At 43.0% G+C, this 57,671-nt stretch carries 56 protein-coding genes (1 of these 56 running past the window's edge); 30 read left to right on the forward strand and 26 right to left on the reverse strand.

The window, feature by feature from the left end; genetic code table 11:
• From GGU45_RS13460 to GGU45_RS13470, 3 genes are all read right to left on the reverse strand, one after another.
• On the reverse strand, positions 1–235 hold the start of the coding sequence (locus GGU45_RS13460; RefSeq protein ID WP_435225506.1) for a glycoside hydrolase family 78 protein. The gene continues 2,453 nt to the left of window position 1, outside the view; the window shows 235 of its 2,688 coding nt (coding positions 1–235); the start codon lies at positions 233–235; the stop codon falls past the left edge of the window.
• 70 nt (positions 236–305) lie between these two features.
• Positions 306–524, reverse strand: a complete 219-nt coding sequence (locus GGU45_RS13465) for a hypothetical protein (RefSeq protein WP_435225508.1) — start codon at positions 522–524, stop codon at positions 306–308.
• 163 nt (positions 525–687) lie between these two features.
• Positions 688–1,452, reverse strand: coding sequence for a hypothetical protein (locus tag GGU45_RS13470; protein WP_435225509.1), 765 nt, complete (start codon positions 1,450–1,452; stop codon positions 688–690).
• A gap of 59 nt (positions 1,453–1,511) precedes the next feature.
• Here GGU45_RS13470 and GGU45_RS13475 point away from each other — a divergent pair, with 59 nt between their 5' ends.
• Complete coding sequence (locus tag GGU45_RS13475; RefSeq protein ID WP_435225510.1) at positions 1,512–2,396, forward strand: dienelactone hydrolase family protein; 885 nt, start codon at positions 1,512–1,514, stop codon at positions 2,394–2,396.
• A 169-nt stretch (positions 2,397–2,565) separates the two neighbouring features.
• Here the strand turns inward: GGU45_RS13475 and GGU45_RS13480 are convergent, their stop codons facing one another.
• The 3 genes from GGU45_RS13480 to GGU45_RS13490 all read right to left on the reverse strand — a co-directional run bounded on the left by GGU45_RS13480 (position 2,566) and on the right by GGU45_RS13490 (position 4,843).
• Positions 2,566–3,129 (reverse strand): DUF4256 domain-containing protein, encoded by a 564-nt coding sequence (locus GGU45_RS13480; RefSeq protein WP_435225511.1) that lies wholly within the window; start codon positions 3,127–3,129, stop codon positions 2,566–2,568.
• Positions 3,130–3,155: 26 nt separating this feature from the next.
• The gene (locus tag GGU45_RS13485; protein WP_435225513.1) at positions 3,156–3,269 is read right to left on the reverse strand and encodes a YdeI/OmpD-associated family protein; all 114 of its coding nucleotides are present in this window, start codon (positions 3,267–3,269) and stop codon (positions 3,156–3,158) included.
• Between the two features lie 149 nt (positions 3,270–3,418).
• On the reverse strand, positions 3,419–4,843 hold the full coding sequence (locus tag GGU45_RS13490) for a glycoside hydrolase family 125 protein (protein ID WP_435225515.1): 1,425 nt from the start codon (positions 4,841–4,843) through the stop codon (positions 3,419–3,421).
• A gap of 226 nt (positions 4,844–5,069) precedes the next feature.
• Here GGU45_RS13490 and GGU45_RS13495 point away from each other — a divergent pair, with 226 nt between their 5' ends.
• A complete protein-coding gene (locus GGU45_RS13495) occupies positions 5,070–5,279 on the forward strand; it encodes a hypothetical protein (RefSeq protein ID WP_435225516.1) in 210 nt (69 codons plus the stop codon).
• A 193-nt stretch (positions 5,280–5,472) separates the two neighbouring features.
• Here the strand turns inward: GGU45_RS13495 and GGU45_RS13500 are convergent, their stop codons facing one another.
• From GGU45_RS13500 to GGU45_RS13530, 7 genes are all read right to left on the reverse strand, one after another.
• On the reverse strand, positions 5,473–8,487 hold the full coding sequence (locus tag GGU45_RS13500; protein ID WP_435225518.1) for a glycosyl hydrolase: 3,015 nt from the start codon (positions 8,485–8,487) through the stop codon (positions 5,473–5,475).
• A 313-nt stretch (positions 8,488–8,800) separates the two neighbouring features.
• Positions 8,801–9,988: a hypothetical protein gene (locus GGU45_RS13505; protein ID WP_435225520.1), complete on the reverse strand. Its 1,188-nt coding sequence runs from the start codon at positions 9,986–9,988 to the stop codon at positions 8,801–8,803.
• Positions 9,989–10,107: 119 nt separating this feature from the next.
• A complete protein-coding gene (locus tag GGU45_RS13510) occupies positions 10,108–10,710 on the reverse strand; it encodes a histidine phosphatase family protein (protein WP_435225522.1) in 603 nt (200 codons plus the stop codon).
• Between the two features lie 75 nt (positions 10,711–10,785).
• Positions 10,786–12,237 (reverse strand): FGGY-family carbohydrate kinase, encoded by a 1,452-nt coding sequence (locus tag GGU45_RS13515; protein WP_435225524.1) that lies wholly within the window; start codon positions 12,235–12,237, stop codon positions 10,786–10,788.
• Positions 12,238–13,683 carry an FGGY-family carbohydrate kinase gene (locus GGU45_RS13520; RefSeq protein WP_435225525.1) on the reverse strand — a complete coding sequence of 482 codons (1,446 nt, stop codon included), beginning with the start codon at positions 13,681–13,683 and terminating at the stop codon, positions 12,238–12,240. It abuts the gene before it with no gap.
• Between the two features lie 125 nt (positions 13,684–13,808).
• Positions 13,809–14,801, reverse strand: a complete 993-nt coding sequence (locus tag GGU45_RS13525) for an NAD(P)-dependent oxidoreductase (protein ID WP_435225527.1) — start codon at positions 14,799–14,801, stop codon at positions 13,809–13,811.
• Between the two features lie 3 nt (positions 14,802–14,804).
• The gene (locus GGU45_RS13530; protein WP_435225528.1) at positions 14,805–16,067 is read right to left on the reverse strand and encodes an MFS transporter; all 1,263 of its coding nucleotides are present in this window, start codon (positions 16,065–16,067) and stop codon (positions 14,805–14,807) included.
• Positions 16,068–16,203: 136 nt separating this feature from the next.
• Between GGU45_RS13530 and GGU45_RS13535 the strand changes: the two genes are divergently transcribed.
• Positions 16,204–16,968 carry a DeoR/GlpR family DNA-binding transcription regulator gene (locus tag GGU45_RS13535; RefSeq protein WP_435225529.1) on the forward strand — a complete coding sequence of 255 codons (765 nt, stop codon included), beginning with the start codon at positions 16,204–16,206 and terminating at the stop codon, positions 16,966–16,968.
• A 394-nt stretch (positions 16,969–17,362) separates the two neighbouring features.
• Here the strand turns inward: GGU45_RS13535 and GGU45_RS13540 are convergent, their stop codons facing one another.
• Positions 17,363–18,025 (reverse strand): hypothetical protein, encoded by a 663-nt coding sequence (locus tag GGU45_RS13540; RefSeq protein ID WP_435225531.1) that lies wholly within the window; start codon positions 18,023–18,025, stop codon positions 17,363–17,365.
• A 639-nt stretch (positions 18,026–18,664) separates the two neighbouring features.
• Here GGU45_RS13540 and GGU45_RS13545 point away from each other — a divergent pair.
• The 18 genes from GGU45_RS13545 (at position 18,665) to GGU45_RS13630 (ending at position 32,540) form a co-directional block, all read left to right on the forward strand.
• Positions 18,665–20,038 carry a site-specific integrase gene (locus tag GGU45_RS13545; protein ID WP_435225533.1) on the forward strand — a complete coding sequence of 458 codons (1,374 nt, stop codon included), beginning with the start codon at positions 18,665–18,667 and terminating at the stop codon, positions 20,036–20,038.
• 140 nt (positions 20,039–20,178) lie between these two features.
• The gene (locus GGU45_RS13550; RefSeq protein ID WP_435225534.1) at positions 20,179–20,508 is read left to right on the forward strand and encodes an ArsR/SmtB family transcription factor; all 330 of its coding nucleotides are present in this window, start codon (positions 20,179–20,181) and stop codon (positions 20,506–20,508) included.
• A 57-nt stretch (positions 20,509–20,565) separates the two neighbouring features.
• Positions 20,566–21,045, forward strand: coding sequence for a DUF6428 family protein (locus GGU45_RS13555; RefSeq protein ID WP_435225536.1), 480 nt, complete (start codon positions 20,566–20,568; stop codon positions 21,043–21,045).
• Positions 21,046–21,099: 54 nt separating this feature from the next.
• Positions 21,100–21,513 carry an arsenate reductase ArsC gene (locus GGU45_RS13560; RefSeq protein ID WP_435225538.1) on the forward strand — a complete coding sequence of 138 codons (414 nt, stop codon included), beginning with the start codon at positions 21,100–21,102 and terminating at the stop codon, positions 21,511–21,513.
• Complete coding sequence (gene arsB / locus GGU45_RS13565; RefSeq protein WP_435225539.1) at positions 21,513–22,565, forward strand: ACR3 family arsenite efflux transporter; 1,053 nt, start codon at positions 21,513–21,515, stop codon at positions 22,563–22,565. The genes GGU45_RS13560 and arsB overlap by 1 nt, the downstream gene beginning before the upstream one ends.
• Positions 22,566–22,920: 355 nt before the next feature.
• A complete protein-coding gene (locus tag GGU45_RS13570) occupies positions 22,921–23,625 on the forward strand; it encodes a hypothetical protein (protein ID WP_435225541.1) in 705 nt (234 codons plus the stop codon).
• Positions 23,626–23,732: 107 nt separating this feature from the next.
• Positions 23,733–24,068: a helix-turn-helix domain-containing protein gene (locus tag GGU45_RS13575; RefSeq protein ID WP_435225543.1), complete on the forward strand. Its 336-nt coding sequence runs from the start codon at positions 23,733–23,735 to the stop codon at positions 24,066–24,068.
• A gap of 57 nt (positions 24,069–24,125) precedes the next feature.
• Entirely contained in the window at positions 24,126–25,109 is a 984-nt protein-coding gene (locus tag GGU45_RS13580; protein ID WP_435225545.1) for a DUF8464 domain-containing protein, read from the forward strand.
• Positions 25,110–25,143: 34 nt separating this feature from the next.
• Positions 25,144–25,500 (forward strand): hypothetical protein, encoded by a 357-nt coding sequence (locus tag GGU45_RS13585; RefSeq protein WP_435225546.1) that lies wholly within the window; start codon positions 25,144–25,146, stop codon positions 25,498–25,500.
• A 565-nt stretch (positions 25,501–26,065) separates the two neighbouring features.
• Positions 26,066–27,451, forward strand: a complete 1,386-nt coding sequence (locus tag GGU45_RS13590; protein ID WP_435225548.1) for an IS110 family RNA-guided transposase — start codon at positions 26,066–26,068, stop codon at positions 27,449–27,451.
• Positions 27,452–27,649: 198 nt separating this feature from the next.
• Entirely contained in the window at positions 27,650–28,036 is a 387-nt protein-coding gene (locus tag GGU45_RS13595) for a plasmid mobilization protein (protein WP_435225550.1), read from the forward strand.
• A complete protein-coding gene (locus GGU45_RS13600) occupies positions 28,033–29,094 on the forward strand; it encodes a relaxase/mobilization nuclease domain-containing protein (protein WP_435225551.1) in 1,062 nt (353 codons plus the stop codon). The genes GGU45_RS13595 and GGU45_RS13600 overlap by 4 nt, the downstream gene beginning before the upstream one ends.
• Positions 29,095–29,119: 25 nt before the next feature.
• A complete protein-coding gene (locus tag GGU45_RS13605) occupies positions 29,120–29,818 on the forward strand; it encodes a hypothetical protein (protein ID WP_435225553.1) in 699 nt (232 codons plus the stop codon).
• A gap of 247 nt (positions 29,819–30,065) precedes the next feature.
• Positions 30,066–30,359 (forward strand): hypothetical protein, encoded by a 294-nt coding sequence (locus GGU45_RS13610; protein ID WP_435225555.1) that lies wholly within the window; start codon positions 30,066–30,068, stop codon positions 30,357–30,359.
• Positions 30,360–30,541: 182 nt separating this feature from the next.
• The gene (locus GGU45_RS13615; protein WP_435225557.1) at positions 30,542–30,748 is read left to right on the forward strand and encodes a hypothetical protein; all 207 of its coding nucleotides are present in this window, start codon (positions 30,542–30,544) and stop codon (positions 30,746–30,748) included.
• 352 nt (positions 30,749–31,100) lie between these two features.
• Positions 31,101–31,565 (forward strand): Hsp20/alpha crystallin family protein, encoded by a 465-nt coding sequence (locus GGU45_RS13620; protein WP_435225559.1) that lies wholly within the window; start codon positions 31,101–31,103, stop codon positions 31,563–31,565.
• An 89-nt stretch (positions 31,566–31,654) separates the two neighbouring features.
• A complete protein-coding gene (locus GGU45_RS13625) occupies positions 31,655–31,933 on the forward strand; it encodes a hypothetical protein (RefSeq protein ID WP_435225561.1) in 279 nt (92 codons plus the stop codon).
• Positions 31,934–32,078: 145 nt separating this feature from the next.
• Complete coding sequence (locus tag GGU45_RS13630; protein ID WP_435225563.1) at positions 32,079–32,540, forward strand: DMP19 family protein; 462 nt, start codon at positions 32,079–32,081, stop codon at positions 32,538–32,540.
• Positions 32,541–32,680: 140 nt separating this feature from the next.
• Here GGU45_RS13630 and GGU45_RS13635 read toward each other — a convergent pair whose 3' ends face one another.
• The 4 genes from GGU45_RS13635 to GGU45_RS13650 form a co-directional block, all read right to left on the reverse strand.
• On the reverse strand, positions 32,681–33,130 hold the full coding sequence (locus GGU45_RS13635; RefSeq protein WP_435225565.1) for an RES family NAD+ phosphorylase: 450 nt from the start codon (positions 33,128–33,130) through the stop codon (positions 32,681–32,683).
• Positions 33,127–33,549, reverse strand: coding sequence for an Xre family toxin-antitoxin system antitoxin (locus GGU45_RS13640; protein WP_435225567.1), 423 nt, complete (start codon positions 33,547–33,549; stop codon positions 33,127–33,129). The genes GGU45_RS13635 and GGU45_RS13640 overlap by 4 nt, the downstream gene beginning before the upstream one ends.
• Before the next feature lie 199 nt (positions 33,550–33,748).
• Positions 33,749–34,219 carry a hypothetical protein gene (locus tag GGU45_RS13645; protein WP_435225569.1) on the reverse strand — a complete coding sequence of 157 codons (471 nt, stop codon included), beginning with the start codon at positions 34,217–34,219 and terminating at the stop codon, positions 33,749–33,751.
• Between the two features lie 90 nt (positions 34,220–34,309).
• Entirely contained in the window at positions 34,310–34,519 is a 210-nt protein-coding gene (locus GGU45_RS13650) for a hypothetical protein (RefSeq protein WP_435225570.1), read from the reverse strand.
• Between the two features lie 831 nt (positions 34,520–35,350).
• On the opposite strand from GGU45_RS13650, the gene gapS4a reads away from it, so the two are divergent.
• From gapS4a to GGU45_RS13665, 3 genes are read left to right on the forward strand one after another with little or no spacing between them, the layout of a single operon-like run.
• The gene (gapS4a, locus tag GGU45_RS13655) at positions 35,351–36,286 is read left to right on the forward strand and encodes a GapS4a family protein (protein WP_435225572.1); all 936 of its coding nucleotides are present in this window, start codon (positions 35,351–35,353) and stop codon (positions 36,284–36,286) included.
• Between the two features lie 4 nt (positions 36,287–36,290).
• Positions 36,291–37,397, forward strand: coding sequence for a GapS4b family protein (gene gapS4b / locus GGU45_RS13660; protein ID WP_435225573.1), 1,107 nt, complete (start codon positions 36,291–36,293; stop codon positions 37,395–37,397).
• A gap of 18 nt (positions 37,398–37,415) precedes the next feature.
• Complete coding sequence (locus GGU45_RS13665) at positions 37,416–38,840, forward strand: DUF8370 family protein (protein ID WP_435225574.1); 1,425 nt, start codon at positions 37,416–37,418, stop codon at positions 38,838–38,840.
• A gap of 156 nt (positions 38,841–38,996) precedes the next feature.
• On the opposite strand, the gene GGU45_RS13670 is transcribed toward GGU45_RS13665, so the two are convergent.
• The gene (locus GGU45_RS13670; RefSeq protein WP_435225576.1) at positions 38,997–39,527 is read right to left on the reverse strand and encodes a helix-turn-helix domain-containing protein; all 531 of its coding nucleotides are present in this window, start codon (positions 39,525–39,527) and stop codon (positions 38,997–38,999) included.
• A gap of 605 nt (positions 39,528–40,132) precedes the next feature.
• On the opposite strand from GGU45_RS13670, the gene GGU45_RS13675 reads away from it, so the two are divergent.
• Genes GGU45_RS13675 through GGU45_RS13685 form a run of 3 tightly spaced genes read left to right on the forward strand, consistent with a single transcriptional unit; the run spans position 40,133 to position 45,369 of the window.
• Entirely contained in the window at positions 40,133–40,720 is a 588-nt protein-coding gene (locus GGU45_RS13675) for a TlpA family protein disulfide reductase (RefSeq protein ID WP_435225578.1), read from the forward strand.
• 47 nt (positions 40,721–40,767) lie between these two features.
• Positions 40,768–43,965 (forward strand): SusC/RagA family TonB-linked outer membrane protein, encoded by a 3,198-nt coding sequence (locus tag GGU45_RS13680; RefSeq protein WP_435225580.1) that lies wholly within the window; start codon positions 40,768–40,770, stop codon positions 43,963–43,965.
• 15 nt (positions 43,966–43,980) lie between these two features.
• Positions 43,981–45,369, forward strand: a complete 1,389-nt coding sequence (locus tag GGU45_RS13685) for a RagB/SusD family nutrient uptake outer membrane protein (protein ID WP_435225582.1) — start codon at positions 43,981–43,983, stop codon at positions 45,367–45,369.
• Positions 45,370–45,426: 57 nt separating this feature from the next.
• On the opposite strand, the gene GGU45_RS13690 is transcribed toward GGU45_RS13685, so the two are convergent.
• Positions 45,427–45,681 (reverse strand): hypothetical protein, encoded by a 255-nt coding sequence (locus tag GGU45_RS13690; RefSeq protein WP_435225584.1) that lies wholly within the window; start codon positions 45,679–45,681, stop codon positions 45,427–45,429.
• Positions 45,682–46,859: 1,178 nt separating this feature from the next.
• Here GGU45_RS13690 and GGU45_RS13695 point away from each other — a divergent pair.
• Genes GGU45_RS13695 through GGU45_RS13705 form a run of 3 tightly spaced genes read left to right on the forward strand, consistent with a single transcriptional unit; the run spans position 46,860 to position 49,444 of the window.
• Positions 46,860–47,393 carry an RNA polymerase sigma factor gene (locus tag GGU45_RS13695; RefSeq protein WP_435225585.1) on the forward strand — a complete coding sequence of 178 codons (534 nt, stop codon included), beginning with the start codon at positions 46,860–46,862 and terminating at the stop codon, positions 47,391–47,393.
• 17 nt (positions 47,394–47,410) lie between these two features.
• Positions 47,411–48,661 carry a FecR domain-containing protein gene (locus GGU45_RS13700; protein ID WP_435225587.1) on the forward strand — a complete coding sequence of 417 codons (1,251 nt, stop codon included), beginning with the start codon at positions 47,411–47,413 and terminating at the stop codon, positions 48,659–48,661.
• 18 nt (positions 48,662–48,679) lie between these two features.
• Entirely contained in the window at positions 48,680–49,444 is a 765-nt protein-coding gene (locus GGU45_RS13705; RefSeq protein ID WP_435225589.1) for a hypothetical protein, read from the forward strand.
• An 11-nt stretch (positions 49,445–49,455) separates the two neighbouring features.
• Here GGU45_RS13705 and GGU45_RS13710 read toward each other — a convergent pair whose 3' ends face one another.
• The 6 genes from GGU45_RS13710 to GGU45_RS13735 all read right to left on the reverse strand — a co-directional run bounded on the left by GGU45_RS13710 (position 49,456) and on the right by GGU45_RS13735 (position 57,505).
• Positions 49,456–50,550 carry an efflux RND transporter periplasmic adaptor subunit gene (locus tag GGU45_RS13710; protein WP_435225590.1) on the reverse strand — a complete coding sequence of 365 codons (1,095 nt, stop codon included), beginning with the start codon at positions 50,548–50,550 and terminating at the stop codon, positions 49,456–49,458.
• Entirely contained in the window at positions 50,540–53,686 is a 3,147-nt protein-coding gene (locus GGU45_RS13715; protein WP_435225591.1) for an efflux RND transporter permease subunit, read from the reverse strand. The genes GGU45_RS13710 and GGU45_RS13715 overlap by 11 nt, the downstream gene beginning before the upstream one ends.
• Before the next feature lie 35 nt (positions 53,687–53,721).
• On the reverse strand, positions 53,722–55,107 hold the full coding sequence (locus GGU45_RS13720) for a TolC family protein (RefSeq protein ID WP_435225593.1): 1,386 nt from the start codon (positions 55,105–55,107) through the stop codon (positions 53,722–53,724).
• A gap of 121 nt (positions 55,108–55,228) precedes the next feature.
• The gene (locus tag GGU45_RS13725) at positions 55,229–55,672 is read right to left on the reverse strand and encodes a DUF6223 family protein (protein WP_435225595.1); all 444 of its coding nucleotides are present in this window, start codon (positions 55,670–55,672) and stop codon (positions 55,229–55,231) included.
• Positions 55,673–55,737: 65 nt separating this feature from the next.
• Positions 55,738–56,556 carry a DUF6597 domain-containing transcriptional factor gene (locus tag GGU45_RS13730; protein ID WP_435225597.1) on the reverse strand — a complete coding sequence of 273 codons (819 nt, stop codon included), beginning with the start codon at positions 56,554–56,556 and terminating at the stop codon, positions 55,738–55,740.
• 124 nt (positions 56,557–56,680) lie between these two features.
• Positions 56,681–57,505, reverse strand: coding sequence for a helix-turn-helix domain-containing protein (locus GGU45_RS13735; protein ID WP_435225599.1), 825 nt, complete (start codon positions 57,503–57,505; stop codon positions 56,681–56,683).
• Positions 57,506–57,671 lie beyond the last annotated feature (166 nt).

Genomic DNA, 57,671 nt, shown 5'->3' on the forward strand with positions numbered 1-57,671 from the left:
AAAAGTTACCGATGTCTTTTTTCAGCAATCCCGGGTCATCCGCCACCAGGATGCGGTAGGCCGACTGCCGTGAATTTTTCTGGCTGCTCGTCAGCTCCCAGCTCAGCCGCGGATGAGGATCCTCTACCCCCAGGGGGTTTTGCAGATATTCGCAACGCAGGTATACCGCCTTTAGCTGGGCATGGCCCCACAGGCCGGTAAGCAGCAATAAACCAAAAACAAACCAATGTTTCATACGCAAACCGTTTTTTTATTGAATGCCGATCCGGGATGCCATCAGCCCCTTCGTTTTTTTTTAACAAGAGTCAAACAGCATTATTTCCTGCGTTGATCACGCTTCGGGTAGTTATCGCTACCAGCTCCCATTTACCGGATCGGGTAAATTTAAGGGGAATCTGTTGCTCAACCATCCTGTTGCCTCCTGCATCGCGGAACAATGTTTTAAACCGGTGACAAAATACGGGGGCATTATATCCGGTACAGGCCGATATCCGGATCTGCCATAAAACATCTTTTTGAGCCAACAATTTTCTATACAGTACATTATAAAAATCCGGATGGCCCCTATCGCCTTCACAGGCTGTTTCTCCGGAAATCTTAAAGATTGAATTTTTTATTTATGAAAAGCTGCAAAATACAACTATACTGATGGCGTATTTTACGATCTTTCAAGTAAACAAAAAGCGCTTACTTCCGGATGATTTTTCCCGGCTCTTTTAGCAGGACCTTTTCTCCCTTAAAGACGGTTAGCAATGCCCCAGGTGTTTCATCGGTGCCCAGCCGGTTGATGGCTATCTCATAGCGGTACGCCTCGTTTTTGAACATAATGGTATGATTACCCCCGGTACCCTGCGCTTCAAATACACCGTTGTATAGTACCAACGCCGGCACGCTCTTTCCGCTCTTCAGGCTCCAGGATGCGTAGCGCAACTGACCTTCGGCCAACTCATCGATCCGGATCCGGAAGCGTCCGGTAATAATCTTATACAGGGGTTTCTCAAACTGTTGCAGGGAGTGTGGTAATTCCTGTTTGTCTTTTTGAATAGCTTTCGCCAGCAATATTTTTTCTTTTCCCGATTCGTAATTGATGGCCGTTATCTTTCCCGTATCATCCATCCAGAGCACACCTCTATCCAGCATCAGACCTCTCCAGCCCATGGCCGTCCAGTCCCCCGCTTTTGACCGGGCGATCTGCCGCAGCAAACCGCTATCAAAAATCATATCAAAATACCGCAGCATTCCTGCTTTACTTTTTATATCGCTCAATGGATACGTCCTTTTCAGCGGATACGCCACCAGCGAGGCCACGCGTTGCTTGTCGCCGGATTTTGCGGCCTCTACCAACCGCTGCACGTCATTTTGCTGAGCAGGGGTCATTCCATTTGTTTGGGCATTGAGCATCTGCAGCGCGGCTGTAAACAATAGTAAAAGCGTAAATACCCGTTTCATCATCGTAAGTTACAAAATAAATCAGCTAAATTTGAAAAGCCTCCATTTTTAAACAGCAAGCAATGAACCCCATCAAAAAAGAAGATATCCGCCAGGAAGTATTTGATCTTTATGATGATTATGCGCACAACCGTATCGACCGCCGCTGCTTTGTACAAAGGCTTTCGGTATATGCCATTGGCGGACTTACCGTGCCGGCGCTCATGAGTTTTTTAATGCCCGATTATACCGCCACTGCGCAAGTGACGCCGGGAGATACCCGCGTACAAACAAAATACGTACACTATAATTCACCTAAAGGTGGCGGGTCCATTAAAGCATTGCTGGCATGGCCCAAAAACCTTAAAAAGAAAACGGGCGGTATTGTAGTGGTGCATGAAAACCGGGGACTTAATCCCTATATAGAAGACGTGGCCAGAAGGGCAGCGCTGGAGGGCTTTATAGCCCTTGCACCGGATGCGCTGACACCACTTGGCGGCTATCCGGGCAATGATGACGAAGGGCGTGCCCTGCAGGCAAAACGTAACAAAGATGAGATGCTGGAAGATTTTATTGCCGCGGCAGACGATCTTAAAAACCAGGCAAACTGCAATGGAAAAGTGGGTGTAGTGGGCTTTTGCTTTGGCGGATGGATCGCTAATATGATGGCCGTGCGGATGCCCGCCCTATCGGCAGCAGTCCCCTTCTATGGCACACAGCCGTCCGAAGCAGATGTAGCCAGGATACACGCACCGCTGCAACTACACTATGCGGGCCTGGACACCCGGGTTAATGAAGGCTGGCCTGCTTACGAAGCGGCGCTCAAAAGCCATCATAAAAAGTATACGGCCTATGTATACGCCAACGCCAACCACGGGTTTCATAATAATACAACACCGCGTTATGATAAAGCAGCAGCGGAACTGGCCTGGAAGCGGACCATTGATTTTTTTAAGAAGCAGTTATAAGGGAATATTCAACTTTGATCAGCACTCGTAAACGGCCGTCAAGCCCCGCTCTACCATCTTTTGAAGGGTAGATATCCGTACATCCTTAATATTAGTTTCCTGAGCCATTGCTGGTATTGCGGACCGATTGGCTGCGGATGCGGAAACACCAACAAGTTCATTGAACCGGTTATACCTTCAGCACTCCCCGGAATCCCCTTGCCGCATAGTACGACTCGGCTCCATTGTGGTAAGTAAATACCTCATTGTAGCGACGGTCGCAAAAAAGAGCTCCACCGAGTTTTCTGATAGCTGCAGGCGTCTGGATCCAGCTGGATGTTTTAAGATCAAAGGGGCCCAGTCGCTGCAGGTCCCGGTATTGTTCTTCGCTCAGCAGTTCAATGCCCATGGCCTTTGCCACCTCCACGGCACTGTTTGCCGGTTTGTGCTCTTTTCTCGAAGCCAGCGCATCACCGTCAAAGCAAAGACTCCTGCGGCCTTTCGGGCTTTCGGGAGCACAGTCGATAAAGATATAGGCGCCTGTTTTTTTATCGTATCCCGTTACATCCGGTTCGCCGCCCGTACTTTCCATCTCATCCAACGACCACAATTTTTCGGGGTTAGCTTCCAGTTTAACCTGTACACCGGCCCATTCGATGTCCTTGTGCCGCCCCCTGTTTTTTTCGAACCGTTTTCTTAATACATCCATCAACATATCGCGTTGTGAAGCGGGCAATTGTTTTTTATGGCTCATTTCCTATTGTTTGTTTACTAATTCGTTTAGTCCTCCATCCCTTTTCCCTCCAGGATCTTTGGCATATATTTCTCTATCCGGGCTTCTCTCGTCTTTGTCTGTTTAGCCTGCGAAAAATAAAAGTCAACTTTTGGATTCATAGTAACAAAAATTGAAGAAGTGCAATAAAGTTACAAAGGCTTCATGACTTTAGGGCGGATGCCCGGTCCGCCGGCCGGAAATACCCGGATACGGGGGTAAGCACCATCAGCCGGGATGAACCCATTTGACTACGCAAATATCTTCCTGGCTACTCCAGCAAAGCAGGCCGTTCCTTAAATGTTTTCCAAAGCAACTCGCCAAACAGGGTATTGGACCAGGCAAACCATTTCCGGGTAAACTTTCCCGGATCATCTTTATGAAAAGATTCATGCATAAAACCCGTGCCGCCATGTGTTTTCTGCAAAGTGCCAATACACTGCCGGATTTCCCGGTCATCACCGGAAGTAAGCGCCTTCATGGTGATACTCATAGGCCAGATCATATCTTTACCAATATGCGGACCACCGATCCCTTCTGCCATCCTGCCCTTAAAGAAGAACGGGTTTTCTACCGACCATACATAGTTCCGCGTAGCCTTATATAACGGATCTATGGAGCGTATTGCGCCCAGGTAGGGCAGGGCCAGCAGGCTGGGTACGTTAGCATCATCCATCAGCAGGTAGCTGCCATAACCGTTTACCTCATAGGCAAACATTTTTCCATACTGCGGATGGGTAACGATCGCATATTTTTTAACAGCCGCTTCTACCTCTGCTGCCAGTTGTGCAAGCTCTCCCGCAAGCGCCGCATCTCCCGATATTTTGTTCATCATCTCCGAAGCCTGCCGGAGGCTTACCACGGCAAACAGGTTGGATGGCACCAGGTAGGCAAAAACAGTAGCATCATCACTTGGACGAAACATAGAGCAGATAAGCCCTACAGGCTTTACCGGGTAACCATACCCGCCCATCGGGATACCATCAGTGGCCCATGAGGTCTTTCGCTCAAACTTATAAGGACCATGGTCATTTTTCCGTTGCTGCTGCTTAAAGGTTTTTAGCGTAAGGGCAATACCTTGCTTCCATGCGGCATCAAAGGGCGTGGTATCGCCGGTTTCCTTCCAGAAGCGGTAGGCCAACCGGATGGGATAACAGAGCGAATCTATTTCCCACTTCCGCTCGTGGATGCCTGGCTTCATATCGGTTATATCCGTTTCCTTCCATTCGCTTACCTTGCTATCATCATTATAAAAAGCATTGGCATACGGATCCTTTAAAATAAAATGCGTTTGCTTGCGAATAACACCCGCTATAAGCCGGTGCAGGGCCTGATCCTGCCTGGTAAACTGCAGATAGGGGTATACCTGTGCCGAACTATCGCGCAGCCACATGGCATTAATATCGCCCGTAATCACATAGGTATCGGGTTTCCCATCCTTTTCCGTATAATACACCGTTGTATCCAGTGTATTGGGAAAACAGTTACTAAACAGCCATCCAAGTTCTTTGTTGGCTACTTTCGACTGAAACGTTTTTATAGCATCTTCAATAACAGCGCTTCTAAAATGTCGTTCACGCTCCCGTACGCGTACAATCGGAAAATCGTTTTTGCTTTGGCTGAAAGAAAAATGATCCAACGCCAAACCTGCACTTAACACACTGGTATGCTGAAGAAATATTTTACGGTTCATCATTGATATGCTTATAAGTGAAAAAAAATGAATGATGGCATCGTAAAGCTACTTGATTTTTCAAAAAAATCGTAAAAGCCAGGCATTCTGCATATTCAGGTAACCGCTACGGCAATCCCGAACTCAACGTTAAACAATCCAAAAACAAGTTTAACAATATTCTACATGGAGCCTGTAACGAACGAATATCTGTCAGTTATTTGTCGTAACTTTAAGCAAATCTTTTTTTATGACCAGCCATAGCCAGGACGCGATTATTGTTGTACGTACCTATAGTGATATTGCCGCAGCCATTTCTGCCAAAGAGAAACTGGAGGAAGCAGGTATCACCGCTACTATTGACGACATGGATGTGGTAGGCATGACACCTCTGGCAGGCATTGAAGTAAAAATTTTTTCCAAAGACCAGGACAAAGCCCGGCAGGTACTGGAAGGGTGAATTGCTTTGCGCACCTTGCGGTTGAAGACTCAAACGCAACGGGCGCAAGGAATACGCGGAGAACGCTATGTGCGGCCATCAAGCACCCTTACATTTTTCCTGCCCCTGCATTGATAAAAGGCCCTTCAAAACTGGTGCACCTGTGGCCGCAGTTTGCTAAAAAAACTTTGCGGGCCTTTGCGCACCTTGCGGTTTAAGACTCAAACCCCTCGAGCACCACCGGTCCCAGCAGCCCCGAGGGCAACAGCGGATCGTCCTTTTTAAAAACGATATTGGTATTGGTTCTTCGTTGCTCGGGAGGTAGCGCCGCATCGCCAATCAGCCGGTTAGGCCAGAGATTGATCACTTCAATTTTCAGCGCATTCACTCCTTTTCTTAGCGGGCCCGTTACTTCCACCCGCCAGGGCGCCGTCCATATAATACCCAGATCCACATCGTTCAGCCACACCCTGCAGATATTCTTTACCACGCCCAGGTTGAGGAATATGGAACCCGCCGGCAGCGCATCGGTAAAGGAAAACTGTTTTTGATACACCGCCTTACCGGAGTAATAACGAATGCCTGCATCGGGATGGGACGACCAATCTTTTAACGCTTCAAAAACCACGCTGGCCGGGCCTCCCCACCGGGGGTCAAACTGCAATTTCCAGGAGCCGCTAAGCTCCTGCAGTTTATGAAATTCATGAGCATGTTGCCATATATTGGGCGATGCGCTAAAAAGACCTTTTGTTGCGGCCTTCGGAAATAAAACGCATACCGACTGGAACACATCCAGGTTTAATGTTATAGCCGTACGGCCCGCCTTTTGCTGAAAGGCCGGGATCCACCGCTTTGCGGAAACAGGATCCCACAGCTCCGGCTGGCGCCCCGTCATTCGAAACAGGCATTCCGTACGCACGGCTTCTTTTTTCCTGTTGGTGATAAAATAGATTTCGGCATCCCCGGTAGTACGATGAATAAAATCGATCCACGCGTTACTGTTGGAGGTTTCAAAATCGGGCAGGCAGCGCATGCCTTCCAGCACCGCGCGTATAGACCCGGGATAAAACAATTGTCCTTTGCCAATAGTTATTCCTTTACCTGCCGCCGGCTCCTTCCATAGCGCTTTTGCAAGCTCCCGAATCTCCGCATCGCATTGGGGATAACCGGCAAGCCCGGAATCTGTTTGCGGCGGCGGTCCCATCACCCGGGCGCCCTGCTCCAAAAGCTGTTTTATCTTTTTCAAAACGGCAACGGGCATCCGGTCACTTTGCGGCAATACCAGCAGGCGGTATTGCATGCCATCCGGCAATACCAGTTTACCATCGCGTACGCCAAGCCGCTCCAGCAATACTTCTTCGTTACAAACATCATAATCATACCCCTTTCCCAATTGCGGATCGTTGTGTTTTTGCGCTACCAGATTGGGAGCAATGTCGCCGTTATAAAACAACACATCGGCTACAAAATGGCCGGCCCGCAGCAAATACTGGCTTCGGGCAACATACGAAAAGAAGGGCGCTGCAAACTCCCACCAGGTCACATTCGGGTTAAAGTGCGTGCCTGCCCCATATTCATAGCCAGGCAATCCGTCAGCAGGCCGCGTTGCCGTAGAAGTATGGATTACGATTCGGTTGATCCCTTCACAAAAAGCGCGATCCAGCGCCTGCTTCAATGACCCCGGGTAGTCCGTCCAATGCCTGAAACTGGTAAAAGCCTCTGCCGAAGCTAATTTACGGCCATAGGTATGCGCCGCCGAAGCCACCATTTTTGTCACCTTATTCTGCCCGAAGTCCAGCCGGGATACGCCATAGGATTTATCATCTGTTAAGTTTTCAGGATCTTCATGTTTGGGCGCCAGCCAAAACTCTCCAGCGGGCAAATCACTGCGCCCAAGGTTTTTTAACCCGTCCATACAGATCGTGCCGGACCGGCTGGGTCCGGCAGCTTCGTTCTGCACCAGCATACCGTGCTGATGGCAAAGCGCTGCAAAATGTCCGTAATGCTCATCGGCCATGCAGTCGGCAATGGTGCGGCGGTAATCATTCAAAAAACGATCAGAAATGGCCGCGCTGCCCATTATATAACCCGATAAAACCGGCAGGTAAGGCGTAGCATCATAGCCCCGGTAGCTGCGGAATTTTTCAAGAATTTTTGACGTCCAGTTAGGAAACCCATCTTCAAAACTATCATCACAAAAATAAGCCGGCTTTGTGCCCACTTTTGCCGCTTCGTCAATAAACATTTTTCCCAGGTGTTCAAACTGGAGGTCCACCCCTTTTTTATCAAACCAGTCAATCGATAAGCCGTCCGCCTCCGGCTGGGCAATCATCAGCTTTGAACCGGTCATCCGGTGCCCGGTGCGCACAACAGTCCAGGTACCGGGCGGTACTTCCCACTGCAGCCTTCCTGCTGTATCCATTTTGCCGGTAAGATCGATGACATGGGTAAGCCCAATAGCCTGGTCGGAGGCTTCATTCAGCCAGGGCGTTTGAACAGGGCCGGCAATCTCAAATGATTTTGCAAAATTGCTGGCATCTTTACGATTGGCTTTCGCATCCAGCAGCGCAGCGCGGCTGCCGGTTAGCTGATGTTCTTTTCCGGAAGTCTGGATGGCCACAACCGATGTATCACGGTAATCGAGTTGCGACAACGGTAGATCAATATATTCCTTATATCCCGGCGGATTAAATACCTTGTCATATCCGACCCGGTTGCCTGGCAATGGCAGGATGTCATTAAATTGCTGCGGGCCTTTGAGCTCGACTGTGGCTTGAAGATACCAGCGGCCTGCATTTTCCGGCCGGATCCAGGGGCCGCCCATACACCAGCCTGAACTGAGATTGATACCCACTTCGATATGGAGGCGTTTAGCCTCCTTCATGGCAAAACGATAAAGCTCCTTCCATTCTTCCGAAAGAAATTTTGCTCCCTGCGGAATGCGCGCGCCACCAAGCCCATCGGAGGAGTTAACCAATAACACGCCTCCCATGCCTTTAGCTTTAAACGCTTCGAGATCTCTCCGGATGCCTTCTTTATCCACCCTTCCGTTGAACCACCACCAGTAACAGGAGGATCGCACATTTTCGGGCGGACTAACAAAGTTTTTGAACAATGAATCGGCGGTACCAGCACCAGCCAGAGCATTCAGCGGCACCTGCTTTACAAACACCGTGTGAAAACCCGCCAGCCCACTAATCTTTAAAAAACTTCTTCTTTTTAGATGCATGGCGATTTTATATTATGGTTGATATATCAAACATGAATTCCCGTTTACTACGCGTTACGCGTTATTCGATGTCTTTTCCTTAAACATCCCTGTTCGTCTATTGCCATTTCCAAACGACAGATAGGGAAACTACAAGAAGTATAGCGCTTCTTAAAATAATTTGCGTTGATAAGAAAGAGCCGTTTTTTTAGTTCTCTTCCTACTTTTTCCCATCGATGAAAAAGCAGGCAAAAAATCATTCCAAAAATAGTTCTTTCCTGTCACGGCTTCGTTTCAAGGCTTAAGGAAACGACATTGATTGACTATTGGCATCTCACTGCACTTCTTCAAACGGATCGGGTGTCTGCCCTGTCCATCGATATAACCGAAGATTGCAGTATTGTTTTTTATTTTTGGCAATACCGTTTTGGGAAATATAAAAATAGCCCTTGCCCAATGCATGCATACCGGTAGCGCCCCATGGAGCAAACCAGCCGTGAATGCCGCTTTTTTCATCAAACATACCAGCGGCAGCCAGTTGCAGCACCCGGCCTTTTTCTCCATTATCAAATCCTTTTAAATCCTGTACTGCAGGGCTTTTAGAGCCATCGATTGCAAAGAGGCTGTAATTGGGAAACTGCGTTTTTTTCCCGGCATAAACCGCCGCCAGCCAATACCCGGTATGCGCATCATATTCCAGGTTTTGAATACCATAGGAAGTATTGCCGGTATATAAAAAATACTTGTTAAGCGGCTCCGCGGGACCGGTTTTATTAAAACCGCTTTGCGAGAGCGGGCGTTCGTATTGGCGTAGGTTGCCGGCGTCATATTGCAGGAGCACCTGGTAATCATTATCCGTACGGGTGGTATCGCCGTATACGCCATACGCAATGTTCAAAAAGTTCTTTCCACGTTTTTGCCCAAACTGGGGACCAAAAGCAATTCCATCGATGCCGCTGCATCCATAACGGTGATCAACCCGCTTGCCGCGGTTCATTACTGTGGCTTTATAATCCTCTGCTACTTCTTTCAAATAAACGGTATGAACGACCGGGTCCTTTTCAGCGCTCATGCCCGGCCGGGTGATTTTATCTCCATCAAAAATGGCTATGTAAAAGGAACTTTCTTTATCCTGGTTTTGACGATTACCGGAACCAAGTTCCTTTAAAATCCCTTTACCGATATTATCGTTTTTATATTCCAGCGAGGCATAGATGCGCCCATCATCGGGGTTTACATCCAGGCAGCCCAGGTGACCGATCAACCCATCCACGCTTCCGATAACATCGCCCTTTAGATTGGTTTTTACCAGGCTTGTTGTAAATGAAAAATAGGCTACCCCACGTTTGACGTCAACCACGGCGCCCTGCACATGAAAGGCGCCTTCCTCCCGGTAAATATTACGGGGCAGGTCCCGTACTGAAAACGGATCTTTTTCATCATTGGGGTGCTGACGCTGCTGAACTGTTTTACAGCTCCACAGGGTAAGAACAGTGTAGCAAAACAACCAGGTATAACGCATATTCATCATTATAAACAATCAGGGTTTCGTTAAAAATTAAAAATATGTTTTTTAAAGTGGTTTGTGGGGACACAAACCACAATCACAACCACAAACCTTCACCATGCAGCATATTCACACTACAGTTGCGTTGCATTTAATTTTTTGAGCACCAATACATTTTCATCATCCAGTTCAAAATAGGAAACCGCTGAATTTTGCATATCAAAGCGCCGGTAATTAGACAAGGGCATCCCCAGCTTTGCCGCCAGGTACAGGCGGTTAATACCATTGTGGGCTACCACCATTACCAGTTGCCCGTTGTGCCTGCGGTGCAGGTCCTCAAAAAAATCATTCACGCGGTTTACGATTTCGCCCCCGGTTTCACCCGTGCCGCCCGCCCTTGCCATTTGGGGATCCTTTATCCATGCCGCCCAAAACGTTGGATCCTCCGCATTGAATTCTTCCTTTGTTTTTCCTTCCCATAAGCCAAAATCGGCTTCTATAAGGCGTTCGTCTGTAATTACAGTTTGATTACCGGAGGCAATAGCGGCTGTTTTACGGGCCCGCTGCAAAGGCGAAGCGTACACCGCATCTACTACGACACCCTTCAAGGCTTCAGACACTTTGGCCGCCTGGGCCAGTCCTTTATCCGTAAGCCCGATATCCGTTCTGCCGCAATACCGGTTTCCATCGGCATTATAAGCCGTTTCGCCATGCCGCAATAAAATAACTCTTAACATCTTCTTGATTATTTATTCAAAGTTCGTTTTTATTCACCGCCTCGGTTTGTGTCCTCACAAACCGGAAATCACATTTTATGAATCCATATTATTGATAAACCCACGCTCCCGCATTGCTTCTAAAAACAGGCCGCACTGATCATCATATTGTTGTTTGAATGCGGCACGCGGCGTTACCCATTTTTCGGCCTGTGTCAATGCAGCCGTTGCTTCTGTAATATCCCGGAAGCAGGTTGTAGATGCTGCAACAATGGCGGCTCCTACCGCACCGGACACGTATTTCATTTTACACAACGGCTTCTGCAATATATCGCTGCGGATCTGCAGCCAGCTATCGCTGTTACTGGCTCCGCCCGCGGTATAAACAGCTTCTATATTTTCGCCCGATAAAGACCGGATCAATTCATAGGCATACCGCTCGCCAAAGGCTACTCCTTCCATATTGGCTGTGTACAACTCTTCCTTTGATACATCTTCCGGGCCAAAGCCCTGCGCCTCCGGCGCCAAAAACGGGAACCGCTCGCCCTTTTGAATCAGGGGGTAAGCTATCTTGCCCGTAGGTGTTAAAGAAGCGGCGGCCTCGTTGTAATGCTTCAACCTTTCCTTAAACCCCGCCGAAACCCAGTCGGCGCCAATATTGCCCGCACCACCGGGCATCCAGTAGCCCGCCGGATGCCGGTGGTTGTAAAGCCGGTTCAGGGGATCGGTCACTTCTTTTACAGATACACCTTTTATGACCAGCGTAGTGCCAATCGTAGTATTCCATTGCCCCGGCTTCATGGCGCCCGATGCCACCTGCGAGGCGCAGCCATCCGTAATGCCGGTTGTAACCGCCACATCTGCCGGAAGCCCCAGTGCCTGCGCCAGACCGGCACCCAGCTTTCCGATAACGGTGCCCGAGGGCTGCACCTCCTGCAGCCATTCCTTTTTGATATTTAAGACATCGCTGATATAGTTTGGCCAGGTGAGCTGCAACAGGTCATAACCCGATTTAAGCACATTGGTATAATCGGTAACATGCCACACTCCGCACAGCTTCCCCGTTATAAAATCCGCTGCATGGATCCATTGAAAAATATGCGCTGCTTTTTCCGGAAAGGTTTCTGCAAACCATACCATTTTTGCCAGTCCCGTTGAAGTGCTGAAGCCGGTAAACCCGTGTTTTTGATATTGTCTTGCCACGGCCGTACAATGTTTTGCCTGTTGCCCGGAACGTTGGTCGCTGTACATGATGGCGGGGTGCAGCGGGCGATATGCGTTATCCATGGGAATGACCGTACCCGATGTAGAATCCACGGCTATGGCCCGGATCCTTTTCCGCTGCTCCGGCAACAGCTGCCCGATGGCCTTGCTCAGGCAGGTTTGGCAAATAGCCCACCATGCATCCGGGTCCTGCTCCCTGCGCATTTCTGCCGACAATACAAATCCCTGTTCCGCCTGGGCAGCAATCATTCCCTTCATATCCAGGATAACCACCCGCAGGCCCTGGGTACCCAGGTCAATTCCTATAAAATAGGCTTCATCCATTTAAAAAATCTGCTTTAACAATTCACGATTCGCTTTCCAGCGTTCATAAAAATGAGCCTGCCGGGCATTTGCTGCCGGCTGCACCTGCTCAAACGACTCCCGCTGTTCCGTTTCAATGCCCAATGCGGCATTGCAAATCATCATACCCCCCACCACAGATGCATGGCGATAATTATCCCGGATGCGGATCTCCCTGCCGGTAAGATCTGCAATAAACTGCCGCAGCATTTTGCTCTCCATACCGCCACCGCAGGTCCAGATATAAGATTGCTCATTGGGCGACACCGAAACCAGGGTTTTATAATTTTCAGAGATGCTGCAGGCGATGTCCCACAAAGTTGCCCAAACCATACCAGCCCTCGACAGCTCATGGTTAACAGGCGTATTAAAAATAAACCCGCCTTTGATCAGGGGCTTTTTTTCATCGGCCACCAGTGATCCCAGCGAGGCTACGCATTGAAAATCTTTAACAGACCGCAGTTCAGCCTCAATTACTTCGTAGCCCTCATTGGGGTAAAATATTTTTTTCAGCCGCTGGTAATTCAGTCCTGTTACGCCGGCATTAGCTTCCACCATATAACTACCGGCATCGATATGCCTCCCCGTCCAGGTCCGTTGTTGTTGATCAAGATCGTAAGAGGCCGACAGCTTTATGATGGGTGTTGTAGTGCCGGACACGATCACCATTTCACCGGCATTTGCGCGGGTGCTGTGCACCGCCAGCTGCGTATCGGCGCCGCCAACGATCACTTTTGCGGCCGTGTCGATGGACAACGCTTCTGCAAGCGGCTGACGGATTTTTCCGAGCACCGTGCCGGAGCTGGTAAGCGGCGGCAATATGGATGATGGCAGCGAGAACAACCCGCACAAATCCTCCGACCAGGTTTTTTGCTCCACATCATACAACAAAGTTTCTGATGCCTGCGAATGTTCATAATGCTCTACACCGCAAAACATATATTCGATCCAGTCGCTGATGCTCAAAAAAGTATCCACCTGCTGCCACCATTCCCTTCTCCCTTCGCGCAACCCCACCAGTTTAAATGCCGAAAACAATGAGGTGGGATACCGGCCTGTAAGACGGTACACTTGTTCTTTATTGTTAATAATGGCTTCCCAGGCCCTCCCGCGATGATCAATATTAGGCATGCCCACAACCGGCTCACCTGCGGCATCAAGCGCCACGATACCCTCACGCTGGCTGGTGGCCGTAATGGCCAGGATGCGTACAGAACCCGCCTGTTTTAAGGCCGTTGTGGTTAACTCCAGAATCTGATTCCACAGCACCTGCGGATCAAAATAAATGGAGTCTTCATATTGCTCATCCCGTATATAAGGGATATCTTCGCGTGCTACGCCTAAAAGAACACCGCCGGTTGAAATAACCGCCGCGCGCAGGTTTCCGGTACCAAAGTCGATGATGAGATGCGCATTTGTTAAAGACATGATTGCTCCTTTTGTTTCAAGTTTTGTTTAAAGTTCAAAGTTTAATGTTTAAGGTTGGATCTGGTTTTATACTCCATGATCTATGAACCATTGACCATTGCCCATTGACTATTGACCATTAACCACTAATTTACCGAAGGCCCGCTGGATAAATGTAATGATTTGACCGGTTGCGTCTTTGCCCAGTTCAACAATTTTTCATTAAGAATGGCAACATGATGATCTTCCACTTCCTCGGTTGCGCCGGCCGTGTGCGGCGTGGCCAGTACATGCGGATGATCGATCAGCCGGTAATCGATATCATCCGGCGGCTCATGATCAAATACATCAAGGATAGCACCCCGGATGCTGTTACTTTCAATAGCCTCCAGCAATGCATTACGGTCTACCACACTAGCCCTTGCGGTATTCACAAAAATGGCCCCCGGTTTCATTTTTGAAATGAGCACTTTATCAATCATTCCAATGGTAGCAGGGTTTACCGGCAAATGAATAGAAACAACATCGCAGGTTTCAAAAACCGCCTCGAGGCTTGTTTTTTCATAAATTGGTTCCGGAGCTTCCAGGTAAGGATCATAAAACTTTATGGTACAGGGAAATGCGGCTACCAATGCAGCAATCCGCTGCCCTACGGCGCCAAAACCTACCATACCAATCGTTTTGCCGGCCAACTCGTTTCCCTTGAATTGCAAATAGGATGCATGCGCTCCTTTTTGCCAGTTGCGTTGCTTTAACCATTCCATGGCGGGCAGGGTTTTTCGCAAAAATGTGATCAGGTTGGCCACAAACAGCTCAGCCACGGCCTGCGCATTCCTTGCCGGCGTGTGCAATACTTCAATACCCAGTTCGGCGGCCGTCTTCACCGCCACATTGGAGGGCGTTCCCCGGCATACGCCAATAAACTTCAGCTGCGGGTGGTTCCGGATCACCGTTTCGGTAACCTCATCATGCTCCGTAATCAATGCATCGGCCCCGGTTTCATCCAGCAGCTGATCCAGTTCCACGGCATTAAACGCGCGTCCGTTTCCCTTCCATACCCTGTAAATCACTTTTCCAAAACAAGATTCCAGCTCCTGTCGTCCCGCTTCATTATACGGCGCTGTAATTAAAATTGTCATATATCAAATAGTTGATGTGTTCGATGTTGCCGCTGTATCTGTTTTCGGCAACGTAATAAACTTTGTAAGTAAGGCGCTGATAAAATAGAGAATCGCCAGGATCCAGATCACACCTGCATTTCCGGCGGGCCCTATAAAGAGCCGTACAATCAGCGGACCGGCAAATACCGACAAACCAGCTCCCAGGTTAAGGAAGGCCATGGCCGCTCCTTTTCCTCTTGGCACCAGTGAGGGTACCAGGGCCGATAGGGGTACATAGCCTGCCAGCAAGGCGCCCCATAGTACACCGCAGAGCAATACCATTGAGAAACTACCATCGAATAACTGGGGCGAATAATAAAAGAGCAAGGTTGTGATACCGCAGCCAACGCCTCCAAAAAGCGAAATGGTTCTGCGCCATCCAAACCGGTCGCCCACAAAACCAAATATGAGGTTAAAAATAATATTGGCCGTAAATATCGTTCCCCAGATCTTCAGCCAGTCGGCAGTGGTAAAACCATACTTTTCAAAATAGATGGGCATAAATACAGGGAATGCAAACTGGGCGGTTGTATTGATGGTACGTACAATACCACCCAAAAACACTTTGGGCTCGTTTACCGCTATTTTGATGCCTTCTGCCAGCTCGCGAAGCTTTTCCCTGGATCCCGTTTTTTTGATCCGGTCGCGGTTGATCAATAAAGCAAACAAAGCCCCCAGGGTTACCCAAAAAAGCGAGGTCCACAACGTGTTGATATGCCCCAGCCTGTCGATAGCCCAGCTGGAATAATAGGCACCAAAAACATTGAGACCACCGGTAAATACAAACCAGAACCATCCCACCGCAGTGCTCAGCTTGTTTTGCGGCGTACGATAGGTAATCCATACCAGGAAAGTGTAAGCAAACAGCGGGTATCCAAAACCGCGGATCGCATAGGTAAACAGCATCATACTAAAATCAAGATCCTTGAGCCCCAGGCCTACAAAACCAAAAGTACCGGCCACAAACAGTAAAAAACCGGCCCACATGGCTTTGCGTACGCCCATACCCTCCGCCAGTATCCCCGACAGGAAGGAGGAGATGGCCACCGTAAGGCCATATACGCTAAAGAGCGTTGCCGACTGTTCAATGGTAAGTCCGCGATCATGAATAAGATAAGGGCTCAGCCAGCCCTGTTCTACGCCATCACCCATCATAAAGATGAGGATACCCAGGTAACCCCATACGAGGTTTGGGGGAAGACCCATTTTGTCAATGAAATTTCTTTCACCATTCATTTGATTCATATAGCAATAATTTGAAACAAATTTAAATTAAATTAAACTAAATTAAATCGAAAAAAGTTAAAAAATTAAATAAATACCCATGAAAATATTTTTATTTCTGCTGCTTTTCATTTCTTTGTATTAAGAATATTTGAGTATGAAGAATATTACGGAAAGGCATGAGTTTATACTGAACAAGCTCAAAAAAGAAGGGAAAGTCGCCATTTTAGACCTGGCGGAAGAGATCAATATATCCAGCGTGACCATCCGGAAGGATCTGAAAATGCTGGAGGAAAGAAACCTGTTGTTCCGGACCAAGGGAGGTGGGTCGCTCACCAATCCTTATGCGGTTGATAAACCCATCAACGAAAAAGAACTGATTAACGCCGAGGAAAAAAGAAGGATTGCAAGAGCGGCATTGACGGTTATTGGCCAGACTGATTCGATCATTATCGGCTCCGGGAGCACGGTTTTTGAATTAGCCCGTATTCTTTACCCCGATCATAAAATGACGGCCATTACCCCGGCCCTTAAAGTGGGGCTGGAACTTAATAACCGCCCCAATATCGAAGTGCTGCAGCTGGGTGGGTTGATCCGCCCCAACTCCTCCTCCGTAGCCGGCATACAGGCCCTGCAGGTGCTGGATGAAATTTCCTGCGACCTGCTGTTCTTAGGCGTGGATGGCATCGACCTGGAACATGGCGTATCCATCTCCAATATTGCGGAAGCATCGCTGAACCGGAAAATGATTGAAGTATCTCAAAAACTGATCCTGCTGGCCGACAGTTCAAAATTTAACAAACGGGGCCTGGGAAAAATCTGTAATCTGGACCAGGTTGAATATATTGTAACGGATAAACGCATTTCAGAAAAAACCGTATTTGCACTGCAGGAAAAAGGAATAAAAGTGCTGCTGGCGTAGGAGGAATTTAAAAATATTTTTTTTCGGACCCATCGTTAAACAGCTTCTTAGAAAATAGTCGTTGTTTGCACAGGCAAGCCCTCATCTAAAAAATATCATATTCCTGCACATTCCTCTTATTCCCAACCCAAATTTTGGGGTTTGAAATTGAGGTTGGCCTGGATAGCGGAGTGCTGAAAAAATCAGACGGCTCAAACAAAATCATACTTCGCACTGGATAAATTAATGCGAGTCTTCCTAAGAATGTGTAATGCACAATGGCTTGACCTTGTGGAGAAAAAGGTGTAACAAAAACCCCCGAATTGGCATAAAAAATGCGCGAAACGAAACGGGGTTTCAAGGATTGGCAAAAGGACAATGATTGATCCAATTAAAATCTTGAAGCATCACCGCCCTACTTAAATTTTATGATACCAAACTGAGATTCAATAGTAGATATTATTTTTTTATCTTCTTCCCCATTATAAAAATAATAGAGGGCGATATAATGATACTCTTTACTTTCCAATGCTAATACTTTGCATTTGTAGTATTTATTCTTAAAAGGGATTGACATCTCCAAATCATATATTACTCCATGTCCGTTTAATGCATTTGTTTTTTGTAACTGGTTGGATGATAAATATAGATGGGGCTTATTCTTTATAGAACGTGTGTTCATTTCACTTTCCCATAAAGCTACTTTTTTAGGGTAAGTCATCCAATCTTCAAAAGCAAAAATACCAACTGCATAATTTGTATCTGTAAAATCACCAACTGATCGAATCATTGGGAACCAATCTTTTGCGCCTATCTTAGGATTGTAGTTGGTATTAGAAGAGTCAATTACATAAAAACTACTATCTAAATTAATCTCAACGCCGGCGTTTTTTAATTGCCTAAGAAACTGCAGTTCCTTGTCTTCCGAAATTTTCGGGTTGAAATAGCGGGGCTTTGACTCTATTGATATCCCGGGGATCTTGCCTTCAAGCAGTTTTTGTACAAGGGAATCCTGTCCGAATAAAAAGCGAGGGCAATACAGCACCACAGACAAGAGCAAAATTTTTATTGAAGCCATGTGACAATGGAAATTATTGGCTTGTGGAGATTGTGGTACAAAAAGTTTTGTGTATTTAAATATGCAAAAAAATAAAATAGTCAATGTTTTGTTGCCCTCGTTGGTATTGAGTCGGGGTGCTTGATGGGGCAGGCCACCAACGGAAATTTGCCGGTGTTTTGCCCGTCTTCAAATCCCTACGCCACTCCGGCCCCAGGACCTTCATATACTCCAGTTAACCATTCATCCCAAACCGACCCAATCAAAAACTGCCGGAAAGCAGTATACCTGCCAACCTGAGCCTTTAACGCGCTTTGCTCCTTCCTACTTGCTACTGGCCATTCCCCACTACCTGTAAGATATCCGCCCGTGACAAATCACCTGACCATAACGCACCCTCCATTTCCACATTTCCACATTGTCACATTTTCAAATTCTCAAATGACTTATCCCAGCCCGGTCCGCAAAAAAGGATTATCAGCAATGATGATCCTTTTTGCTTTTTACCCCACTTTACTTTCAAGGGGCTGACTTTCAGGTTCTAATAACAGAACTCTCTAAAATTCCTTACTACCTTTAAAACAGCTTAACAATTTAAAAAAGTAGACTAAAAGTAGACTAAAAATTTAGGCTACCGGAGTCAATAAAATTGTTCAAGCTATGGCACTCCCTGTTAAGTTAGTTTGTCGCACAGGCCAGGTTCATGCTGATGGAACCTGTTCCGTTTTTGTTCAGTATTGCTGCAATGAAAACCAAAAACCATTATTTGGAACGGATGTCAAAATACCTCCTACCTATTGGGAAAAAGCAAGTCGTTGTATTAGTGAACGGCTTCCTGCAAATCATGGAGATTACAATGAGCTCAATAATGAACTAAAGAGGCTAAAAAAAATTGTGGAAGACATTGTAACCTATGCAGGGCTAAAGAAAATTCCACTTGAAGCCCGCGCCCAATTTGTAAAAACGCATTTTTCGCCAACGTTTGACTTTAACGATATTGAGACAAAAGAAAAAGAGGCAGCAGAAAAGCAAGAAATTGAGAAAAAGAACCAACTAAGTGTATATTATCAATTTGATGAGTACATAAAATCCAAGAAAAGGAAAGTAAGTAAAGCTACCCTTACCGTTTATGGCAATGTAAAGTCCCATTTGCTTGCCTTTGAGGCGTTCCGGGGGCAGGAAATATCCTTTGATAGTTTCGATTTTAGCTTTTATGAAGATTTTGTAGACTACCTGACTTTTGAACATATTCACATCCGCAGAAAAACGGTACTGACCGGGCTAAAATTAAACACCATTGGAAAAACGATCAAGCATCTCCGGGGATTTATTAAAGACAGGGTTAAACGAAAAATTGTTAAGCCAATTGATCTTTCTGATTTTAAAATACCGGAGGAAGAAAGTGACGCTATATATCTGACTTATGAGGAAATCGCAAAGATCTATCAGACAGACTTATCGGAGTATCCATATCTTATTGAATACCGGGATCTGTTTGTTCTGGCGTGTTTAACAGGGCTACGATTTTCAGACTTTTCGACCCTGCGTCCCGAAGATTTGCAAAGGGATATGCTTTATAAAAAACAGGAAAAGTCCGATCATTGGGTAATTATTCCTTTACGATATGAAGCCAAATTAATTTTTACGCGTCAATTCCGCGACCGTATTCCCGAGTTGACAAATCCTGAATTTAACAGACATATTAAGACCATTGGACAACTTGCAGGAATCACTCAAATAGTAAAATTCTCCTACAAAAAAGGGAATCAAACTATAACCGTTACCAAGTCAAAATATGAGTGGATCAGATCGCATACTGCACGCCGTTCTTTCTGTACAAACGAGTTTTTAGCCGGTACCCCAGTGGAGCTGATCATGAAGATAAGTGGTCATAAAAGAACTAAAGATTTTTACAAATATATCCGCATTACACCTGAAGAAGCCGCCAATAGAATTAAAGAATTGTGGTTAGCAAGAAGTGATATGAAATTGATAAAAGACACTGTAGCTGAATTGGAATTGCAGTACAATTGAGTTAAGAAGTCAACCATACAAGAATAATCCAACATTTTGGGTTCTATACAACTGGAAGACGCTTATCTCTTTTAACTTTGTTTTGTTATTTTTTCTCATTCTCATCGCTTTATCGTAATATTGCAATTGATATTTAAGAGATGGGAATTACAAAAACTGAAATATTTAATAAACAGCAGAACAGGCTGGCCACGATTTTGAAAGCGCTGGCACACCCTGCCCGTATTGCCATCCTTCAGCATATCATAAAATCTCAGGCTTGTATCTGCAATGATCTGGTTGATGAGCTGGGCCTGGCCCAGGCTACGATTTCTCAACACTTGCGGGAGCTAAAGAATACGGGAATTATTAGAGGGAATATTGAGGGAACAAGCATCTGTTATTGTATTGACGAAAAAGTGTGGACGCAGATTAGTAATGAGCTTTCGGGATTTTTCGCCTCATTTACTCCTGTAAAAAACTGGTGTTAAAAATTTTTAGGATCATCCATCGTAATAATGCAATATTATACGCAATAAAACAAGAATATGAAACTGTCTGAAATTAAAAGCATCTTACCCGGCCTGGCCAATGTTGAATTTCTGTTGCCTAATGGCACCAAAGTCCCGGAGCATTTTCATGTAACCGAAGTGGGTATTGTAAACAAACATTTTATTGATTGCGGCGGAACAACCCGGTATGAGGCTAAAGTGAATTTTCAGTTATGGAATGCTAATGATTACGAGCATCGCCTGAAGCCGGGGAAATTACTTGGCATTATCAATCTGTGTGAGCAAAAACTGTCGATAAATGACAACCTGGAAGTTGAAGTAGAATACCAGGGCGAAGAAACCATTGGCAAATACGCCTTGGGCTTTGATGGCAAGTCCTTCATTTTAGTTTCCACCGTTACCGATTGCCTGGCAAAAGAGGGTTGTGGAGTACCTGCTGAAAAGAAAAAAGTGTCGCTACAGGAATTACCTGTTAAATCGGAAAGCTGTTGCACACCTGGCGGTGGATGCTGCTAAAATAATAAGAGCGGTTAACGCTGTAAAAAATCACTCAATTAAACAAAAAAATACATGAAGAAAGTTTTAGTGCTTTGCACGGGGAATAGCTGCAGAAGCCAGATCGCAGAAGGTTATTTAAGGCATTTTGCCGGGAATAAAGCGGAGATATATAGCGCCGGGGTAGAAACCCACGGTGTAAACCCGAAGGCCATAGCAACAATGAAAGAAGATGGTGTTGATATTTCCGGACATACCTCTAACAATGTTACGGAGTACAGCAATATAGATTTTGACTATGTAATTACTGTATGTGACAATGCGAAAGAAAGATGCCCTTTCTATCCAACAAGAGCCGAAAAGTTTCATTACAATTTTCCTGATCCCGCAAAGTTTCAGGGAGCGGAAGATGAAACAGCGAAGGAATTTGCGAGGGTAAGAGATATGATAAAAGCGTACGCCAAAAATTTTGTCCAAACCAACCTGTAATGTCTGCTAATAACTGTGCACCGGTAAGCAGGCGTAAGAAACTTTCTTTTTTAGACCGGTATCTAACACTTTGGATATTCCTGGCAATGGCCATTGGTGTTGCTATTGGATATTTTGTTCCATCGGCTCCTGCTTTCATTAATTCATTTTCGAGTGGCACCACTAATATCCCTTTGGCCATCGGGCTGATATTGATGATGTACCCGCCTTTTACCAAAGTGCGTTATGAAAAGCTGAAGGAAGTATTTAGCAATACAAAAGTGCTGGGGGTTTCCCTTTTGCTGAACTGGGTCATAGGTCCGGTGCTAATGTTCCTGCTGGCTATTGTCTTTCTACACAATTACCCTGAATACATGATAGGCTTAATCCTGATCGGGCTTGCCCGTTGTATTGCGATGGTTATTGTATGGAATGAATTAGCAGAAGGCAGCCGTGAGTATGCAGCGGGCCTGGTGGCATTAAACAGCATTTTCCAGGTACTTCTATATAGCGTATATGCTTACGTATTCGTTACCGTATTACCGCCTTTATTCGGCATTAAAGGCGCAGCTATTGATATTACCATTGGGCAGATAGCGAAGAGTGTATTTGTTTATTTGGGTATTCCTTTCGCCGCAGGTTTCATTACAAGATACGTGTTAAGAAAGGTCAAAGGTGATGACTGGTACCAAACTGTATTTCTGCCTAAAATATCACCGGTTACTTTGATTGCGCTATTGTTTACCATCGTTGTTATGTTTAGCTTAAAAGGAAAACTGATAGTAAACATTCCGGTAGATGTGATCCGTATAGCTATACCGCTGGTGATCTATTTTGCAATCATGTTTTTGGTTAGCTTTTTTATTGGCAGGAAAATGGGTGTAGATTATTCCCGCAATACTTCCATTGCCTTTACAGCAGCGGGAAATAATTTTGAACTGGCGATAGCTGTTGCCATTGGTGTCTTCGGTATTAATAGCGGTCAGGCTTTTGCTGGTGTAATAGGGCCGTTGGTTGAAGTACCGGCCCTGATCTCCCTAGTGAATGTGGCATTTTGGCTAAAAAATAGATAGTACTTTAATAAAAAGATACTTTAATCGGGAGGTTAGTTTTGGTATGGTTGCTCCAGAGTAATTGCAAACCGGATTAAAGAATTGCAATTAGCAGAAAATGAGATAGAATGATATAAATCAATGATACAGGACAAAGTGTAATTCAAAATAAGTTGAGAAAATAAGCTCTTTCCTACATCTCTCCCTGCTTAACCGGTTTTAATCGGCGCGAAATAGCCCTCTTTATTTTATCCCGGTTTCCCATTACTATGTCATTCTTTAAAAAATGATAAAGAGGCGATTGGTACAAGTCTGATATTTCGGTATATTTATACTGCTAATCAAATATTTTTTTACCTAAAAACGCCAAAAGGTTATGAAGAAACTACTTTCTATTTTCGCATTTGATCGCCCTGTAAGCTACGATCACATTTCCAAATCATTTTGTAAAACTCATGAACAACGGCTGAATATCCGTAAAGCCTGGCCTGTCAGGGCTACCCGGCAAATGTTAATGACGGATTATTGGGGAAATGCAACTATACATTTCGTGCTTCTGTTTGGGATTTCAATGTTCTTTACTTCATTTTTTAGCGGCCAAAATGCGGCTGTTTACCTTTCAACCTCAATATTGGCCGGCATTATTGTAGGGCTCCCGTTATTCCTGCTCCTTTATTTACCTATTTTTAATCGCGAATTTATCCCAAGATTAGAAACTGTAATAGCTACTTATGAGAATGAAGAACGGGCCTGGATGGCAAAGTGTAAACAAGATCAGCCCGGCAACCGGACATTGTTGCTCCTTTTCTATGTATTAGACAAGGCCGGCAAGGTAAACTATCTTTCTCCCAATGATAAATGCGCCACCCTGCTTTCCCAGATTTTTGGTGTAGCCCCGAAAAGCATGAGAATGGACCTTGACATGGTATTCAAAAAGGAAAAACGTGAGGAATTGAAGTCCAGGGGCCATTTTGAAGTAGGAAGAAATTTTAATGAGGCCTTTAAAATCCTAGAAACAATGCAATTCGCTGAGGGCATAAAATTGTTAAAGGAATTAGAACAAAAATTCCTCCGGCCCTAATATTTGAAAGAAAAACAACCGAATAAGACTATTTAGTCAAAAACAAGTATACTTAGCTCATATTCCTCTTTCCATAAATCCACTTTAGCTGGCTAAATCAGTTAAAAATGGAAAGTAATGGAAATGGTGCGCATTCAGCAACACCGATGCTGTTCCCGATAGATCCGGAACAGTTCTGGCAGACACTTCGTGTATTGATACGTGAAGAAGTTGAACAGTTAGAAAAACGACCTCCACCGGCTACCAGTTACAACACTACAGGCCTCACCTATAAGCCACTCTATAAAATTGGTGAAGTCTGTCAGCTATTCCAGGTCACCAAGCCCACTATTTATGATTGGATCAAACACGGCAAGCTAAAGCCGTACAAGATACGGTCAAGGGTTTATTTTCTTTGGAACGACATCCAGCAATTATTACAACCTGATTCTGGTACCCCCTAAAGCGTTGGCGTGAAAATTACCATTAGCAATTTTATTAACAAACAAACTCACTCGAATATGAATAATATGAATTGGGAAACAATCAGGCAAATTAACCTGGTGGACTACCTTGCCTTCCTGGGTCACCATCCGGACATTAAGATGAGCCGTAACCAGGAATACTGGTACTTATCGCCGCTGCCCGGCAGAAACGAAAAGACACCCTCGTTCAAAATTGACCGAAGGAAAAACTTGTGGTATGATCACGGTTTGGGAAAAGGCGGTAGCATTATTGATTTCTGTATGCTGTATCACGGCTGCGGTATCATCAAAGTGTTGGACAAATTGCGGGACTTTTTTTCTTTTCATGGTACACCTTTTCAATCCCTGATGGTTCCCGAAATATCCGGACATGCCCCAAATCCTACAATACAATTTTTCAATGAAAAGAAAAAGATCCGGGTATTGGCAACTGGCCCGATCGTTTCTCCGGCGCTTATTAATTACCTGGAGCAGCGAAAAATACCGGTTGGTATTGCACAGAACTATTGCAAGGAGGCGCAATATGAACTCAATAATCGAAAATATTATGCCATCGGTTTTCTCAATGATGCTGGTGGCTATGAGTTACGTAATGCACATTTTAAGGGCAGCGCTGCACCCAAAAGCTTTACCTTTTTCAATAATGGAGCAGGACAAGTTTGCGTTTTTGAAGGCGTTTTTGACTTTTTAAGTTATGTCACTATTCAAAAAAACGGGATTAATAATACAAATATTTTAGTGCTAAACTCCCTGGCTTATTTAGAAAAAGCGCGACCTCTAATGGAGCAGCATTCTTCCATTTATCTGTACCTCGATCGTGATCACGCAGGAAAAAGCCATACGATTCAATTGGCAAATGAAAATTCAAAATATAAAGACCATAGCCTGCTTTATGATGGATACGCAGACTTAAATGAATGGCTGACTAAGAAAACCTTTTCCCTTCACCGGCTAGACCTGGCAAACGATGAGGAAGGAAACCGTTCCGGTCCTAAGCGAAATTTTGGTCTGGGTAGATAAGCATGCAATTTTTTAACCGATAAAATAATAAACGATGACAGACTTTAAAAAAAGAATACTGCATTTAAGTTCCGGAAAGCAGATCAAATTTTATGGCGATAGTATGGCTATTGGCCCGGCTTTACAGATTGGCGAAGGTTCTGCTCCTACTATTTTTTCTTACCTGGAGGAACAAAATGGTTCGGGAAGTGTAGATACAACTGCCACCTCATCCACCAGTCAGCAAGGAAAAACCGGCAGTGGTTCCGTGCAAAATCCATTCGGTTTAACAGCTATGGACCTGCATGAAATTGCGGATTACAATATTCAGCTATGGCTGAACCTAAAGAATAATATCCGCAAATATGGTGTAGAAAATCCCAAAGTTTTTAACAAGGATGAGCTGCGGTAATACAATTTTAGCGAACAAATCGAGTCGTTGTTAAAGCGGATTTGATTCGCAACTGACAATTTTTCCGGGTAGAAAATAGCGTATAAAAATAGAACAACTATACAAGCTGTAAGATCTCCCTGCACTCAAAATTTAAACCGTCGTTAGTTCCCATCAAAGGGAACGGCAAGGTGTACCAAATGTTGCACATTTTGAGAACGTTGCTGTTTTACTCCAAAGTCTAAACAGGAAAAGTGCAATTAATACAACTCCGATCGTTTGGAACGATCGAAATCAGGAAAGGCTTTGCGACGTTAAGGGAGTCCCCCCAATCAGGCGTTGCTGATGTTTCCGGGGAGAATAACTCTTTCGAACATTCCGTCCTGGATTGCGCCTATTGAAAATCGTAAATTAGGGAAACAGGCCCTGTGCAGCAAAACCTGAGCTGGCATTGGACAATTAAGTTCATTAGAGGGAGTCTGGTTCTTCCGGCTCTACACGTTTCAGATTGGGGCATCACAGACCCCGTATAGAAGAATAAACAAATACTTGTCGGAAGGCATAGGGTTTTTTAAAACAATCATTTATGGAAAAGAAAAAACAAACAAAATCGAATGACAAGTTTGTCAACATGCCGGTGATCCATCCCAATGCCGCTGGGATAGATATCGGCGGAAGCATCCATGCTGTAGCTGTCCCCAGCGGACGGGATGAGCCATTTGTTAGAACATTCGGCGCGATGACCGCTGATCTAAGGGAAATTACGGCATGGCTAAAAAAGTGCGATGTAGACACTGTTGCCATGGAAAGCACGGGTGTTTACTGGAGGCCATTGTATGCCATGCTTATTCACAACGGCTTTGAAGTCTACCTGGTTCATGCGCAACATGTCCGAAATGTAACGGGGCGCAAGACCGATCAAAGTGACGCACAATGGCTGCAACAATTACACAGTTGCGGGTTACTCAATTCTTGCTATCTCCCCAATGCTGAACAAGAATCTTTAAGGGCATTGGTGCGTTACCGCCGGGTGTTGATCCATGATAGTAACAGATATGTGCTGCGCATACAAAAGTCATTGGCACTAATGAATATTAAATTGTCCAATGTTCTTGCCAATGTTATGTGCAAAAGTGGGATCGCGATCATTGAAAAAATTCTGGCGGGTGAACGCAAGGCCGAAAATTTCCTGCCGCTGATCGACAAACGTGTCCAGGCAAAAAAAGAAGACATCGCCAAATCACTTGAAGGAAATTGGCTGCCTGAGCATCTTTTTTTGTTGGAAGAAAATTATGGCTGTTACCAGTTTATGCTCGAAAGAATCACAGCATGCGAGAAAGAAATAATAGTACAATTGGAAAAGTACGAAGCCAGTTTGAATGACGGCGTAGTTAGCGTTAAAGAAGAAATGTGCACGGAAAATATTACCGACCGATTTGTGAAACGTAAAATGGAAAAGCGGCACCCGACACTGGACACCGTTCCCTACCTGCAAAAAATCTTTGGGGTTAACATAATAGCCTTATATGGATTGAGTGATATCGGAGCCCTGGAAGTTCTGGCTGAGACAGGTACAGATCTTAGTAAATGGCCAACAGAAAAACATTTTGTCTCCTGGCTGAACCTCTGTCCTAACACGAAAATATCAGGAGGCAAAATCATTAGCAGCAAATTGCAAAAGAAAAAACCGAACATGGCAAGTCAGGCATTCCGTGCGGCGGCGAACGGTGTGCAGAAAAGTGACCATTGGTTGGGCAATTATTTCAGAAGGATGAAAGCTAAGGCTGGACAGCGTTATGCCATTGTGGCAACAGCAAATAAACTGGCTACAATCTATTACAAGATGGTAAGAAACAAACAAGAGTTCAATCCAATCGACCTTGGACAGTATCAGGAAAAATATCGGCAAGCAAAAATTTTATACCTGGAAAAGAAGTTGCAAAAGCTAAGAGAATCGGCAGGAGCAGCTTAAATATTAAAGCAACATTACAGCATCTTTTTTTCTTAGAAACCAGTCATAATAAGCTGTTCAGGAAGGGGTGACTGCTGGAGTTATATAGAAGCCAGCTATGTTTTGGTAATACCAAAACGCTGGCCCCTCATGCCGCTGGGGCGTCATTTGGGGCTTTTCATCCCGCTTGGGCGGGATTCAAAAATTAAAGACAACACTATGGAACCAATGAAACAAAACACGTTACAAAACAAAGGCGGGCGCCCCAAAAAAACGGTGAAGAAAAGCCAGCTTATTACGCTCAAATGCACCAGCTATGAAAAGGTGCTGATACGGGCAAAAGCAAAGAAAGCCGGGCTTTCTACATCAGAATATTTATTACAATTGGGCCTGACCGGAAAAATTGACAGTACAATGAAAACACTTCCGAAAGAGGTGTTGCATGTTACTGGCACCCTCAATCACATGGCAGCCAACCTGAACCAGCTTGCAAAAAAGCACAATAGTGTAACGGATATATTAACGCCATTGGACAGGGCCAGCCTGCAATTACTATCCGGAGAGTTGAAAGGTATTGCGGTAACAATGAAAAATTATTTCCAATGATCGGCCATGTAAATACAGGTAAATCTTTCCTCGGATGCATTAGTTACGACCTGGAAGACAAACAGGAATTAAGCGAGGAACAAAAAAAAGCCATGTCACTCAAGGATGGTTTGCAACACAAAAACCGGGCGGAGGTGCTGGCCTATAACAAATGCTTTGGAAATAAATATGAACTGGCGGAGCAGTTTCGCGATGTGGCAAAGCTGAGCCGCCGGGTGGAAAAGCCGGTCTTTCATTTTGCCATCCGCCTGGCTTCCGGAGATCAGTGCACTAGGGATGAATTGTTGAAAATAGCTGATGCCTGTGTAAAAGAATTTGATGTAAAGGACAACCAGTACCTGGTAGTGCTGCATAAAGATACCCCGCAGCCTCATATTCATATTGTGGCTAACCGGGTGGGTTATGATGGTAAAGTAGCTAAGGACAGCAACAGTTACCTGCGGATGGCCACACTTTGCCGTAGGCTGGAAAAGGAACTTGGGCTTACTGCTGTTTTAAGCCCCCGGAAATTTCTATCTAAAGAGGAACGGCTGCTGCCCCGGCAGGACAACCGCAAATTAAAAATGCGGGAGGATATAAAAAACTGTCTGAAACAAGCCCATAGCCTGGATGATTTTTCCCGGCGGATGCAGCAGGCAGGTTATAATGTGATCAAAAGCCGGGGCATCAGTTTTATTGACGATAAAAAAGTAAAGGTAAAAGGCAGCGAGCTGGGCTTTTCTTTAAGCAAAATTGAAAAAATACTGGAGGCAAAGAAAATACTGGGCCTCACTCAGGGCACTCTTGAAATTGAAAAAGCGGATCGCGGACAAGAATACATGAAAATGCCGTACAAATCTTTGCCGGTTTCACCCAATGCTCCAACTCAGTTAGAACGTTCCATTGCTGAAGTTATTTCAACCACCACCTCACAGGTGGCGGCGGCAGCGGCTAATCTGGTAGCAGAGCTATTTCAAGCCCCTTATCCAACACCGGATGAAATTGCCGCAGCCGAGGCCATGCAACAATACTACCGGTACAATAAAAAGAAGAAGAAAAAAAGAGGCTACCGACTTTAATAACATATTTTAAAACAATATTTATATGAGCATAGAGACAAATTTGACACCCGAGGAAAAAGAAACCGTACGGTTTATATTGGCCGAGCTTTCTGAACAATACCAGGAAAATACCAAAATAATGGCGTCTTTGGTGAGTGAAATAAAAGAACTCACCAGCAAAATTCAACAAATGATCTACAATCAGGAGCGGCAACAACTCCCGGAAAATAATGTCGTGGCAAGTGTTAAAGCGGGAACAGAGAAGTTGGAAAGTCTCATTAGCCGCCTGAGTTTTCCCAGCAAGGCCATCCAGGAGTTGTATCGGAAATTGTCTGCTGTTGAGCAACAACTATCCACGCCATTAACGCAAAAAATAGAGCATCACTACCGCATCCATAAGATTGTTTTGCTAATGGTGCCCCTTTTTGTTGTGTCGCTTTTATTCCTTTGGGGATGGTTGAATACAAAACAAGAATTAAAAGATTTTACCACAAATGATACCAAGTACCGTTGCCTGCGGCTGGATACTGCCAACACTGCTTTGCAACGCTACCTTGATAAAGTGGATGAAGCATATACCCGAAATCCGAAATTCAGAGACTCAGTTATCGCAAAGGAGGAGGAAAATAAACGGAATATGAAATTACTTCTTGATGCGTACAGTAAGACCCGTGAGGCCGAAAAGCTAAAATCTGAAGCTGAGAAAATAAAGAAATCAATTAATCGCCAACAAATCAGATAAGATTTTGTATCTTACGGCTGGTGTTTTTCATAGGTTAGCAACGCCCTGCTTTTTTCAAGGCTGGGCGTTTTTATGTTTGAAAGAAGATATTTTCAGTACAAAAATAGTCCCCTGTTGAAACAGGGGACCTTACCAAAACTAACTGCTTATGAGAAAATTGACTATTCTATTTTAATATTCTTCTTAAGTCAAACATTGTGCCATTAAATCAGCTTTCAAGGGGTAATTATATAGTCTCAAAATTCAATTGTATCAAGACAGAAAAAATGTGCAAATTTGTGACCGATTATCTTATATGGAGCATTTTTTTGAATTACCGATTCCCTACAAAGGCGAAGAATTGTTATTAAAAGGCAGATTAGTCACTTTCGCCTACTCCTACAAATTTTTTGTAGTGGTCAATGGAAAGGAGCTAACCTTTGAGCGCGATGATGAGCGTGAGTTTCGGGTGCTGGTTGGGGCAAGAGAGGACTCGTCAGCGATTGACAAAGAGTTGGTAAAACGGATCATAAATGCACTTGATAAAATACAGTCAGCATAAGATTCGCATTTCGGAACACTAATAAATTCCTGGAATCACTTAAGGATCAAATAGGAACTTTTACCTCTTTTGAAAAGTATTGTTGCTGCAATGTTTTTATTCTTATAAAGACTGGAAATGCTGAACTTCGAAAATGTCGGTACTGCTTGCCACCGACTTATTAATGAGCTAAACCACAACACATGGACTTTAATGAAAATAAAAACAAAACGCTGGCGGAGATCTATAATAAGTACCCGGACGCTGTAAGTGCAGACCTCGGTGCCCTTAGAGAGGATATTGGCTTCTGGGTTATTCTGGAGGACGGATCTGGGATTTTTTTTAAATTGATCGAGCCAGTCAAATTTGCACCACCTGATGGCGGACTTTTCTGGGTGTTTAGTGAGTAGTAATGCAACAAGTAATAATGTTATCCTATCGCAGGGCGCAAGGACTGGCGGTAAGGCATTTTGAATAATGCGGGTGACTAAGGCAATTGGCCCGGAAGAGGCAAGCTTCGTAAATGGCATGTACATTATCCTCTGTCATTTTTGCGCTACATCTTCCCGTAGTTGATAAAATATTAACCCTTAGAATTCAACGAAATAAGATTCGGGATGGTGAGAGACTCTTCCAAAACTGAAAAAAAATCCGGTTCGCTGTCAAAATTTCTGTATGAATTCAGGCTGGCACATCCCTTGATTGGGAAAAATCCGGAGCTCCTATTGCAAGAACTTAATTAAATTATTTAATTTTTAAAAAATGGAGGTTACCATGTCACTAGTTAGAACCGGCAGGCAAGGATTATCTAACTTACCTGCATTATTTAATGACTTTTTTTCCCGGGATCTGTTTAACTGGGACACGATGAACAATTCTTCCAGTAATACTACTATTCCCGCAGTTAATCTTAAGGAAACAGACGATGCTTATGTAGTGGAAGTAGCAGCCCCAGGGTTGAAAAAAGAAGATTTTAAAATTAGTCTGGAAGGCAACAGGCTTTCTATTAGTTCCGAGTTTCAAAGTGGTTCAGAAGAACAGCAAGAAGGGCGGTATACATCAAGAGAGTTCAGCTATCAGGCTTTTAATCGAACACTTATACTTCCCGACGGTGTGGCAGATGAAGATGGTATTGGTGCCAGGTATGAAAATGGGTTGCTTCATATTACTATTCCAAAACGGGAGGAGGCAAAGACAAAGGCGCCACGCCAAATTCCTATTTCCTGATTAGCTTTAAATGATTGTGAATTTTCCTAAGTCCAGCAGACGGCGGGACTAGACAATTATGCTCCCGCCACTGGCTGGCACAATTAACAATGAATCTAATGGAAAGCGGTTTTATTATCGAAGTTGATATGATGGCCCAGGGGTTTTGGTCATCATTTTGCAGTTTTAATCTTGGAGAAGAGGCTGTGGAAGCCCGGCGGATTTTTAACCAACTCGTTGAGCACGAGCGTGGACTGCTACGCTTCAGCCTTGTCCGACAAAATGGGGACCAATGTATCCTGGCAACAAAATATTGTATACTGAACCAGCTGGAAGCAAATGCCAAGATGCTGGCAAAAGAGATCTTCAAAATATACAATTTTGGCTGATTCCCATTTCAACAAAGTATAATGCCAATTTTTTTTGATCATCTTTTATTATTTTTTAACATGTCATATCTAATGGATCTATAGGAAGGGCCTCCAATAAATCGTAATTTTGAAAGGCCCTCAATTCAGCTAAACTTTAAACGCTATGCTTCAAACTACTTTTAAAACTCAATACAACTTATTGACGTACGCGGCATATACCCGGCTAAAAAGCGCAGACAATAATTGGGCTGCACTTTCAAGGAATGATCAGGAGTTAGCCGCGCTTTGGATATTAGAAAGAGATATGCATAATGGAGGTTTTCTCCGGTTTATTGGAAGTGAAGATGAACAGTGCCTTTCCTGTGCGATTAGAGCATTAAAGAAAGTCAATGCAAAAGAATGTCTAAGCGCATTGGCAAAATTAAGTGCAATAATCGAATCCCTAAGAAATTTGCACTTGCATCTTCCTGCATCTGAAGTCTTTGCATATTTGACTGATGAAGAACGGGAGACTATTGATTTGCAAAACCTGTTATATCTAAATAACTCAGACCACTTAAATGAACAAATATTTAAGGAATACGGGTCAAACAATAATCAAAGAAGGGCGTCGTTATTCTGGTAAGTTCTATTTGGATGAACCTTAATGGGCAAGCTCTCGGGTGTTCGTTCCTCCGGTAGCTTATCGGCTATTTTAATCCAGATTGACATTGTTCCCCGCCCTATTTATTCATTTTGTGTCAATCCGGGATTCTACGTAGTAGTCTACTTTAACAATCGTTCATCAAACGTAAATTTCTCTATGGCATGCACTTTTACCCGGTTGAAGTCCGGATGTTGCGGATTGAACAAATAATTGTACTCCTCCGTAATGATGGCAGAAGGAACCTGCAGTATAGCAGTTTTGTTTCCCTTCAGCCACGCGTCTCCCAACGATTGACACGATGTATAATTAATGTATTCCTGCCAATTGGCCGGTAGTTTACGTTTATCTATTTTTTCTATTTTGAGGTCATCCGGTATTTCTATCAATGTAACCCTGAAAAGGTCATCTGCACCAATGCTGCGCCGGTGAACCATATTTTCCAGACAGGCCAATGCCCTGGTACTGGCTGAATAGAGCATAAAATGACCATTACTGTTCCAGCGTGCAGCGTAGCCCGAGGCTGTAAGCAGGCCAGCCCATTTTGCGAGTGTAATACGATAAGCAATCATGCAAGCGCCCCGTATTCAATCCGAATTAATTCTTCTATAACCAGGTTGATGCCGCCCTGTGTATAGAGCAGGTCAAAAGGAATAATGCCTCCCAACCCGGTGGCAGGCTGCTTCAGCCATTGATTAAAGGCTTCAGAATTGCTAAAAATTTCCTGCCCTTTTTTGTAAAGCGATAGTAGCTGCAAAAGCTGCTCGCTTTCTATACGGCCTAACTTATGGCGCCGTAACCGGTAATTGTCAATTGTTTTAGGGGTAGCATCAAGGAATGCCGCCAACTGGCTTTTATTAAGAGCAGAAATGCGCGTAATTTCATCAAAAACAGATACTGCCAACCCCTCTGCAGCTTTCATTACCATTGCTACCGGGTTGGATAGTTCCTTTTCGTATTGATGAAAGAGTGAGGTTTTAACTGTACCCATAACGGAAATTTTTTCAAACAAATATACGGAATAATTACGTTATATAATCGGTAAAATTTCCGATATCCCTATATACGTATGGCGCAATTTTATGAGGCTTATAAAGACTTTCCAAAACTCCCAGCACTGCTGAGAGAAATTTACTGAACAAATAATCCGGGCTATTTTCAAGAAGCAAAACCATTGAGGAAAAGGATCGCTATCCCTTCCAGTCCACTTCCTGTCTTGGAATAAAGAAACCTTTAATACAATTGGGATTACGGATACAGATCTGGATATGATTTTTATCGCGAAAACCAGCACCCGGATATAATTCTTTACCTTCCACAAAAACACCGCGTACGCTGTCAAAAGGTTCCAGGTTGGTTGATCGCTGAGCTGCATGGAGATTCTCAATTACTGCACAATCCAGCTTTCTGAGTAACTTGTCGTTAGATCCTTTAACATCTTTATTTTGCGGAATCACTTTGCCTTCGGTTTCAGCAGAAAGAGTAAAAACTTCATAGGAGGTTTTTACCAACTGAAGATACCGGGTTTCGGTCAGGTCAAGACAATACCCCAGGTCTAAAACGGCCCCTAAAACTGATGGCTTTGCTATTTTCTTATCGCCGGGAGGATTCCTTGCAAAATCCAGTGCCCTGTCATAATTATTTTCACTTGCTTTTAGCATAGAGGATCCGGAAACAATCTTATCTCTTATGCTTTGATCGCATCCGTGAAAGCCTATTAGCAATCCTGGCTTATAATTATACATTATAAATTATGCTGATTTTGGCGTAATCCTTTGGGCCGCATCTTCTTTAGGTACAAGCAAATGAAGGACACCAGCCTTTTTCAAAAAAGCCTTAGCGGCGGTTTTTGAAGCAGAAACTTCACGCTTTTGCTTTAAAAGCGCCTGTTTAAGTGTATTGTAATCCTTCTTGTTCATTAGATAACAAAGATAGCAAATTAAAATAAATTTTTGCCGCATTTGTCCCCTCGGGAATTTTAGAATTATTTTAAAGGATCCTGTATATTTAATTTGAAAAACAAAAGAAATACACCTTTTCTGAAATTTATTCAAAGAATAACCAGCTGGCTGGCCCAAAGGCTTACTTTTTGTCCTTTTTATCCCCGGTTGTCTAATTTATGTTTGTTGACAGAAAGGCGAAAAATTGTCCTTTGGAAATGGATGCGGACAATTCTGCCAGAAATAAATTTTCGATCCGCTTCTGGAACGGCTTTCCGGCGCTGAAATGTCCTTCGTGTCCGCCCCGCTGCTGAAAAGGCTGAAATAACTTTGTAGAAATCACGGGAGCAAATGATGCATTATAAATGATCTGTTTTGTTTGACTTCTATTTTAAATAGCACTGCTAAAAAATATAAGCAATGGCAAAAAAGGAAAATATAAAGATGAAGTTCCTGGGGATGGAGTTTGAAAGCACCAATACGGGCAACAGGACAGTATTGATCCTGACAATGGTATTGATTTTTTTCTGGCGTTGATGACTTTATTGTGTTTTTTTTTAATATGCACCCGTTTGAACCCATTAAGAATGGTACCCTTTATCCATTAAAGTTAATTGAACAATTGCATCAGGAAACATGATATAGACGTTTTTTACCCTAAAAAATAGTAAATTGCTTCGGCAACCCCTTATGAGTCGCTTTATGAAAAAATATATGCCAGAGCTTTTTGTAACGGTTGCCGAAAACTAAAATTTTATTAAACCGCATTAATAACCGCATACGAATATTTAAAACAGATAAGTTGCGCAACGGCAAGTTGTCTGCAATTGTACCCTAAAAACATCAAAAAATATGGGAGAATGGTCTAAATCTATCGGGGAAAAAGGAGAAAATATTGTACAATTTATCTTTGAAAATATCTTAAACTTTAACTCACTGCTCCAAAACGAATCGATAAATTGTATTAAGGGTCTTAAACATAAGGACAAAGATTCTCAATCGAATAAGTCCTCTCACGGAATAGATGGGTTAATAAGCTACAAAAATCCATTGGAAGACTATACTATTGACATCGGCTTAATTTCATCAAAATACGTTGGTGGAGAATATACTAAATATCCAACTACGCTCTTCAAATCGCATATCAAAGATTTAGCTTACTCTTTAGAATGTTTTAATAATTCGAAACTTAAAAACAGCATAAATCAAAATTTTATTGGAGTAAATAAAACCGAAATATTTGGTATTCTAGTGTGGCTTTCAAATACTAGTGATCTAAAATTTGATCTAATATCAAAAGTTAACAACATTCAAATTGATAGCGACTTGGTTTTTGACAAGATTATTCTGCTAGACAATAATAAAGTGAATTTTCTTTACGAAAGTATACATAGAACAAAAGAGGTGTTTGGAGGTAATAACGTTGACTTCGTTTATCATAATAGTGGTTTAAACTTTACTTCGCTACAAGAGAGCTCTTTTGGGAAAATATTTCCATTGAACTATCTGTATTCAGATATTATAGCATTGAGAACGGAAAGAGATAATATCATATCATTATCAATATTCATCAATGATGATTTTGAAGAAGAGCAGTTTGTCCAAATTTTAAATTTTGCCAAGTCTTTTGATCATCTAAATGCTGTAAATAAAGTCATCTTGAATTATAAGGCCTATGACTATCTAAATAATGAAAATTTGGTAAAAGAAAAACTTGTCAAGTTTCCAATGTACAAAATTGATCAGAACCTGGAAATAAAGAAATTTCCATCTGATTTTAGAAATTAGTGATATGAATAAAGATATTCTACCTCAAGGGGATTATATAAGGCAATTGCTTGTAAAATCGAATGTTACAAATGCTAATATAAACACATTATTACGGGAAAAAGGAATATTTCTTGGTCATAATGAAAAAAATAATTCAGTCCCTTTATTGATGAAAAGTGTAATAAGTCCGAGAGATTATTCGGTGTTATATGAAGCTCAAAAAACAAAAGAAGAAAGCATAAAATACAAAACGTCGTCAATAAAATGCAATTCTGATTTTGAATTTTCAGCAGTACTTAGCGAGGACATTGATCTACATTCTTTAATACTTGAAAGGCATACATATAAACCTAATTATAAAGTTATTGGTAGTCCTACTTTTTACTTTGAAGATGAAAATTCTGCGGTTTTTGAATATCAGATAGAACGATCAAATTTACTTAGCGATTGGACAAACAATAAAACATATCATAATGGTGCTATTACTTTAAAAAAAGTATCAGAAAACGATATACAGATATCAGTACAACAAAACTCAACATCAAAGGAGACAAATGAAGTAAACAATATTATAATGAATGCTTTGAAGGAACAATTTTTTCAAAAAGCAATAATTAATTCAAGCGAAGATATTATAACTGTTAAGTTCAATCATTTTGACAATACATCTAGAGTTCAGTTTTTTTATTCGTTTGCAAGTAATTTCAATATTTACCTAGAGTTTAAATCTATAACTGATATTGATGTGTATTTAGATGAGAATGTTGAAAGCCATGCTGATATAAAAGAGTTTTTGAATGAGATAGATAATTTAAAGCTAAATGGCAAGGAACTACAAAATCATATTTTATTAAACAATGTTGAGTATTTCCCAAAGCTAATTTTTGGGGCCGCCAAAGTAAGATATAAGCTTAACCACGGTGGTGTGGAAGGTAGTGCAATAATAAATCTTGGATTTCCTGACTATGTTAAGGCAGCAGAAGAAGATTCAGATTTTCAAATATCAATTGACTTAGTTCTAAATAAGCAAGATAAAAATCCAAAAGCAGAAAATTCTATAAGAAAAAAACTATTAGAATTATTTGAAACGAAGAAGGTTGAAAGCTACACAAAGCTCAAACGAGTGTGAGCATTAAGAACTTGATAAATGCCTCAAAGGTTAAGTACAATATTAAAAGTATCTGCTGAACAACTTGATATTAAAGGGGTATTCAACGCGTTTGTGGACGTTGACAGTAAACTGTATGTTGACCCGTCCTTATTGAAAAATGCAAGGATTAAAGAGTTTAAAAATTCTTATTCGAATTTTCAAACTTATTTCTCGCATGTTTTAAAATTAATTGAAAACTCTCGATCACATTCTGACAGGTTGTTTAAAGAGGCGTTTCAAAGATTGCAGTTTAAGGAGTTTAAATATGTTGCTTTAGGATATTCAAGTGGAAATAAAAGCGGGAACGCAATTGGCCCAAAACTTGCCAGCCAACTACTTTTAAGTGCAACTGACATAATTAAGGCGGGGATTAATGATCCGATAATATTTGAGTTGATTGGGCTTTTTGAAAAAAATATTGGTGCAGACAGAATCTCTGATCTTACAATACATATTATTCGGAAAGATTTAATCGCTTTTACTCAACGGGTGTGTAATGAATTAGGTGTTAAACAAAGGAATTTTAGTAAGACAAAAAGTGCTCAGATTTTATTGCCGTATAATCCCAAAACAGGAGAGCCTATTGTTTTTACTGCTAAAGAATTATTACAAGATTTACCGTTGGCTTTCTGCTGGGACGACATTGACAGGGTTTGTATGGAAAATGACGAATTGAGAAAAAAGGTAAATTCCCAAATTGGCGAAAGTTGGAAAGAAGCTACTTCAGCAAAAATTGGTAAACAAAATTTGAAAGCTGCCATATTATCGAACCCCGATGCATTTAAAGATCTGATAAAGCAATATAACGAGAAGCCAAAAAAATCCTATGATTTTATAAATGACCCCAGCGGACAAATTGTATGGGCTGAACTTTCTGAAAAGGCAGTTAATGAATTTCCCTTAGATTTAGAAAAACTACAACCTGTTACAAGCGAAACAATTTTGGTTGTTGTTAAAAAAATATGCGAGCAATATGCTAAACTGATAGAAAGTAATGGATGGTTTGAATTTTTATACGACAATGCTGGTAAACTCAGAAATGAAAGATTTGCCCAAAAATTGTTTTACGGGATAGCTGATCAATATTGTTTAGCTAACAATTTAAATTTAAGCAGGGAATCAAATGCAGGAAGTGGTGCACTTGATTTCAAAATTACGGGCGGGTATAGCTCATTAGTAACTATCGAGATAAAATATTCATCAAACAAAAAACTAGTAAATGGTTATTTGAAACAATTGCCGGCTTACAATAAGGCAGAAAATGCCGATACGAGCATTTATTTGGTACTGAAAACGACTAAAAGCGTGAACACAATTAAACGTGTTGAAGCGATAAAGCAGAAAGCAATTTTAAACAAAAAACAAGTCCCTGATATAATTATAATAGACGCTACGCCACAGAAATCAGCAAGTGCTCGATAGTTAATATTCCATTATGGTTGTAAAGCGAGCATACACTAAATACATAATCGTAAAATTGAAAACAAAATATCTTTTAAATAAAAAATGAAATTCTTTGATTTAGAATACAAAGCTAACTACCCTCGCAAAAGGCAGGGGTAAAAAATCGAAGTGCCCTTAACGCCTCCTTCTATACTCAAGAGTATTAGTTCTTTCTCCGGCTCTGCTTTCTATATTTTTTTTTCGCCTAGATAACGTATTTGTGATATTCGAGCTAACAAGACTGACCCCAAATTCGTCTTTAATGTTTTGTTTAATGACACTAATTGACTGAAAGCTATCTAAGCGCCCTAAATGAATATATAGATCGACAAAATGCGCTGAGTGATCTTGGTTTAAAATTAGAGATATGTTTGTATCCGGGTTGTGTTTTTTTATAAATCGTTTGAGATTCCTAACCAGTACATCTCTCTCGGGAATTTGACAAGAAGGGGTTTGAATTTCGACGACAGAAACACCTAAAGCTTCTGCAATAGTTTTTAATTTGTCATATTTAAATGTAGAAGAACCGTTGATAATACGCGACAAAGTTGCTTGAGATACCTCAACCAATATTCCGGAAAAATCCCTTAGACTCAAGGGAATTCCATTGAGAAATCGTTTTAAATTTCTGGCAACAACTGTATCATTTTCAAGATAATGTATCACTAAACAAAGTGATGATAAATAAAAATTTCATTTGATGCTTATGTGAATCAAATGAAATCATTATATTTGTTGTTGATAATAGAAATGCATGACCGTATTTTTAAATAATTAGGGTAATTCCGACGAGTCTTGTGGCAACACTCTGAGGCCGCTCACAGGACAGTAGACTAAAACCCACAAATTATTCTGAAGGATGCGTTATTTTTGACGTATTCGTAAGAATAGGTGTGGGTTCTGCTGTTGATCTGGTAGCGTAAGGCCTCAGAAACTTTATGTTGCATCAGGGAGGTGGAACTCACACCTTTTCTTTTTCAACAAGACTCGCTTCTACGTAAATGAAAGCGAGAATCAGCTATATTATTTTTTTTGCCGGGTTAGGAATACGTCACTTAGAAGATGTTTATCCGGCCCAATATAATTTCCGGTACGCCAGTCACCCGCGTAATCCGGAGTAATCATTTGCCGGGTGGCGGGCCGGTTCTCATTTAAGCATCGGCCCTGCCTCTCCGGCATTTTTTGGGCAAACACCTTTTTTTCGATGCTACACCTATACCCATGCCCACCCGTTTCCCAAACAATATTGCATTACTTAACGATGATTCATTATGAAAAAATTTATGCTGGCAAGCGTAGGGGCCATTTTATGCCTGTACGTGGCAGCCCAGGAAAATGTCATAAAACCCTTAACGATAAAAGATACCGTACCGGATATAATCTTCTCCAATTTATATAACCATCCGGCCAAAACGATCCGGTTGTCAGACTTTAAAGGGAAGCTGGTGATACTGGATTTTTGGGCCGCCTGGTGCGGTGGGTGCGTGTACAAGCTTTCAGCACTGGATTCCCTGCAACAACGCTATGCGGCTAAGTTGCAGATTATTTCCGTTAATTGTACGAAGCGCACCAAAGATACCCCGGAAAAAATTGCAGCCTTGCTCCGTCAGTGGCAGCAGGCAAATGGAAAAACCTTTTCTCCTCTTGTTGTAGCAGACAGTAGCTCGCTGTTTAAAAAAATGTTCCCCCATAGAAGTATTCCGCATTATGTATGGATCAGCCCCGAGGGCACGGTAGCGGCTATCACCGGTTCAGAAGAGCTCACTGAGCAAAATATAAACGCCTTGCTAAAAGGGCAAAGTCCCCCGCTTCCGTTAAAAAACGATTTCCTTCCCCAACCAACAACTAATGCGCAATGAAACAGCTTACCTTATTAATAGCATTCTTGGGCTGTACCGCAATTCTTATGGCTCAAAAAGCTTCCCCAGTCTACGTAACAGGAAATATAACAGACTCCGCAACGAAAAAAGTGCTGCCAGGGGCTACTGTTCAATTAGTACATGCCGGAACAGCCACGCAATCCGGCACCAGAGGGTATTTCAGGTTAGGAACAGGCCATTTGCCGGATACATTGGTAATTTCTTATAGCGGTTACCAAACACAAAAGATCGTTATTGATAATAATACGCTAAACCTCGCAGTTCAATTACAACCCAGCATAAAAGAAATAGAAGAAGTGTTGGTCAACACCGGTTTTCAGCAGGTAAAACCCAATGAAATTAATGGTTCCGTCTTTGTAGTAGACAATAAACGGCTAAACCAGCAAGTGGGCACCAATATACTGGATCGTTTGAATGGTATGGTTCCGGGGCTTACATTCGTTACCGGAAAAAACAACTCTAACGGTAACCCGCAAAACAATACAGGCATTCGCATTAATGGCATGGGAACCATCAATGGCCCCTTGGATCCTTTAATTGTTGTGGACAATTTCCCTTTTGAGGGAGATATTAATAACATTAACCCTAATGATGTGGAATCCATATCTGTACTCAAGGATGCTGCGGCCACATCCATATGGGGACCAAGAGCCGGTAACGGTGTTATTGTTATTACGCTGAAAAAAGGCAGGTTTAATCAGCCACTCCGCGTTTCTTTTAACAGTAACCTCATACGTAAAAACGCGGTGGATGTTTATGCCATTCCCCAAATATCAACGCGGGATTATATTGGTGTGGAGCAGTTTCTTTTTAACAAGGGATATTATAATGATATGATTAATAACAGCAGCTATCCTGCTCTCACAGACGCTGTCGAGGTTTTTATTAAACGAAAGAACGGATTGATTTCCGTAGCTGATTCTGCGAAGCTGATTGGTGAACTGGCGCAAACGGATACAAGGGCGGAATATAACCGTTTTATAAACCGGCCGGTTTATATTCAGCAGCATGCCCTAAACCTTATCGGAGGCGGCACTAATTATGGCTGGATCATTGCTGGCAACTATGATCAGATTTATAACGATCAAAACATAGTGGATAATGCCAGCAGAAAACTGAACCTGCGTATAGACAACGTGTACCGGCCGGTTAAAAACCTCCAGGTAAAACTGGGGGTTTATTACACCAACACAAATACCAACCAGGCTTCGGATGATTATTCTTATGGATCTATAAAACTGAATCAGACGCTTTCTGTTCCCTATTTAAAATTTTCGGATGCCCTGGGTAACCAATTACCCGTAGCTAAAAATATACGGCTGACCTATTTAGATACCGCCGGTGGCGGCTTACTGCGCAATTGGTTTTATTACCCCGCAACGGACTATCAGCATGCCCGGCGAAAAAATCAGTTGGAAGAGTTACTGGCCAATGTGGGTATTAACTACAAACTTGCAGAATACCTGAACCTGGATCTGTTGTACCAATACAGCCGGCAACGTACGGATGGCTTTGCACTGGCCGATACGCTTAGCTATTATACCCGCAACCTGTACAACCAGCTGTTTCAGCCCAGTACCGGCAAATCGCCTTTACCGGCAGGGGCAATTGCAGACCTTAGCAATGGTCAGCTGCAAACCTATAGTGCCCGCGGGCAGCTAAATTTTAGGAAAAACCTGGGATCCCATGCGTTGTCCTCCATAATTGGGGCAGAACTGCGACAAATAAAAACCAGCAGTGACGGACACCGGCTTTACGGCTATAATGAAGATCCATTGTATTATAATACCAGTGTGGATTATACCCCTACTTATACCAATTATATAACAGGTAATGCACAATCTGTACCAACGGGTAACCTGGGCTTAACCGGAACCATCAATCGTTTTGTGGCACTGTATGCGAATGCCTCTTATACTTACAAGGGACGCTACAGCCTTTCCGGCAGTGCACGTAAGGATGCCGCCAATATTTTTGGTTTGAACACCAACGATAAATGGAAGCCCTTGTGGTCTGTGGGAGCTGGTTGGAATGTTACCGACGAACCCTTTTTTGATAAACCCGTTTTTCAACACCTGCGTCTGCGCGCGTCTTACGGCTATAGCGGAAATGTGGATTTAACAAAAACCGCCTTGCCGATAGCCGCTTATGGTAATGGAGGCAGTACCAACCTGCCTTTTCCATACACCTACATAACTACTATTAATAATCCCAGTCTGCGATGGGAAAAAGTAAGGCAGTTGAACCTGGGTGCAGAATTCGCAACTTTCAATAGCAGGCTTAATGGTACCGTTGATTTTTATTGGAAAAAAGGAACAGATCTTTACGGGCAAACAAACTATGATTATACGGCCTGGGGCGGTTCCAATGTTATTACCAGGAATGTGGCTGCAATGAGGGGGCATGGTTTGTCAATAGATTTACGAAGCACCAACATAAATGGGGTATTTAGCTGGAATACCAACCTGCTGTTTAACTACGCTTCGGATAAAACAACTGCCTATTATACTTCTGAAGCGGAAAGCGGCGTTGGCTTATTGGGCGGAGGCAATACCATTTTTCCCGTTAAAGGCAAACCCTTATATGCTATTGCCGCATACAGATGGAGTGGGCTAAACAGCAGTGGTGACCCACGCGGTTATTTGAATGATACCCTTAGCACAGATTACGAAAATATAATATCAGCGGCCAATATCAAAGGAATTTCCAGTTCTTCGGTAGTCTACATAGGGCCGGCTAATCCTTTATATTTCGGAAACCTGATCAATGATTTTTCCTGGAAACGGTTCTCTGTTTCTATTAACATCGCGTACAAACTTGGGTACTATTTTAGAAAAAATGCACTGGACTATAGTTCACTGTTTTTAAACGGTGTTGGGAATGAAGAATACGCAAATCGCTGGCAACAACCGGGCGATGAAAGGCGTACAAATGTTCCCGGACTGGTGTACATGGATTATCCCCAATTTGATTACAGGAGCAGCTTTTACAGCAATTCTGAATTGCATGTTTTAAAGGCTGATCATATCCGACTCCAATACATCAACATCACTTACGAGCTTCCGCTGAAAGTGACCAGGGGACCATTTAGCCAGATTGCTTTCTATGGCAACCTGGCCAACCTGGGCATTTTATGGCGGTTAAACAGGCAGGGTATTGATCCGGATTATCCCGGAGGATTTGCCCCTCCTAAGCAATATACATTAGGTATAAGATTACAATAACCTTCAAATGCTTTTATGATGAAAACAAAGTATATACTAGCCTGCATGATCCTTATTTGTTTATTTGGACAGGCGTGCAAAAAATACCTGGATCAAAAACCAAACCTTACCCAAACAACCCCAACGACTCTTGAGGATGCGCAGGCTTTACTGGATTATAGTTCAAAAATGAATATTAGCACAACGCCCTCCAGCATAGAGACTGCGGCAGATGACTATTTTTTGCCTTCCGAGGCCTATAATGCCGTACCTTCTTATATACAGGAAGGCTATGTATGGCAACACTATGTATATAATGACCCCAATGATTGGGGCTATTGTTATCTGCCGGTATACACAGCTAATTATTGCCTTGAAATTACGCAGAAAGAAAAGCTAAATGAAAACAACCAGTTTCTTTGGAAAAATGTACATGGTTCTGCTTTGTTTTACCGGGCTTATTACTTTTTAGAGTTATTGATGGCCTATTCCAAGGCGTACAATGCACAATCGGCTAAAACGGATTTGGGTATTGTGCTGAGGCAAAGCTCTGATTTTAATGTTGCATCATTCAGATCCAGTGTGGAGGACTGTTATAACTTTATTGTTAATGACCTGAAAAGCGCGTTACTGGAATTGCCCGATTTGCCTGCTCATGTACTTCGGCCATCGAAAGCTGCTGCTTATGGATTGCTGGCAAGAACCTATTTATTAATGAACCGGTTCGACAGCGCTTTGCAATATGCGGACCGTTCCCTTGCCATTAAGGATTCGCTGATAGATTATAATATGATGCCTTGTTCTACCTGCGACATAAGAGCAAGCCTGTCTGCCGGCTCTGCCATATTTAAGAAATACAATAAGGAAACCATCTTTTATACCGATATGAACGGCAATATTACTGCTCACGATCCCTCCAGGGCATTAATAGACACCATTCTTTTTAATAGCTATAGTAATGATGATTTGCGAAAAAAAGCCTTCTTTGCTGCTAAAGATGGATATTATAAGTTTAAAGGAAGCTATTCCCAAAATCTTTTTATAAACTTTACAGGTATTACAACAGCAGAAATGTATTTGATCAGCGCCGAGTGTTACGCAAGAACTGGTAATATTTCCAGAGCATGGGAGCAGCTTAATAAATTACTGCAAAAGAGAATGAGCGCAGGTTCTTATACACCGGAAATGGATATAGATCAAACCCGAACGCTTAACCGCATTTTAGAAGAACGGAGAAAAGAGTTGTTATACAGGGGGTTGAGATGGGCTGATATAAAGCGGTACAATAGCATGGGAGCAAATATTTCCCTGAAAAGGATGGTGAAGAATCAAACATATACGCTAAATGCTAATGCCAATTATTTTGCGTTGCCACTGCCAACAGATATTGTAACTATTTCCGGAATTGAGCAGAACCCGCAATAGAAATGATAAAAAGGTAACAAGAGGTATTGGTGCTGCCTCTTGTTACCTTTAACGCCGTCATGGAGTCCTGTTATTGTAACTTGCAGTTCCCGTGCTGGGAGTATAGGAGTTAATGACACGGAAGCTGCTGCTGCCAGCTTTTTCGGTAATAGTGCCTTTTAACTTGTGGCTGGCATCCACATCTGCCACTGGTGCAATAATTTCACAAGCCTGGTAATTCCCAGAAGAGCATTGAAGGTCATCTTCATTAACCTCCACCAGATCTGTAGACCAGTTGTTTACATTACTGACATAGCCGGCAGTATTGGACATTGCAGGGTTATTTAGTGTAAATCTATAATATCCTGCGAACTTTTTTTCATTCTTAGAGCCTGCCGAAGTAAAAGCAAATGTTGCTATAATTGTAAAAAGCAGTGCTCCAATTGAAAAAGCGAAATTTATAGTCTTGCGACTCTTTATTGAAGTCATTTTCGTAAATTTATAATACTTAATATATGTCTTTTGTAAAACGGGTGACCTGTTTTACAGGTTTAAAGAGGGTATGCAGTGTTTCAGCACGGCATACCCTTTGCCGATAAAAAGCCTGCCCGACCAGTATGATCTTTTTTGTTTTGGTAAAACAGGCGTTGTGATTTATATGGTAAACATTGTCTCATATTTTATTCTTTTTTGTTGTCTGGTTAAATAAATTTTGGTACCAAATGGCCACCAGGTCCAGCTTGTTAGGTGGTAGCCACAGCAAAATGAACAATAGTATATTCTTTTACCACCGGGTTTCAGAGCTCTGTGCTTAATGCGTTTACCTGTCTCATCTTTTCGGCGGGATGCGTGTTTCAATTTAGAAAGGGCCACAATGGCTTCCGTCCTGTCTGAATGGATGATTTTCCCAGTTTCGCTACATCGCTTTGAAATACGCTCGGAAGGATCAATATCAAAAACGAAATTCATACTCTTTATTTTTAACTTTTACCCCTCAAAGGCAAATGGTTGCCAGCCGATCTATAAGTAGCCCTTTAGCTAATTTTCATCAGCCACAATTATCATTTATTTCCTATACAACGATGAAAAAAGCCGAAAACACTCGTTTCGGAATAACCCTTTTAATATGCCCTATGCGCTCCACTATTGGGTCTGGCTAAATTGCTGAAGATGACGATCTGAAAATAGTCTTTAAATAAATCCGGGAGTCATCCCCAGCAATCGCAATGTCATTGGGCCTGAAGCGGATAACAACACAAATTCCAGGCAGGTAATCTGTATTTTTTTTTACCTGTTTTCTATTAAATGTGATGCAATTGGTTTTAATATTTAGTATCTTAGTAGTGCTGTGATTTACCTCCTTTTTAAAAATAACCTTCTATATATATAATCGTATAAAAGGGAGTAAATGTACCAATTGAAGCAAAACTTTTTTTAGACTACTGTTTACTCTCCACTACTAAACAATTTTGATCATTACCGGTATGCCTGGTAACTAAACCTTTTTCAAAATGTTTAAACGTCTTGCTTTGGGAGATGAAAGCGCCCTTGACCAGATTGTAAAGAAATACTGGCATGAGTTATTGACCCGCGTTTTCAGGATACTACGCAACCGCTACTGGGCGGAGGAAGTACTAATGGACGTATTCCTGGAATTATGGAAACAACGGCTAAAAGTGGGTTTTATGAAATACCCTCACACTTGGCTTCATAAAGTGGCAAATAATAAGGCCGTCGATCGTTTCCGGAAGGAGTTTGCACATTTATCCGATTCATTAGAAGAAGTGGTAGAAACAGTAAATGAACAGTCGCCGGAAGAGGAAATGGATTCAAAGGAAATGAAAAACATTATGGCTTCAGCAATTGATCAGCTACCTCCAGCGGAAAAGAAGGTATATGTTTTGAGGACCGTGGAAGGCTGGCCTGTTAAAGAGATTGCTGCGGCATTGGGGCGGTCAACTAACACCATCAGGAATGAATTGGCTAACTCCAGAAAATCGATACAGAAAATTATAAGTAATTATTTGCACCTATTGTTGTTTTAATTATTAAAAAATGAACAATGGCAGAACCATCAATTTTATTTAAACGCCTGCTCAAAAAGCATATGGAAGGCCTCGCCACGACCAATGAGGAAGCTACCTTGCGGATAATGTGGGATTTGTATGATGATGATGAAATAGTTTCTTTTATTGAGGAAATACAACCGGAGCTACCGGCAAAAGTGTTGGAAGGAAAAGTAGATAGTGAAGCAATTGCCGAAGCTATTATACGCAAAGGAAGACAAGAAGAAACTGTAAAACAAAAGATAATCGTGCTTCGCGTTGCTATTTGGGCAGCGGCCTGCATATTGGTCTTTATTGCAATAAATATTCTCAATACCCTTCGTGAGCAGAATAGTCCTAATAATATATTATGTGCCGATACAAAAAAGGGAGATATTCCGACTAAAGATTTTTATTGTACATTTCAGTTGGACAACACTCAGCGCTTTGTTATAGATAGCAATTACAAAGGCATGTTGAGACGTTATGGGAAAATGGCAGTCCTTTTGCGCCCAGGAGTGGTTCAATACAAGACAATGCCTTACTCTGTAACAGCAGACAGTGTTACAACAGCTGTTCAGCAAATAAGTACAGACGATATGCAGCAATACATAGTAGAGCTTCCGGATAGAACCCGCATCCGGCTAAATGCGATGACCTCCATAAAAATTTATCCCGACAGGTTTGACTCAAAAAAACAATTTATAGAATTGGAGAAGGGTGAGATTTATGTTGAGGGTAATCAGCGCTCTGATGTACTATTGGAAATAAAGACTCCTGCTGTAACGTTCATTGCTACGGGTAGTTATTTTGATACCCGTATAGATTCTAAAGGATCATTGCTTGCTGTACAAACAGGAGAAGTGACAGTAAGAAATAGACATGGGGAGGAAATAGTCAGGGAATGTTATGATTTGTCTCATTACACAAAAGAAGAATCACCACAGGAAAAAGTTGCTATAAATACTTATAATATTTCTGGCATTGACCTCGTAACAAATTGGAGAAGAACGGAGCGGGTATACAAAGATGTACAGTTGGATTATTTTGTAGCAGACATGGCTCAGTGGTATGGGTTTAAATTCACAAGCCTCGACTGTTTGCCTAAAAAGAAGATCAGTACGGTGATCTGTTACAGGGCAACTATAAAAGATTTTATTGCTGTAATACGTAACAACGGCGCTAATATTTGGAAAACCAGCAACGGATACGCGTTCTGTGATCCGGAGTCAAAATCTTCCGGCCAAATGGCTGTTTTAAATAGATAATGGCCAGAAAGCCGGAATGTGCCTGAAGAAACGTGCTCTATCGACTTGATCGGCATCCCGATTACCGGACTGAATAAAAAGAAATGTGACTCAACGTTAAAAAAGGTCTATAAAGGCGGCTTTCTGATGACGAATGAGAAAATTTCCACTAATAGATTGGTAATATTGGGTAAAGTATCGCATCGCAACGCCAATCTGTATCTCAGGCATACCGGAATATTTTCAAAAATACCATATTTATTAGGCATATTATCGGACCTTTATAAGCAGGACGTTCCTCAACAAAAAAGCTGTATGAAATATTGTTTCTGGATAGCAACCGCTATTATGTTTTCAACCTGTACGCAACAAGCAGGCAATACACGTGCCTTACAAAATCAAATAGACAGTCTTCAATCAAAATTGAGCAACAGCTATAAGCCGGGACTGGGCGAATTTATGAGCAGCATACAGGTACATCATGATAAGCTTTGGTTTGCGGGAAAAGAGCAAAACTGGGAGTTAGCAGACTTTGAAATTAATGAGATCAAAGAAATTGTGGATGATATTAAAAAGTTTTGCCCGGACCGGCCGGAAGTTAGTGACCTTGGAATGATTGAGCCACCGCTGCAAAGTGTAAGCAAAGCTATTGAGCAAAAGAATAGCGATGGATTTAAAAACAGTTACCTTGTACTTACAGCTACCTGTAACACCTGCCATCAGGCAACCAAACATGGTTTTAATGTAATTACGGTTCCAACAGTACCACCTTTCAGCGATCAGGACTTCCGGCCTAAGAAATAATATATAGTATACTATTTAGCCAGCTTCCAATAAGCACTGGTTCCTGCTTTGCGCTCATCTGTTGCCCGCTGTACAAGAGTATCTCCATTGGTAAGATTACCAAAAATCTCAATGCCTTTTTCGTTGCTCATTCCCGGGCGTACATCCACCCATTCCGCAACTCCGTTTTTCACTACAATTACAAACTTACGCTCCTGGTTCGTTGCAACGACGGAAGGTGCTACTACAAAGGAAGGCAGGCTGCGTTCCAGATCAAGCCGCACATAGGCAAAGCTGCCGGCCTTTAATTCGTTACCCGCATTCAGGTACCTGTATTCCCAGGTTTCTGTTCTGTTTTGAGGGTCAATAGCACCGCTTTTGCGTGACAGTGTTGCTGCAAAGCTTTTATTGGGATTGCTTTGTACCCGGAAGCTCACTGTTTTTGTTGTAGCACCGGTTGATACATAAAGCTCCGGAACGGCTACCCTCAGTCGCAGTACGTCTGTATTCTGGATGGTTAATACCGGTGTGGCCTGGCTTACCAATGCTCCGGGATCAGCCGTGCGGGCAGTAATAATTCCGCTGAACGGAGCCGTTATGGTCAGGTAGCCGGCAACCTGATGATAAGAGCGGGCCAGGCTCTTTGCGCTTTCATATGCTGCACTATCCGCCAATTGCTGGTTGCGGCTTTTCTCCAGATCCACAGGCGCAACAATGCCTGCTGTTTTGGCTTGGGCTGCTTTATATAAGCGGTCGTACACATCCTTACTGGCCATATATTTAGAACGGGCAGTTGAAATAGCCGTCTGGAATTCTGCGGAACGAGCCATTAATTCCGGTGCATCCAACACCACCAGTACCTGTCCTTTGCGTACGCGATCTCCTATATCCACGCGCATCTGCTTTACGTATCCTTCCACTTTAGGTGTAAGGGCCGCGGTTTCGTATGGTTGCAGCTCTGCGGGCAGTTCAATGGATTTATTGAGCTCCGTACTGCTGAGAATAAAAACGGGTACAGTATCTGTAACCGCAGCAACAGCCGGGTTGCTGCCGGTTTTTGTTTTCTTTTGATTGCAGGCGGCGGCTACCAGCACAATGGCTGAAAATAAAAGACACTTATTGAACATCTTGTTTTGACTGGTTTTGTGTGATGAATTGAGGATCCTGCGGATCAAGCGATTGAATTTTGTAAGCTTTTTTGCCAACGCTCCATTGGTACACATAGGGAAGGAAAAACAACACGCTTAAAGTGGAAGTAATGAGGCCGCCAATAACAGCTATACCCAACGGTGCTGTTTGTTCACCCCCCAGCGCCATAGGGATCATGCCGGCAATCATGGCCATACTGGTCATTAATATGGGCCTCAGACGCGTTTCTGCAGATAACAGGTAAGCGTTTTGTATGTTTCCTTCTTTGCGCAATAACTCTGCATTGGTAATATATAATATGGCGTTGGCAATAGCAACCCCAATTGCCATGATCGTTCCCATATAGGACTGAATGTTCATAGACTGCCCGGTGAGCAGCAGTAACAGCAACGCACCGGCAATTACCGCGGGTATTACAGATAACAATACAACTGCTACTCTGAACGATTGAAAGAATACGGCCATCAGTAAAAAGATCACTACTACTGCCACCAACAATCCAAACTGAAGGTTGCCCAGTGTTTGAGATAATAATTCCGGTTGCCCTCTTACAAGAACCTTGGCTCCTTTGGGCAGATCGTTCCTGATTTTTTCAACTATATTTTCAGTTGCTTTAAAAGCGCTTCCCAGGTCTTTGTTATGCACATTGGCGGTTACTGTTATGTAACGCTGCTGGTTCAGGCGATCATATTCCCCGGGCATGCTGATCTTTTTCCAGGAAGCCACTTCATTAAGCAAATGGTTGGTACCCATTCCTCCGCTTACGGGGATCATTTCCAATTGAGAGGTGGAGTTCATCCGGTATTCCGGGTATTGTACCTGTACAATATAGGCCGTACCTGTTGTTTTATCCAGCCAATAACCCGGAGAAAGAAAACGGGTACTGGAAGTGGCCGCTACCACGGAATGCGTCACCTGGTCGGTGGTCAGGCCCAACTGCCCGGCCTTTACACGGTCTACATCTATTTTTATAGCCGGGTAATCCAGCGGTGTGGCTATCTGTACATCACGCATATAAGGCAGCGCAGCTAATTGGCTCACCAGTTTTTTTGCTGTTGCCTTTCCCTGGTCCAGGTTTTTATTCACTACTGCAATTTCAATAGGGTTGGTGGTGCCCATATTCAATACCTGGCTTGCAATATCGCCAGGTTCAAAAGAAATTACCGCATTCGGGATTTCTTTTTTCATCTTTGCCCTCAGCTGTTCTTTAAAGTCTTCAATACCGATTGATCCTTTTGCCAGCTTGATCTTTGTTACACTTTCATTGGGGCCGCCTGTCCATAAGTGAATATAGTTTACCGGGAAGCTGGAGGGTTGTGTACCCACGAAGGCAGAGGTGATCTCAACGTTTTCCTTACCCGCAATTTGCGATGAAAGGTTCAGCAGTTTTCGGGTGGCATCTTCTGTGCGTTCCAGCCGGGTGCCTATTGGAAGCCGCAAACGCACCTGGGTTTGCCCGGTATCTGCCGAAGGAAATAATTCGGTGCCAATAAAAATAAAAAACAGGATCGCCAATCCAACAGAAAGTAACGAAAAGGTTGCGGTTGCAATTCCTGTTCTACCGGAAAAGCGTTCCATAAAACGATGATAACGTGCCTTAATACGATCAAACCTGCCGGAGGAGCGGGCCATTGTTAAATGGCCCTTCATCATCCAGTTGCCCATCACCGGTACAAAGCTCTGTGACAACAGGAATGAGGCAATCATGGCAAAACCCACCGCTAATGAAAGCGGCATAAACATCGCTCTTGGCACCCCATTCATAAACAGGGCGGGAACAAACACCGACAGGATACTTAGTAATATCAGTAATTTAGGCGTTGCGATTTCTCTACAGGCATCAGCAATCGCCTGTCTTTTACTTTTGCCCATTTCCTGGTGCCGGTGAATATTTTCTATGGTTACCGTAGCTTCATCTACCAGGATACCTACTGACAGGGCCAGACCACCCAATGTCATAATATTGACAGTTTGACCAAACAGGTACAGCAGCGTTGCAGACGATAGCAGTGCCAGCGGTATCGTCATTACCACAATGAGCGCACTGCGTCTGTCTCCCAGGAAAAGCAATACCATTAGCCCTGTAAGCAATGCGCCCAGGCCGCCTTCAAACAGCAGACTTTTTAGGGCACTGATCACATAACCTGACTGGTCAAACTCATAAGACACTTTAATATCGTCCGGTATCGCCGCCTGCATATCAGGCAGTGAGGCTTTTACCAGCTTTACCACATCCCAGGTAGAAGCATCTGCACGCTTGGTAACAGGTATATAAACAGAACGCTTGCCGTTGACGAGTGCATAGCTGGTAGTAACATCGGAGCCGATGCTTACCGTAGCAATATCTTTGACATAAACAGCAGCGCCGCTGCCTTTTGTTAGTGGTGTAGTTTCCAGGTCCTGCAGGTTTTCTATAACACTATTCTGTGGGGTAAGGTAGGTGCTATCACCAATGCGCACATTACCCGCAGGAGATATGGTATTGGAGCTGGCCAGTGTTTGCATGACCAGTTCCGGTGTAAGATGGTAGTTGCGGATCTTATCCGGGTCAATGTTTACAATGACCGTTTTATTGTTTCCCCCAAATGGCGGCGGAGCTGATACACCGGGTAAGGTAGAAAACATCGGGCGCACTTTAAAAAGAGCCAGGTCGGAAATTTCACCCAGCGACCGGGTTTCCGAGCTGAACACTAATTGCCCCACCGGAACACTTCCTGCATCAAAGCGGGCAATAAACGGCGGCACCGTACCTGGCGGCATAAAGGCCCTGGAGCGGTTTACATAACCTACTACTTCGGCCATAGCCTGCGCCATATCAGTACCTTCATTAAACTCTATTTTAATAAGTGCCGCACCCTGTATGGATTTGGAATCGACGTATTTGACGCCCGTTATATATAAGAAGTGGTATTCGTAATAAGAGGTAACGAACCCTTCCATCTGCTCCGGCGATAAGCCCCCATAGGGCTGTGCCACATAAACGGTTGGCAGGCCCAGTGTAGGGAAAATATCGATCTTACTGTTTCTTATAGACAGGTATGAGAAAAAGACAATACCCAAAATAGCTACAAGAACAGTTACTGGGTGCCGGAGCGCAGATGTAATTAACTTCATTCGTATATTGATCTTCTTTAAAAAAATGGATCCTCTTATTGATTCAGAAACAGGTTTAGATCTCCTTTTGCCACACTAACATCCAGCAATGACCGTTGCAGTAATAACAGCGCGCCTGCATGATTTATGGATGCTTGCTGTAGTTCAAACTGTGCCTGTGCCAGCCTTGTAAAATCAACCAGACCGGTTTCGTAGCTGAGCTTTAAACTGTTAAATGCGTCCAGGGCTGTTTGTAACCGGAAGGCCGTTTTTTGTAACACAATTATGTTAGTCTGGTATTGCTCCAAAGCAATCGCCACCTGTTTATTAAGATCGAGCTGCACCTGCTTTACGCGCGCTTCATCAGCGTTCAACAATTGTTCATACTGTTTCTTCCGGGCGCCCAGCTGGTAAAATTGTAAAATAGGAAAACTAATCTGTACTCCCGCTCCCAGGTTGGTACGCGTAAAGTTAAAGCCATCGACCCTGTGTATAGTGCCTGTGGCATCTACACCGGAACCCCGGCTATAGGCATTGCCCCAGATATCCAGTTTTGGCCGCCATGATTTATTGACTTCGTTTAATTGAGCGGCAGTTACTTCTTTTTGTGCGGCAGCCGCCTGGTAAAGAGGATGTGCGGTCGTATTCATAGTTGTATCTGCAAAAACAACCGGGTTTGTGAATGAAGTGTCTTTTAATACTAAAGCGCTTTGCTGGTCGTGATGCCCGATGAGGGTACCCAGCTCTATTAATTTTTGCTTGTACAAGGTTTGGCTTTGCAGCAGGTCTATTTCTGCCTGTGCAATGGAACTTTGGATCTGTAAGGTATCAATACCCGGTTTCAACCCGTTTTTTGCAAGGATCAATGATTGCTCCAGGCTATTCTGGTAGCGGGTAATGTTCGCTTTATGTGCTGCAATGATTTTTGCAAAATAGGCTGCGTCCAGGTAGGCTTGAAGCGCCATATATTGGTATCGGAAAAACTGTTCATTGTAACCAGCATTGGCCATATGGTATTGTGCTGACGCTTTTTCGATGGCGGCATTGCGTTGACCAAAAGTTACTGGTCGCCAGGTGATCAATGCCGCAGCGGCAGTCCCAGGCACAAAATTGAGTTGGTTGTTGGCAGTTGGAGGCCCGCTTATCGGCATCATAAGTCCGGGGTAACTCATGCCGGTAATATTATTATAGGTAGCCATTCCAGCCTGGTAACCCACAGAAAGATCGGGCATAATGCCTCTTTTTTCATAATCAATGACAGACTGGCTGGCTGCAGCGCTGGCCCTGGCTGCCTGCAATTGCGGTACATTCTTTTCAACAAGGGCAGGAACTTCTTTTAAAGAGAGTAACTGCTGCGCCTGCATTTTTGTGCAAAAAAAAGCAGTACAGCATAAAAACAAAAAGCCGCTTTTAAGCAAGGGCCCCGACACATTTTGGATCATCCGATTGGGTTGTTACGTGCAGCTAAAAGTAAACCGTATTGGCCAGGGCGGTATGGTATATTTGAAAATAGTATGGTATTTGCTTGCTCGGCCCAGCATAAATAACTGCTGAACCAAATGGTTAGAGGCTTTGAGTTTTAAATAAACGGAGAGTCCGCCCTCCAAGCGTCACGCCAACCAATCCAAACAATAGCGCCAAAATTGAACCCGCCTTGCCGCTACCCGACCCGAAGACAGCACCGGAAGTGACAGCCAGATGAACAATACTAAGAATAATCGCAAACAAGCCGAAAACAATAGCCGTTTTTGCGCGTTTTTTTGTTGGCTGTTTTTTTGCCCGCCAACCAAAGATCACACTCGTTAATCCCAATAACCATTCTGTCATTGCAATAGCTCGCGGAGTAGTAATGCCTTTTACATAATTTGCATCTTTTCGGGACGTTGTATTTGTGCTGTCAGTTAGTTCCATTTTATCCTCCGGTTGGTTGGTTTGCGAAAAAGCTTTCTCAGTTGATCCAAACATAAACACTATGAACAAACAGGCAGAGATTAAAACATCTTTCATTACAATACTATTTTACTGCAAAAATAAAGGTAGCGTATGGAGCAAATTTGTATAAAAACGACATTCTATAGTTCAAAATCAACCGTCCCTCTATCGGATGCGACTATTGTTTGCTCATTAAAATATTCTTTAGGAGTTTGATTGGAAAACTTTTGAAAATCGTGCGTAAAATGTGCCGGATCATAGTATCCATATTCATAGGCAATATCGGTCAGCGATTTGTCCTGACGGGCGTTTCCAAGCAATGAATTGAATTTTGCAATCCTCAAAAATAATTGAGGACTAAAGCCGGAAAGCTCCTTAAATCTTCGTTCAAATTGCCGAAGCGATAAAAAATTCGTTCCCGCCAGCGATCTCACGGAAATTTCTGTGTAAGCGTTTGAAATTGTTTTAATGGAGGAGCAAATATTATTGTAGTCAGTTCTACTATTTTTCAAGCGTGCTTCCAAAAAATCACACACCAGGGTCAACCGCTGATCGTTGTCTGAAGCCAGCATCATTTTCTCCTCAAGGATTTCACCCTCTTTACCGCAAAGCGTTTTAATATCTATAGACTGATTGGTAAGCTCACTTGCCGGCAGCAAAAACAACTGCGCAATGGCGTAGGGATATAAATAAAACCCAAAGACGCCAAAAGCTGCGTTAGATACAACTTTACTGAAGGTGTGTGTTTGCCCGTAGACTCCCGAAATCAGTTTCTGTTCTTCTTTACCGCCAAATTGGTACCTGAATTGACCTTTGTAGCAAAAAATGATTTCTGGACAATGGTGCGCAAATGCATTATGAATAAACGGCCTGTCTGTTGAAACATCCGTTTCTAAGAACCAAATAAACCTGACATAGTTGGCAAGTTGCTGTGGTGGATGTATAATTTTATAACTCATTTTATGCCGTTTGAAATCAATAGAATTCTTTACCGTCCATAACGGACATTTATATGAAGTACGGGCACAACAAAGTTGATTGACAAATATTACAATGGATGGTATATTTGAAAATAATATGGTATCAGGCGTGTTCGGTCCTGAACCCGGCAGGTGTAGTGCCTGTATGCCGCTTGAAATATTTAACAAAATGGGAAGCGTCAGTAAAATTGAGCTGAAATGAGATTTCGGAAATGGTATTGTCGGTATAAGTTAGAAGTCGCCGAGCCTCATCGATCAGGAATTCTCCTAAAACATCTGCTGCTGCGGTATTGCCATACTTTCGGCACGCTGCATTGAGGTTTTGCGGAGAAGTATTCAGCAGCTCCGCATAGTGTGCCACGCTATTTTTAAGTTGTGTATCCAGGCTAAGCAGTTCACGAAATGTATTATACAGATTGCTGCCGGAAGAAGTAAGCGGAACAGTCATCGGTTCCTGTTGCAGCAACTTAGCGATCAACGTTTTCAGCAGACCTTCCGTGATGATTTGCGAGAAAGGGCCTTCCTCCTGGTTTTCGAGGGTAAGTAAATGGAATAACTGTGTTATTCGATCAGGATCTTTTAAATGGATGACAGAGTGCCTGCTCAATTTATACAGGAGTGTTTTTATTTCCTTGTCCAGACATACTTCAATAAAGTTCTTACGAATGATGAGCACATACCCATCGGGTTCTGCATCCAGGCTCCAAAAATGAAGTTGTTCTTTTCGTACAAAAAAAACGATAGGCGGCTGCACTTCATAGGTTTGTGAATCAATGGTATGTTGCCCGCTGCCTTTGGTCAGGAAAATGATTTCAAAATAGCTGTTGTGCTTATGCGGTCGGGTAACGCGCACTTCTTTTTTAAATGGAGCGGCTTTTATGGATTTGTCTGGCTGAACTTTGTCCTTGACGTTGATATTGCTGGTCATTTGCTTATATAATGAAGCAATTTAATTACAATTTTCAAATATACCAGAGATTGGAAGGTCTATATAGATTTCAGAGTATGAGAAAATTATTACCAAGGCTGCTTTGGCAAGCTGAGTGCCATTCTTTATTATATCGCATTTACAATCAGTGACATTTTGCCTTTCC

Source organism: Niabella hirudinis (genome assembly GCF_051201075.1).
Taxonomy (GTDB): Bacteria; Bacteroidota; Bacteroidia; order Chitinophagales; family Chitinophagaceae; genus Niabella; species Niabella hirudinis.

Coding starts and splice junctions, on each gene's coding strand:
- GGU45_RS13625 (WP_435225561.1), top strand. CDS start 31,655: ATGAATCTAATGGAAAGCGGTTTTATTATCGAAGTTGATATGATGGCC.
- GGU45_RS13630 (WP_435225563.1), top strand. CDS start 32,079: ATGCTTCAAACTACTTTTAAAACTCAATACAACTTATTGACGTACGCG.
- GGU45_RS13515 (WP_435225524.1), bottom strand. CDS start 12,237: ATGGATGAAGCCTATTTTATAGGAATTGACCTGGGTACCCAGGGCCTG.
- GGU45_RS13725 (WP_435225595.1), bottom strand. CDS start 55,672: ATGAAAGATGTTTTAATCTCTGCCTGTTTGTTCATAGTGTTTATGTTT.
- GGU45_RS13470 (WP_435225509.1), bottom strand. CDS start 1,452: ATGATGAAACGGGTATTTACGCTTTTACTATTGTTTACAGCCGCGCTG.
- GGU45_RS13540 (WP_435225531.1), bottom strand. CDS start 18,025: ATGGCTTCAATAAAAATTTTGCTCTTGTCTGTGGTGCTGTATTGCCCT.
- GGU45_RS13620 (WP_435225559.1), top strand. CDS start 31,101: ATGGAGGTTACCATGTCACTAGTTAGAACCGGCAGGCAAGGATTATCT.
- GGU45_RS13685 (WP_435225582.1), top strand. CDS start 43,981: ATGATGAAAACAAAGTATATACTAGCCTGCATGATCCTTATTTGTTTA.
- GGU45_RS13525 (WP_435225527.1), bottom strand. CDS start 14,801: ATGACAATTTTAATTACAGCGCCGTATAATGAAGCGGGACGACAGGAG.
- GGU45_RS13635 (WP_435225565.1), bottom strand. CDS start 33,130: ATGATTGCTTATCGTATTACACTCGCAAAATGGGCTGGCCTGCTTACA.
- GGU45_RS13720 (WP_435225593.1), bottom strand. CDS start 55,107: ATGATCCAAAATGTGTCGGGGCCCTTGCTTAAAAGCGGCTTTTTGTTT.
- GGU45_RS13530 (WP_435225528.1), bottom strand. CDS start 16,067: ATGAATCAAATGAATGGTGAAAGAAATTTCATTGACAAAATGGGTCTT.
- GGU45_RS13680 (WP_435225580.1), top strand. CDS start 40,768: ATGGCTCAAAAAGCTTCCCCAGTCTACGTAACAGGAAATATAACAGAC.
- GGU45_RS13585 (WP_435225546.1), top strand. CDS start 25,144: ATGACAGACTTTAAAAAAAGAATACTGCATTTAAGTTCCGGAAAGCAG.
- GGU45_RS13495 (WP_435225516.1), top strand. CDS start 5,070: ATGACCAGCCATAGCCAGGACGCGATTATTGTTGTACGTACCTATAGT.
- GGU45_RS13710 (WP_435225590.1), bottom strand. CDS start 50,550: ATGTTCAATAAGTGTCTTTTATTTTCAGCCATTGTGCTGGTAGCCGCC.
- GGU45_RS13690 (WP_435225584.1), bottom strand. CDS start 45,681: ATGTCCAATACTGCCGGCTATGTCAGTAATGTAAACAACTGGTCTACA.
- arsB (WP_435225539.1), top strand. CDS start 21,513: ATGTCTGCTAATAACTGTGCACCGGTAAGCAGGCGTAAGAAACTTTCT.
- GGU45_RS13570 (WP_435225541.1), top strand. CDS start 22,921: ATGAAGAAACTACTTTCTATTTTCGCATTTGATCGCCCTGTAAGCTAC.
- GGU45_RS13580 (WP_435225545.1), top strand. CDS start 24,126: ATGAATAATATGAATTGGGAAACAATCAGGCAAATTAACCTGGTGGAC.
- GGU45_RS13665 (WP_435225574.1), top strand. CDS start 37,416: ATGCCTCAAAGGTTAAGTACAATATTAAAAGTATCTGCTGAACAACTT.
- GGU45_RS13505 (WP_435225520.1), bottom strand. CDS start 9,988: ATGCGTTATACCTGGTTGTTTTGCTACACTGTTCTTACCCTGTGGAGC.
- GGU45_RS13575 (WP_435225543.1), top strand. CDS start 23,733: ATGGAAAGTAATGGAAATGGTGCGCATTCAGCAACACCGATGCTGTTC.
- GGU45_RS13735 (WP_435225599.1), bottom strand. CDS start 57,505: ATGACCAGCAATATCAACGTCAAGGACAAAGTTCAGCCAGACAAATCC.
- GGU45_RS13475 (WP_435225510.1), top strand. CDS start 1,512: ATGAACCCCATCAAAAAAGAAGATATCCGCCAGGAAGTATTTGATCTT.
- GGU45_RS13640 (WP_435225567.1), bottom strand. CDS start 33,549: ATGGGTACAGTTAAAACCTCACTCTTTCATCAATACGAAAAGGAACTA.
- GGU45_RS13485 (WP_435225513.1), bottom strand. CDS start 3,269: ATGAATCCAAAAGTTGACTTTTATTTTTCGCAGGCTAAACAGACAAAG.
- GGU45_RS13615 (WP_435225557.1), top strand. CDS start 30,542: ATGGACTTTAATGAAAATAAAAACAAAACGCTGGCGGAGATCTATAAT.
- GGU45_RS13715 (WP_435225591.1), bottom strand. CDS start 53,686: ATGAAGTTAATTACATCTGCGCTCCGGCACCCAGTAACTGTTCTTGTA.
- GGU45_RS13535 (WP_435225529.1), top strand. CDS start 16,204: ATGAAGAATATTACGGAAAGGCATGAGTTTATACTGAACAAGCTCAAA.
- GGU45_RS13595 (WP_435225550.1), top strand. CDS start 27,650: ATGGAACCAATGAAACAAAACACGTTACAAAACAAAGGCGGGCGCCCC.
- GGU45_RS13730 (WP_435225597.1), bottom strand. CDS start 56,556: ATGAGTTATAAAATTATACATCCACCACAGCAACTTGCCAACTATGTC.
- gapS4b (WP_435225573.1), top strand. CDS start 36,291: ATGAATAAAGATATTCTACCTCAAGGGGATTATATAAGGCAATTGCTT.
- GGU45_RS13550 (WP_435225534.1), top strand. CDS start 20,179: ATGGGAATTACAAAAACTGAAATATTTAATAAACAGCAGAACAGGCTG.
- GGU45_RS13560 (WP_435225538.1), top strand. CDS start 21,100: ATGAAGAAAGTTTTAGTGCTTTGCACGGGGAATAGCTGCAGAAGCCAG.
- GGU45_RS13695 (WP_435225585.1), top strand. CDS start 46,860: ATGTTTAAACGTCTTGCTTTGGGAGATGAAAGCGCCCTTGACCAGATT.
- GGU45_RS13490 (WP_435225515.1), bottom strand. CDS start 4,843: ATGATGAACCGTAAAATATTTCTTCAGCATACCAGTGTGTTAAGTGCA.
- GGU45_RS13510 (WP_435225522.1), bottom strand. CDS start 10,710: ATGTTAAGAGTTATTTTATTGCGGCATGGCGAAACGGCTTATAATGCC.
- GGU45_RS13600 (WP_435225551.1), top strand. CDS start 28,033: ATGATCGGCCATGTAAATACAGGTAAATCTTTCCTCGGATGCATTAGT.
- GGU45_RS13520 (WP_435225525.1), bottom strand. CDS start 13,683: ATGTCTTTAACAAATGCGCATCTCATCATCGACTTTGGTACCGGAAAC.
- GGU45_RS13645 (WP_435225569.1), bottom strand. CDS start 34,219: ATGCTAAAAGCAAGTGAAAATAATTATGACAGGGCACTGGATTTTGCA.
- GGU45_RS13605 (WP_435225553.1), top strand. CDS start 29,120: ATGAGCATAGAGACAAATTTGACACCCGAGGAAAAAGAAACCGTACGG.
- gapS4a (WP_435225572.1), top strand. CDS start 35,351: ATGGGAGAATGGTCTAAATCTATCGGGGAAAAAGGAGAAAATATTGTA.
- GGU45_RS13590 (WP_435225548.1), top strand. CDS start 26,066: ATGGAAAAGAAAAAACAAACAAAATCGAATGACAAGTTTGTCAACATG.
- GGU45_RS13675 (WP_435225578.1), top strand. CDS start 40,133: ATGAAAAAATTTATGCTGGCAAGCGTAGGGGCCATTTTATGCCTGTAC.
- GGU45_RS13650 (WP_435225570.1), bottom strand. CDS start 34,519: ATGCGGCAAAAATTTATTTTAATTTGCTATCTTTGTTATCTAATGAAC.
- GGU45_RS13480 (WP_435225511.1), bottom strand. CDS start 3,129: ATGAGCCATAAAAAACAATTGCCCGCTTCACAACGCGATATGTTGATG.
- GGU45_RS13700 (WP_435225587.1), top strand. CDS start 47,411: ATGGCAGAACCATCAATTTTATTTAAACGCCTGCTCAAAAAGCATATG.
- GGU45_RS13555 (WP_435225536.1), top strand. CDS start 20,566: ATGAAACTGTCTGAAATTAAAAGCATCTTACCCGGCCTGGCCAATGTT.
- GGU45_RS13545 (WP_435225533.1), top strand. CDS start 18,665: ATGGCACTCCCTGTTAAGTTAGTTTGTCGCACAGGCCAGGTTCATGCT.
- GGU45_RS13500 (WP_435225518.1), bottom strand. CDS start 8,487: ATGCATCTAAAAAGAAGAAGTTTTTTAAAGATTAGTGGGCTGGCGGGT.